Origin of the sequence: Pseudomonas sp. GW460-12-10-14-TSB1 (assembly GCF_017349775.1) — a bacterium.
Classification (GTDB): Bacteria; Pseudomonadota; Gammaproteobacteria; order Pseudomonadales; family Pseudomonadaceae; genus Aquipseudomonas; species Aquipseudomonas piscium.
In genome coordinates, this window is the sequence record NZ_JACNAC010000014.1 from 54606 (window position 1) to 109838 (window position 55233).

General features: G+C 61.4%; 55 protein-coding genes, 1 other RNA gene, 1 pseudogene and 1 riboswitch (1 of these 58 cut by a window edge). Of the genes and pseudogenes, 40 read left to right on the forward strand and 17 right to left on the reverse strand.

What is annotated here, in order from left to right:
- Positions 1 to 657 precede the first annotated feature (657 nt).
- Positions 658 to 891 (reverse strand): hypothetical protein, encoded by a 234-nt coding sequence (locus J4D52_RS11480; protein WP_025806225.1) that lies wholly within the window; start codon positions 889 to 891, stop codon positions 658 to 660.
- 206 nt (positions 892 to 1097) lie between these two features.
- Between J4D52_RS11480 and J4D52_RS11485 the strand changes: the two genes are divergently transcribed.
- Positions 1098 to 1682 (forward strand): YajG family lipoprotein, encoded by a 585-nt coding sequence (locus tag J4D52_RS11485; RefSeq protein ID WP_009045547.1) that lies wholly within the window; start codon positions 1098 to 1100, stop codon positions 1680 to 1682.
- 140 nt (positions 1683 to 1822) lie between these two features.
- Here J4D52_RS11485 and J4D52_RS11490 read toward each other — a convergent pair whose 3' ends face one another.
- Positions 1823 to 2029 (reverse strand): hypothetical protein, encoded by a 207-nt coding sequence (locus tag J4D52_RS11490; RefSeq protein WP_009050770.1) that lies wholly within the window; start codon positions 2027 to 2029, stop codon positions 1823 to 1825.
- A gap of 187 nt (positions 2030 to 2216) precedes the next feature.
- On the opposite strand from J4D52_RS11490, the gene J4D52_RS11495 reads away from it, so the two are divergent.
- A complete protein-coding gene (locus J4D52_RS11495) occupies positions 2217 to 2507 on the forward strand; it encodes a hypothetical protein (RefSeq protein WP_102676021.1) in 291 nt (96 codons plus the stop codon).
- Between the two features lie 115 nt (positions 2508 to 2622).
- Here J4D52_RS11495 and J4D52_RS11500 read toward each other — a convergent pair whose 3' ends face one another.
- Positions 2623 to 3792, reverse strand: coding sequence for a 1-acyl-sn-glycerol-3-phosphate acyltransferase (locus tag J4D52_RS11500; RefSeq protein ID WP_036997981.1), 1170 nt, complete (start codon positions 3790 to 3792; stop codon positions 2623 to 2625).
- Positions 3793 to 3931: 139 nt separating this feature from the next.
- Here J4D52_RS11500 and J4D52_RS11505 point away from each other — a divergent pair, with 139 nt between their 5' ends.
- The 3 genes from J4D52_RS11505 to J4D52_RS11515 are packed head-to-tail and all read left to right on the forward strand — an operon-like array spanning position 3932 to position 5039.
- The gene (locus J4D52_RS11505; RefSeq protein ID WP_025806222.1) at positions 3932 to 4114 is read left to right on the forward strand and encodes a CPXCG motif-containing cysteine-rich protein; all 183 of its coding nucleotides are present in this window, start codon (positions 3932 to 3934) and stop codon (positions 4112 to 4114) included.
- Between the two features lie 9 nt (positions 4115 to 4123).
- A complete protein-coding gene (locus tag J4D52_RS11510) occupies positions 4124 to 4384 on the forward strand; it encodes a putative signal transducing protein (protein WP_009050766.1) in 261 nt (86 codons plus the stop codon).
- A 34-nt stretch (positions 4385 to 4418) separates the two neighbouring features.
- Positions 4419 to 5039, forward strand: a complete 621-nt coding sequence (locus J4D52_RS11515) for an SOS response-associated peptidase (protein WP_053280831.1) — start codon at positions 4419 to 4421, stop codon at positions 5037 to 5039.
- Between the two features lie 57 nt (positions 5040 to 5096).
- Here J4D52_RS11515 and J4D52_RS30740 read toward each other — a convergent pair whose 3' ends face one another.
- Positions 5097 to 5939: a methyl-accepting chemotaxis protein gene (locus J4D52_RS30740; RefSeq protein WP_371356879.1), complete on the reverse strand. Its 843-nt coding sequence runs from the start codon at positions 5937 to 5939 to the stop codon at positions 5097 to 5099.
- Between the two features lie 12 nt (positions 5940 to 5951).
- Positions 5952 to 7340: pseudogene (locus J4D52_RS30745) on the reverse strand (HAMP domain-containing protein); the annotation flags it as partial.
- Positions 7341 to 7508: 168 nt separating this feature from the next.
- On the opposite strand from J4D52_RS30745, the gene J4D52_RS11525 reads away from it, so the two are divergent.
- Positions 7509 to 8324: a M48 family metallopeptidase gene (locus tag J4D52_RS11525; RefSeq protein WP_025806219.1), complete on the forward strand. Its 816-nt coding sequence runs from the start codon at positions 7509 to 7511 to the stop codon at positions 8322 to 8324.
- Between the two features lie 125 nt (positions 8325 to 8449).
- Here J4D52_RS11525 and J4D52_RS11530 read toward each other — a convergent pair whose 3' ends face one another.
- The 3 genes from J4D52_RS11530 to J4D52_RS11540 form a co-directional block, all read right to left on the reverse strand.
- Positions 8450 to 9034, reverse strand: coding sequence for a TMEM165/GDT1 family protein (locus J4D52_RS11530; protein WP_009045541.1), 585 nt, complete (start codon positions 9032 to 9034; stop codon positions 8450 to 8452).
- Between the two features lie 89 nt (positions 9035 to 9123).
- Positions 9124 to 9245, reverse strand: a riboswitch (yybP-ykoY riboswitch).
- A gap of 52 nt (positions 9246 to 9297) precedes the next feature.
- Complete coding sequence (locus J4D52_RS11535; RefSeq protein ID WP_102676023.1) at positions 9298 to 10296, reverse strand: class I SAM-dependent methyltransferase; 999 nt, start codon at positions 10294 to 10296, stop codon at positions 9298 to 9300.
- Positions 10297 to 10329: 33 nt separating this feature from the next.
- On the reverse strand, positions 10330 to 11295 hold the full coding sequence (locus tag J4D52_RS11540) for a 2-hydroxyacid dehydrogenase (protein WP_102676024.1): 966 nt from the start codon (positions 11293 to 11295) through the stop codon (positions 10330 to 10332).
- A gap of 82 nt (positions 11296 to 11377) precedes the next feature.
- Here J4D52_RS11540 and J4D52_RS11545 point away from each other — a divergent pair, with 82 nt between their 5' ends.
- The 6 genes from J4D52_RS11545 (at position 11378) to J4D52_RS11570 (ending at position 21867) form a co-directional block, all read left to right on the forward strand.
- Positions 11378 to 12007 (forward strand): LysE family translocator, encoded by a 630-nt coding sequence (locus J4D52_RS11545; RefSeq protein WP_025806216.1) that lies wholly within the window; start codon positions 11378 to 11380, stop codon positions 12005 to 12007.
- Positions 12008 to 12143: 136 nt separating this feature from the next.
- Positions 12144 to 13244: a hypothetical protein gene (locus tag J4D52_RS11550; RefSeq protein ID WP_102676025.1), complete on the forward strand. Its 1101-nt coding sequence runs from the start codon at positions 12144 to 12146 to the stop codon at positions 13242 to 13244.
- A gap of 256 nt (positions 13245 to 13500) precedes the next feature.
- The gene (locus tag J4D52_RS11555; RefSeq protein WP_025806214.1) at positions 13501 to 15183 is read left to right on the forward strand and encodes a fatty acid--CoA ligase; all 1683 of its coding nucleotides are present in this window, start codon (positions 13501 to 13503) and stop codon (positions 15181 to 15183) included.
- Positions 15184 to 15520: 337 nt separating this feature from the next.
- Positions 15521 to 17410, forward strand: coding sequence for a DUF1302 domain-containing protein (locus J4D52_RS11560; RefSeq protein WP_097305009.1), 1890 nt, complete (start codon positions 15521 to 15523; stop codon positions 17408 to 17410).
- A gap of 28 nt (positions 17411 to 17438) precedes the next feature.
- Positions 17439 to 18803 (forward strand): DUF1329 domain-containing protein, encoded by a 1365-nt coding sequence (locus J4D52_RS11565; protein WP_007928419.1) that lies wholly within the window; start codon positions 17439 to 17441, stop codon positions 18801 to 18803.
- Between the two features lie 328 nt (positions 18804 to 19131).
- On the forward strand, positions 19132 to 21867 hold the full coding sequence (locus tag J4D52_RS11570) for a LuxR C-terminal-related transcriptional regulator (protein ID WP_102676026.1): 2736 nt from the start codon (positions 19132 to 19134) through the stop codon (positions 21865 to 21867).
- Between the two features lie 7 nt (positions 21868 to 21874).
- On the opposite strand, the gene J4D52_RS11575 is transcribed toward J4D52_RS11570, so the two are convergent.
- Complete coding sequence (locus J4D52_RS11575) at positions 21875 to 23215, reverse strand: HAMP domain-containing sensor histidine kinase (RefSeq protein WP_063432931.1); 1341 nt, start codon at positions 23213 to 23215, stop codon at positions 21875 to 21877.
- A complete protein-coding gene (locus tag J4D52_RS11580; protein WP_025806209.1) occupies positions 23208 to 23882 on the reverse strand; it encodes a response regulator transcription factor in 675 nt (224 codons plus the stop codon). Before J4D52_RS11580 ends, J4D52_RS11575 begins: the two co-directional genes overlap by 8 nt.
- Before the next feature lie 134 nt (positions 23883 to 24016).
- Between J4D52_RS11580 and J4D52_RS11585 the strand changes: the two genes are divergently transcribed.
- The 5 genes from J4D52_RS11585 (at position 24017) to J4D52_RS11605 (ending at position 26691) form a co-directional block, all read left to right on the forward strand.
- On the forward strand, positions 24017 to 24202 hold the full coding sequence (locus tag J4D52_RS11585; protein ID WP_025806207.1) for a hypothetical protein: 186 nt from the start codon (positions 24017 to 24019) through the stop codon (positions 24200 to 24202).
- Positions 24192 to 24437, forward strand: a complete 246-nt coding sequence (locus J4D52_RS11590) for a hypothetical protein (protein ID WP_025806206.1) — start codon at positions 24192 to 24194, stop codon at positions 24435 to 24437. The genes J4D52_RS11585 and J4D52_RS11590 overlap by 11 nt, the downstream gene beginning before the upstream one ends.
- 150 nt (positions 24438 to 24587) lie before the next feature.
- Positions 24588 to 25088, forward strand: coding sequence for a methylated-DNA--[protein]-cysteine S-methyltransferase (locus J4D52_RS11595; RefSeq protein WP_025806205.1), 501 nt, complete (start codon positions 24588 to 24590; stop codon positions 25086 to 25088).
- A gap of 112 nt (positions 25089 to 25200) precedes the next feature.
- On the forward strand, positions 25201 to 25845 hold the full coding sequence (locus tag J4D52_RS11600; RefSeq protein WP_009045528.1) for an MBL fold metallo-hydrolase: 645 nt from the start codon (positions 25201 to 25203) through the stop codon (positions 25843 to 25845).
- Between the two features lie 114 nt (positions 25846 to 25959).
- Complete coding sequence (locus J4D52_RS11605; RefSeq protein WP_025806203.1) at positions 25960 to 26691, forward strand: OmpA family lipoprotein; 732 nt, start codon at positions 25960 to 25962, stop codon at positions 26689 to 26691.
- 154 nt (positions 26692 to 26845) lie between these two features.
- Here the strand turns inward: J4D52_RS11605 and J4D52_RS11610 are convergent, their stop codons facing one another.
- Positions 26846 to 27280, reverse strand: coding sequence for a YhcB family protein (locus tag J4D52_RS11610; RefSeq protein WP_007928428.1), 435 nt, complete (start codon positions 27278 to 27280; stop codon positions 26846 to 26848).
- Between the two features lie 144 nt (positions 27281 to 27424).
- On the opposite strand from J4D52_RS11610, the gene J4D52_RS11615 reads away from it, so the two are divergent.
- From J4D52_RS11615 to zapE, 3 genes are all read left to right on the forward strand, one after another.
- A complete protein-coding gene (locus J4D52_RS11615) occupies positions 27425 to 28054 on the forward strand; it encodes an alpha/beta hydrolase (RefSeq protein WP_025806202.1) in 630 nt (209 codons plus the stop codon).
- 24 nt (positions 28055 to 28078) lie between these two features.
- Positions 28079 to 29434, forward strand: a complete 1356-nt coding sequence (locus J4D52_RS11620; protein ID WP_102676027.1) for a tryptophan--tRNA ligase — start codon at positions 28079 to 28081, stop codon at positions 29432 to 29434.
- 87 nt (positions 29435 to 29521) lie between these two features.
- Complete coding sequence (zapE, locus tag J4D52_RS11625) at positions 29522 to 30616, forward strand: cell division protein ZapE (protein WP_025806201.1); 1095 nt, start codon at positions 29522 to 29524, stop codon at positions 30614 to 30616.
- A 47-nt stretch (positions 30617 to 30663) separates the two neighbouring features.
- On the opposite strand, the gene J4D52_RS11630 is transcribed toward zapE, so the two are convergent.
- Complete coding sequence (locus J4D52_RS11630; protein WP_169914967.1) at positions 30664 to 31563, reverse strand: GlxA family transcriptional regulator; 900 nt, start codon at positions 31561 to 31563, stop codon at positions 30664 to 30666.
- 244 nt (positions 31564 to 31807) lie between these two features.
- Between J4D52_RS11630 and J4D52_RS11635 the strand changes: the two genes are divergently transcribed.
- Positions 31808 to 32944 (forward strand): acyl-CoA dehydrogenase family protein, encoded by a 1137-nt coding sequence (locus tag J4D52_RS11635; RefSeq protein WP_102676028.1) that lies wholly within the window; start codon positions 31808 to 31810, stop codon positions 32942 to 32944.
- A gap of 57 nt (positions 32945 to 33001) precedes the next feature.
- Here the strand turns inward: J4D52_RS11635 and J4D52_RS11640 are convergent, their stop codons facing one another.
- A complete protein-coding gene (locus J4D52_RS11640) occupies positions 33002 to 34039 on the reverse strand; it encodes an NADP(H)-dependent aldo-keto reductase (protein WP_025806198.1) in 1038 nt (345 codons plus the stop codon).
- Positions 34040 to 34285: 246 nt separating this feature from the next.
- Between J4D52_RS11640 and rplM the strand changes: the two genes are divergently transcribed.
- The 7 genes from rplM to J4D52_RS11675 all read left to right on the forward strand — a co-directional run bounded on the left by rplM (position 34286) and on the right by J4D52_RS11675 (position 39166).
- Positions 34286 to 34714 carry a 50S ribosomal protein L13 gene (gene rplM / locus J4D52_RS11645; protein WP_007928449.1) on the forward strand — a complete coding sequence of 143 codons (429 nt, stop codon included), beginning with the start codon at positions 34286 to 34288 and terminating at the stop codon, positions 34712 to 34714.
- Between the two features lie 14 nt (positions 34715 to 34728).
- Positions 34729 to 35121 carry a 30S ribosomal protein S9 gene (gene rpsI, locus J4D52_RS11650; RefSeq protein WP_003228056.1) on the forward strand — a complete coding sequence of 131 codons (393 nt, stop codon included), beginning with the start codon at positions 34729 to 34731 and terminating at the stop codon, positions 35119 to 35121.
- Between the two features lie 256 nt (positions 35122 to 35377).
- Positions 35378 to 35971, forward strand: coding sequence for a ubiquinol-cytochrome c reductase iron-sulfur subunit (gene petA, locus J4D52_RS11655; RefSeq protein WP_007928454.1), 594 nt, complete (start codon positions 35378 to 35380; stop codon positions 35969 to 35971).
- Entirely contained in the window at positions 35971 to 37182 is a 1212-nt protein-coding gene (locus J4D52_RS11660; protein ID WP_007928456.1) for a cytochrome bc complex cytochrome b subunit, read from the forward strand. Before petA ends, J4D52_RS11660 begins: the two co-directional genes overlap by 1 nt.
- Positions 37182 to 37964, forward strand: a complete 783-nt coding sequence (locus J4D52_RS11665; protein ID WP_102676029.1) for a cytochrome c1 — start codon at positions 37182 to 37184, stop codon at positions 37962 to 37964. The genes J4D52_RS11660 and J4D52_RS11665 overlap by 1 nt, the downstream gene beginning before the upstream one ends.
- Positions 37965 to 38115: 151 nt before the next feature.
- The gene (locus tag J4D52_RS11670; RefSeq protein WP_007928460.1) at positions 38116 to 38733 is read left to right on the forward strand and encodes a glutathione S-transferase N-terminal domain-containing protein; all 618 of its coding nucleotides are present in this window, start codon (positions 38116 to 38118) and stop codon (positions 38731 to 38733) included.
- 16 nt (positions 38734 to 38749) lie between these two features.
- Entirely contained in the window at positions 38750 to 39166 is a 417-nt protein-coding gene (locus J4D52_RS11675) for a ClpXP protease specificity-enhancing factor (protein WP_007928461.1), read from the forward strand.
- A 55-nt stretch (positions 39167 to 39221) separates the two neighbouring features.
- Here J4D52_RS11675 and J4D52_RS11680 read toward each other — a convergent pair whose 3' ends face one another.
- The 4 genes from J4D52_RS11680 to J4D52_RS11695 all read right to left on the reverse strand — a co-directional run bounded on the left by J4D52_RS11680 (position 39222) and on the right by J4D52_RS11695 (position 42680).
- Positions 39222 to 39800, reverse strand: coding sequence for a BON domain-containing protein (locus tag J4D52_RS11680; protein WP_007928462.1), 579 nt, complete (start codon positions 39798 to 39800; stop codon positions 39222 to 39224).
- Entirely contained in the window at positions 39797 to 40390 is a 594-nt protein-coding gene (locus tag J4D52_RS11685; protein ID WP_007928463.1) for a phosphoheptose isomerase, read from the reverse strand. The genes J4D52_RS11680 and J4D52_RS11685 overlap by 4 nt, the downstream gene beginning before the upstream one ends.
- A 107-nt stretch (positions 40391 to 40497) precedes the next feature.
- Positions 40498 to 40869: a YraN family protein gene (locus tag J4D52_RS11690; protein WP_007928464.1), complete on the reverse strand. Its 372-nt coding sequence runs from the start codon at positions 40867 to 40869 to the stop codon at positions 40498 to 40500.
- The gene (locus J4D52_RS11695; RefSeq protein WP_102676030.1) at positions 40869 to 42680 is read right to left on the reverse strand and encodes a penicillin-binding protein activator; all 1812 of its coding nucleotides are present in this window, start codon (positions 42678 to 42680) and stop codon (positions 40869 to 40871) included. The genes J4D52_RS11690 and J4D52_RS11695 overlap by 1 nt, the downstream gene beginning before the upstream one ends.
- 237 nt (positions 42681 to 42917) lie before the next feature.
- On the opposite strand from J4D52_RS11695, the gene rsmI reads away from it, so the two are divergent.
- The 12 genes from rsmI to murG form a co-directional block, all read left to right on the forward strand.
- On the forward strand, positions 42918 to 43772 hold the full coding sequence (gene rsmI / locus J4D52_RS11700; RefSeq protein WP_173678517.1) for a 16S rRNA (cytidine(1402)-2'-O)-methyltransferase: 855 nt from the start codon (positions 42918 to 42920) through the stop codon (positions 43770 to 43772).
- A gap of 73 nt (positions 43773 to 43845) precedes the next feature.
- Positions 43846 to 44199, forward strand: an RNA gene (gene rnpB / locus J4D52_RS11705) — RNase P RNA component class A.
- A 308-nt stretch (positions 44200 to 44507) separates the two neighbouring features.
- Positions 44508 to 44963, forward strand: a complete 456-nt coding sequence (gene mraZ, locus J4D52_RS11710; RefSeq protein WP_003205355.1) for a division/cell wall cluster transcriptional repressor MraZ — start codon at positions 44508 to 44510, stop codon at positions 44961 to 44963.
- Positions 44960 to 45907, forward strand: a complete 948-nt coding sequence (rsmH, locus tag J4D52_RS11715; protein ID WP_371860264.1) for a 16S rRNA (cytosine(1402)-N(4))-methyltransferase RsmH — start codon at positions 44960 to 44962, stop codon at positions 45905 to 45907. The genes mraZ and rsmH overlap by 4 nt, the downstream gene beginning before the upstream one ends.
- Positions 45904 to 46197, forward strand: coding sequence for a cell division protein FtsL (gene ftsL, locus J4D52_RS11720; protein WP_009050721.1), 294 nt, complete (start codon positions 45904 to 45906; stop codon positions 46195 to 46197). The genes rsmH and ftsL overlap by 4 nt, the downstream gene beginning before the upstream one ends.
- Positions 46197 to 47921: a penicillin-binding protein 2 gene (locus J4D52_RS11725; RefSeq protein ID WP_169914963.1), complete on the forward strand. Its 1725-nt coding sequence runs from the start codon at positions 46197 to 46199 to the stop codon at positions 47919 to 47921. Before ftsL ends, J4D52_RS11725 begins: the two co-directional genes overlap by 1 nt.
- The gene (locus tag J4D52_RS11730; RefSeq protein ID WP_025806191.1) at positions 47921 to 49384 is read left to right on the forward strand and encodes a UDP-N-acetylmuramoyl-L-alanyl-D-glutamate--2,6-diaminopimelate ligase; all 1464 of its coding nucleotides are present in this window, start codon (positions 47921 to 47923) and stop codon (positions 49382 to 49384) included. Before J4D52_RS11725 ends, J4D52_RS11730 begins: the two co-directional genes overlap by 1 nt.
- Entirely contained in the window at positions 49377 to 50744 is a 1368-nt protein-coding gene (gene murF / locus J4D52_RS11735; protein WP_102676033.1) for a UDP-N-acetylmuramoyl-tripeptide--D-alanyl-D-alanine ligase, read from the forward strand. The genes J4D52_RS11730 and murF overlap by 8 nt, the downstream gene beginning before the upstream one ends.
- On the forward strand, positions 50744 to 51826 hold the full coding sequence (gene mraY, locus J4D52_RS11740) for a phospho-N-acetylmuramoyl-pentapeptide-transferase (protein ID WP_007928475.1): 1083 nt from the start codon (positions 50744 to 50746) through the stop codon (positions 51824 to 51826). The genes murF and mraY overlap by 1 nt, the downstream gene beginning before the upstream one ends.
- 5 nt (positions 51827 to 51831) lie before the next feature.
- Entirely contained in the window at positions 51832 to 53178 is a 1347-nt protein-coding gene (gene murD / locus J4D52_RS11745) for a UDP-N-acetylmuramoyl-L-alanine--D-glutamate ligase (protein ID WP_102676034.1), read from the forward strand.
- A complete protein-coding gene (ftsW, locus tag J4D52_RS11750) occupies positions 53175 to 54392 on the forward strand; it encodes a putative lipid II flippase FtsW (protein ID WP_007928477.1) in 1218 nt (405 codons plus the stop codon). The genes murD and ftsW overlap by 4 nt, the downstream gene beginning before the upstream one ends.
- Positions 54382 to 55233, forward strand: partial view of an undecaprenyldiphospho-muramoylpentapeptide beta-N-acetylglucosaminyltransferase gene (gene murG, locus J4D52_RS11755; protein ID WP_009050717.1) — the 5' portion only. Its footprint extends 219 nt past the window's final position; the window shows 852 of its 1071 coding nt (coding positions 1–852); it begins with the start codon at positions 54382 to 54384; its stop codon lies beyond the right edge, outside the window. The genes ftsW and murG overlap by 11 nt, the downstream gene beginning before the upstream one ends.

Genomic DNA, 55233 nt, shown 5'->3' on the forward strand with positions numbered 1-55233 from the left:
CCGGGTCACTCATGGCCAGGATCGCCATGTCCGAATCTTCGCAATTTTTTGCAACTTCGACGGACGCTACCAACCGGGCCTGATCCGCGTATGAACGCATTTCGGGGCAGGGCAGGCAATTCGACTTATGGTCAAGAGTCCGTTTGTGCAACCAAATCCGTAGCGGACAGGCTTCAAGCGCAAGTATCTGAGGCGTGCTCGGTCCTGTGTAATCGGGCTGTTGTAGACGCTAATGGTGCCAGTACAGACGCAAAACTATTCATTTGCTCGCCACACTCTTGTGAAGTTGTGAAAACCCGTTTTTTCACGCTCTTTTGAAGACGTGAACCTCAAAAAAGGGCTGTCCAAGCCTGGCACCGGCCCGAGGGGTGAATGCCGACATGGAGCACGTGGCATTAACGGGCGAACAGCTCAGTGGCCGAGCAATGGCAGCTCTGCAGATGCGCGAAAAGCGGTGGTTTGCAAGATGAACAGCAAGCACGCCGGCTTCACTCGATCTGTGTGGGCGGCTCTCTGTGGGCAATGCGGGGGAGCTGAAGCTGATGCATCAGCGATGCTGCGAGGCCCGATCAGGAGACGTCCTTATAATCGGGGGGAGATTGTAACGAAGAAACGCGCAGAAATGATCCTGTTTAATGACTTTTATTAGGCTTTTGGTCAGGTGGCCATCATTGGTTGCACCCGGGCACGGGCAATGCGTGGGCTGACACGGGCGCTGGCAGGCAGCGGCTGGTGCAACCAGTTGAGACGGATTTCCTCGATTTCCACCCAGCCGTCGCCCATTGGCGGCACTTTGCAGTGCTTGAAAGCCTGGCAGCGGCCCTGCGGGTCGAGCTTGGCGAAGCTGCGGTATTTCTGGCGCGGAGCGAACAAGGACCAGAGGAAATGCATGGCGATGTACCTGTTGGGCTGTTGCGATGAAGAATGCCGCCTGGGCGTTACATGGCCATGTAATGCCTGTGACGGGAAGGTTACAGGAAGCGCCTTGTACCGAACCTGTATGGGAGCTGACTGACTCGCGCCGGGCCGCTGGTTCGCGGCCGCTGACCCCCGCTATACTGCGCGCCTGTCTGTGCCTGATTTCTGGAGAAATGAGTATGTTGCAACGCCTGTTGTTCGGTTTGATCACTGTGACCAGTTTGACGCTGGCTGGCTGCGCCCATAGTCCGCAACAACTCAGCCCGGAACCGAAGCTCACCACTCAGCTCGCGCCGGTCGGCCATGGCCAGCCTGTGGTGGTGAAAGTGGTCGATGGCCGTCCGTCGCCAACCCTGGGTACCCGCGGCGGGCTGTACCCTGAAACCAGCGCGATCACCGTCCAGGGCGCGCAGATCCTGCCGAAGCTGCAGGCCCAGGCCGAAGCCGCGGTACGCCTGCTGGGCTTTACCCCGACCGCCAACGCGCTGAACGCTCCGCAACTGACCGTGACCCTGGCCGAGCTGAAGTATCAGTCGCCCAAGGAAGGCCTGTACGTGACTGAGGCCACCATCGGCGCGACCTTCCGCTCCGATGTGCAGAACGCCAACCGCCGCTACAGCGGTCGTTACGGTGCGTCCCTGGACCAGCGTTTCGGCATGGCGCCGAACCAGGAAACCAATACCAAGCTGGTCAGCGACGTACTCAGCGACGCCTTGACCCGTCTGTTCAAGGACCCGAGCATCGGCCAGATCCTCGGCGAATAATCTGAGCCTGTGGCCGCTGCCGCAGGTTGCGATAAGGCTCAAAGAGCCTTGCTTGACGCCTTAAGCTCCGGACACAAAAAAGCCCGGCTTCCACAGAAGCCGGGCTTTTTATTGGCTGTCGATTTGTTTCGAGCCTGGCCTCACGCCGCCTCGACGTAAAAATCCAGCACGCTGACCCCTGTCAGCAGATCGGTTTCCGGCAGGTCGGCATGCTGGTGCCCGCCGAGGGCGCAATACACCAGCCAGTGGCGGTCCTGGACGTTGAAGGCCAGGCCACCGACCAAGGCTTCCTGTTCGTCGCTGGGGGCGATCAGGTAGAGGCGATCCTGGTTTTCTGCGTGCAGCATGACAAGCTCCGTGTCGGTTTCGAGGGGCGCCAGACTGGCCTGTTTATATGACGAACGTATGACAGGACGAATTAACCGGCCGGCGGCTTGTTATCTGTCGGAAAGCCCAGGCAGAAAGTGGGCCTTTGGGTAAAATCCGCGCCGCGAGTCGCCAGGGCTCGTTATCCGGTTTCATTCGAGGTTCGTGATGTCGCTGCAACTGATCTGGTCGCTGTTCAGCGCCCACCCCGCCAAGCTGATCAATATTCTCGCCTTGCTGTTCGCCTTTCCTGGCAGCTGGTTGTTGCACGCCACCCGACGTCGCGAGCAGCGTGCGCTGGCCAATCTGGCCGCCCAGGGCCAATCTCGCTCCCAAGAGCAGCTACCGGCGCAGGCGTTGGATGATGCGACCTTGCGCATGAACCGCTTCTTCTACCGCTTCGGTTTCGCCTGCCTGGGGCTGGCGTTGCTGGTGTCGTGGATCAGCACGCGGTTCTGATAGGCCTTGAGATCGCTATCGCGAGCAAGCTAGCTCCTGCAAGGGACGTTGTTCGCAATCAAGGTACAAAAACGACAACGGCGCCCGAAGGCGCCGTTGTTGTGTGCGGTAAGCGTTATGGCAAGGCCAGTCCCGCCTTGACCCGATACTGATTGCGTACCGGCGTCGCATATTGCAGCACCAGGTATGGGCGATGTTCCTCCGGGCAGGCGTCCAGGCGTCGTTGCCACTCTTCCTGGGCCTTGGCCAGTTCGTCCGCCGGGAACACCTGGGCCGCGCTCGGAACCTGCAACGCCGGGTCGGCATCGCTCCACTGGGCGTAGGCCAGGTAATGCACCGGGAACAGGCGGTAGCCGCCGAGGATCTGCCGGTCCATCTCCACCGCCAATTGCTTGGTGTCCTCGAAGAGCTCGCTGATCGGCGCGGCGAAGTTCACGTGGACCCGGCCCTTATAGCCGGTGATGCCCTTGGCGATGCTGATGTCGTCCTCGCCCGGAGCCTTGGTATAGCTGCCGGTGGTGGCGCGGATATACAACTCGCGGGCCTTGGCCTGATCGCAAGGGTCGTATTCGTAGCTGATCGACACCGGGGTCAGGTTCAGCGACTGGATGACCTCGCCAAACGGCTCGTCCTTGCGGCTCATGTGGAACATCTTGAGGATTGCCGACTCGGTACGGTCGTCGCCGTCCTTGGCCCGGCCTTCGGCCTGGGCAATCCAGATCGACGCACAATCGTTGCGGATCGAGTGGTTGATGTAGGCCGACAGCAGCTGATAGGCGGCCATCTTTTCCCGGCGCCCGGTGATCGAACGGTGCACGATGAAGCTCTTGTTCAGGCGCATCAGGTCGCTGACGAAGGGCTTTTGCAGCAGGTTGTCGCCGATGGCGATACGTGGCGTTGGCAACCCGGCGTGGTACACCGCGTAATTGACGAAGGCCGGGTCCATCACGATGTCGCGGTGGTTGGCGATGAACAGGTAGGCGCTGCCGGATTTGAATTGCTCGACCCCGGTGTAGGTCACACCGTCGGTGGCCCGTTCGATGGTGTGGTCGACGTAGAACTCGACCTTGTCCTGCAGGGTCGCCACCGAAGTGACCGCGGCGAACTCTCGACGCAGCCGATGAGCTATAAGGGGTTTGAGCAGCCAGCCGAAAGCGCCGGCAAAGCGCGGGAAGCGGAAGTGGGTGAGGATATCTAGAAACGCCTTGTCGCCGAGCAGTCGAGCCAGCACCGCTGGTACTTCACTGTCGTCGTAAGGTCGGATGGCATCGAATTCGCCCATCATGCTCTCTTGTTGGAAACGGCTAGGTAAGAAAAGGTTTGGATCGAAAAATAGCCGGGCGCGGTCTGAAAAGTAAGCTCAGATCTCAATAGCCCTGCAAATAGACCGGCGATTATACGCACAAGTCACTCCGGAGGCCGCGATGCTGGAAACCGAACGCTATCAATGTCCCTACTGCGGTGAAGAGGCCGAGGCCGTGCTGGACCTGTCCGGGGGCGATCAGCAGTACATCGAGGACTGTCCGGTCTGTTGCCGGCCCATTGTGTTCACGCTGCAGACCGACGGTGAGGAATGGATGCTCGAGGTGCGCAGCGAAAACGAGTGAGGGGGTTATATGCAGCGAGTCTACGAACCGGAAAACCTGCTGGAAGGGGAATTGCTCCAGGGCATGCTGGCCAGCGAGGGGATCGAGGCACACCTGGTGGGGCGGGATTTGCTCGGCGGCACCGGTGAGTTGCCGGCGTTCGGCCTGCTCGGGCTGGCGGTGGATAACGACCAGGCGCAATACGCTCGGGAACTGATCGCCGCGTACAATGCCGCGCTGCCGATGCCCGGCGACGAGCCGGCCAATCATGCCGGCGTGCTGATCTGTTAGGCTGGCCGCCGATTTTCCGAGAGTTGTTTGCCCCATGTGTGGACGTTATGCCCTGTTTCGCTGGAACCAAGCGTTTGCCGCCTTGCCCGGATTTCCGGCGGATCAGCAGGCGCAGTGGAATATTTCGCCCAACGATTCGGTGCTGATCCTGCGCAGCAGCGACGGCCAGCGCAACCTCGCCCGCGCCCGCTGGGGCCTGACGCCGCCCTGGCTGACCGACCTGTCGCGCACCCCCGCCCATGCCCGCGCCGAAACCCTGGCCGAACAGCCGATGTTTCGCGAAGCCTTTCGCCAGCGCCGCTGCCTGCTGCCGGCCAACGGTTTTTACGAATGGCGTGGCGGCACCCGCAAGCGCCCGTATTGGCTGACGCCGGGGGAGGGCTCGTCGCTGTTCTTCGCGGCGATCTGGGAGGCCTATCCGGTGCAGGAACAGGTCTGGCTGAGCACCGCGGTGGTCACCCAGCCGGCGGCCAGCCAGCGTCGGCCATTGATCCTCGATGCCCAGGGCCAGGAAGCCTGGCTCGACCCAGAGACGCCATTGCCGGTGTTGCAAGCCTTGCTGGCCAGCCCGCCGGCCGCCTTGCGCGAGCGGGTGCTGGCCAACCTGGTGAACGATCCGAAGCTCAATGCCCCGGAATGCCTGACCCCGGGCTGATCCGTCCGTAGGCGCGAGGCTTGCCCGCGATAAGGTCCAAAGGACCTTTCGCAGATTTCAGACCTTGAACTGATTGATCAGGCGCCGCTGCTGCTCGGCCAGCTTGGTCAGGCCGGCGCTGGCCGCGCTGGACTCGTCGGCGCCGCCCGCCACTTCGTTGGCCACCTGGCCGATATTGATCACGTTGCGGTTGATGTCCTCGGCGACGGCGCTTTGCTCTTCGGCGGCGCTGGCGATCTGGGTGTTCATGTCGTTGATCACCGACACGGCCTGAGTGATGGTTTCCAGGGCCTCGGCCGCTTTCGCCGCGTGCTGCACGCTTTCGTCGGTGCGGTTCTGGCTGTCCTCCATGACCCGCACCACATCGCGGGTGCCTTGCTGCAGCTGCTGGATCATCGACTGGATTTCTTCGGTCGCCTGCTGGGTCTTCTGCGCCAGGTTGCGCACTTCGTCGGCCACCACGGCAAAACCGCGGCCCTGTTCGCCGGCGCGTGCGGCTTCGATGGCGGCGTTGAGGGCCAACAGGTTGGTCTGTTCGGCGATGCCGCGAATGGCGATCAGGATCGCGTTGATGTTCTCGCTGTCCTTGGCCAGGGTCTGCACGACGCCCACTGCCCGGCCGATTTCCACGGCCAGGGCGCCAATGGCGGTCGAGGTGTCGCGCACGATCCGCATGCCTTGGCTGGCGGCCTGGTCGGCATGGTTGGCGGCTTGCGCGGCCTGGGTCGCGTTGCGGGCCACGTCCTGGGCGGTGGCAGTCATTTCATGCACCGCGGTGGCCACCTGGTCGATCTCGGCCATTTGCTTGTGCACGCCCTGGTTGGTGCGAATGGCGATATCGGCGGTGTGTTCGGAGGAGTCGCTGACGCTCTGCACCGAGGTCACCACCTGGCTGATCATCGCCTGCAGTTTGGCCAGGAAGGTATTGAAGCCTTTGGCGATCGAGCCCAGTTCGTCGGCGCGGTCGCTGCTCAGGCGGCGGGTCAGGTCGCCTTCGCCCTGGGCGATATCGTCGAGCATGGCCACCATCTGCTTGAGCGGCCGGGCGATGCCGTGGCCCACCAGCCAGATCACCAGCAGGCCGAGGCCGGCGATGATCAGGCCGACCATGGCCATGCCGAAGGTGTCGGCCTGGCGCTGTTCGGCCAGGTCGTTCTGCAGTTTCTGCAGGTCGGCCATGACGGCATTCAGCGGCAGTTGCAGCATCAGGGTCCAGCGGGCGTCGGTCTGGCCGATGCCGAACGGCAGGTACAGCTCGATCCGCCCGTTGGCCTGATCGACGTTGTAGTTCACTTCGCCGCGCTTGAGGTTGCCCAGCTTGGCGACTTCCTCGCTGTCGAGAATGTCGCTGACCTTTTCGCCGAACTTGCTCGGGTCCTTGGTGTAAGCCACCAGCCGGCCATTGCCACCGATCAGGGCCATTTCGCCCACGCCGTTGTAGAGCTTCTGGTTGGCGCCCAGGAGCATTTCCTGGATGAAGTTCACCGACAGGTCGGCGCCGACTATGCCCTGGAAGGCACCGTCGAGCAGGATGGGCTCAATAAAGGAGGCGAGCATGACGATCTTGTCGCCGACCTTGTACGGCGCCGGATCGATCACACAGGACTTCTTGCTTTCCTTGGAGCACAGGTAGTACTCGCTGGCGCGTACGCCGGTGGACAGGACTTTCTGGTCGTCCACGTCCACCAGTTTGTCCAGGCCCAGGCTGCCGTCTTCGTTGCGGAACCACCACGGCAGGAAGCGCCCGTTGCTGGCATCGATACCCACCACCTTGGTGTCGACATAGGCGCTGTCGTTATGGTCGATGGCATTCTTTTCCCAGCCTATATAGGCACCGAGAATCTTCGGGTTCTGCGTGACGTTTTCCTTGATCAGGTTGATCAACTGTTCACGGCTGAGATTGAGCTGTGGATTGCCGTCCGCGCCCTTGCTGCCGATCAGCGCGTTGACCCGCACCAGCCCGCCGGCGATCAGCAGGGGCGCCTCGAGTTCACGCTGGATCTGGCTGACCTGGGTCTGAGCCAGCCCGACCAGCCGCTGCTCGATGACTTGCTCGAACTGAGCCTGGGTTTGCTGCTGCACCATCTCCTGGGTCCGGGCGCCGGCGAACAGGGCGTACAGCACCAGGGCAACGACCACGCTGAGGACGATGGCACCGGCCAGGGCGGCCACGGAAAACTGGATCGACTTGAATTTCATAAGGGCTCCGGACGCAGGAATGACGTCTGCCCCGCTGTATCGGCAAGGCCCTCGCCGACCATGAGCGAGGATCGGAAAAATGACTGCTTTGTAGGCTGGCATGTCGCAAATGGACAGCTGCCGGCCGTTGTCGGGCGCGGCGGGGAGGGTTCTGTGAATTTTTTCCTACGCTGCCCAGTAGCTGAAAACAGCGTGCTACACGTCCGTTGTATCTGGCGTCGATACACAACTGCGCCTAGGATACGCGCCATGTTTTCAGGGAGCGTTTTCATGAGTAAGAAGCAGGTTTTGGGTGCACTCACCGCCGCGTTGCTGCTGTCGGGTTGCCAGTCGGTCAACACCACCAGCGGCGGTGCTGTCGGGGTCGATCGCAAGCAGTACATGTTCAGCATGTTGTCGAGCGATGAGGTCAACCAGTCCTACGCGCAGTCCTATCAGCAGAAGATCGGCGAAGCGAACAGCAAGAACGTGCTGGACAAGTCCAGTGCCAATGCCAGGCGCATCCAGGCGATCGCCAATCGGCTGATTGCCCAGGCCCCGGTCTTCCGCCCGGATTCCGCGCAGTGGAACTGGGAAGTCAACCTGATCAAGAGCGATGAGCTCAACGCCAACTGCGGTCCTGGCGGCAAGATCATTTTCTACAGCGGCCTGATCGAGAAGCTGCAACTGACCGATGACGAAATCGCCGCGGTCATGGGTCATGAAATCGCCCACGCCCTGCGCGAGCATGGCCGTGAAGCGATGTCCAAGGCCTACGGTGTCAGCGCGCTGAAGCAGATCGCCCTGATCGCCGGCGCACCGCAGGAAGCAGTCGCCGTGGGCGACAACGGGGTCAACCTGTTGATGACTCTGCCCAACAGCCGCGGCAATGAAAACGAAGCCGACCTGATCGGCCTGGAACTGGCGGCCCGCGCCGGCTACAACCCGAACGCGGCCATCACCCTGTGGAACAAAATGAGCAAGGCCTCGGAAGGCGCGCCACCTGAATTCCTCAGTACTCACCCGGCGTCCGGCAGTCGTATTTCCTCCTTGGAAGCGGCGATTCCGAAGGTGATGCCGTTGTACCAGCAGGCCAAGAAGCCCTGATCGTCTGGTGCCGCTGCTGACGACTGCGTCGTGAACAAGCCGGCCCCTGCAAAAAAAGCCCCGACTGCTTCGGGGCTTTTTTGTGCCCGCAGGTTTGCCTGGAGGCGCGCCTGCTGGTGAGGCGCTTACAACCAGCCGCTGCTCTGCATGGCCTTGTACACCGCGACGATGGCCAGGATGAAGAACGCCGAAGCCGCGAGGCGACGGATCAGGGTCAGGGGCAGTTTCTCCGCCGCGAAGTTGCCGGCCAGTACCACCGGGACGTTGGCGATCAACATGCCGGCGGTGGTGCCGATGATGACCAGCCACAGTTCCGGGTATTGCGCCGCGAGCATGACGGTGGCGATCTGGGTCTTGTCGCCGATTTCAGCGAGGAAGAACGCGATCAGTGTGGTCAGGAAGGGGCCGAACTTGCGGGCGGTGCTGGCTTCGTCGTCGTCCATCTTGTCCGGCACCAGGGTCCAGAGCGCGGTCGCGGTAAAGCTCGCGGCGAGGATCCAGTGCAAGGTCGCATCCGAGAAGAAGCTGCCGAACCAGGCGCCTACCGCACCGGCTGCCGCATGGTTGGCCAGGGTCGCGGCGACGATGCCGGCGATGATCGGCCAGGGTTTGCGAAAGCGCGCGGCGAGAATGAGGGCAAGCAGTTGCGTCTTGTCGCCGATTTCGGCCAAGGCAACGATCGCTGTGGGAACTAGTAGAGAATCCAGCATCAGGGCATTCCTAAGGGGCGGGTCGACACGGCTATGACACGTACAGCCTTCCCGCCCCGGGTAAGGTGTGCGTGTCATAGGTCTTGTCAAACCCTGCGGTCCGTCTGTGCGGACTCTTGGGTCGCATGCGCCATGATCTGAGGATCAAGTATGTTGACGCATGCCGGGCGAGCGTGACGCTCGCGGGAGACTACTCCCCTAGGACGGAGCGGATTCTGCCTAGGCAAAGTCCATTCGGCAAGCGTTCTTTTGCAAAAAGGTTTTCAGCCGCGCTTGGCGCTGTAAATGCGAAAACCCTGGCCTTCGGCCTTGATCGAACAGGGGCCGAGATGCTCTTCGATCAGCGGTTGATAGCGCAGGAAACTGTTGGCTACCAGCCGGAGTTCACCACCTGTTTTCAGATGTTTGGCTGCTTTTCGCAGCAGGTTCTCTGTCGCTTGGTAGTCCGTGTGGACCCCGACATGGAAGGGTGGATTGGTCAGGATGGTGTTCAAGCCCATGGGCGCGGCATCGATGCCGTCACCGGTCAGGACCTCGGCTTCCAGGCCGTTGGCGGCCAGGGTCAGGCGACTGCTGGCAGCAGCGAAGGCGTCGACGTCGAGCAGGGTCACGCTGTTATGCGGGTAGCGCCGTTTGATCGCCGCGCCCAGAACCCCGGCGCCGCAACCGAAATCCAGCAGATGACCGCTGGGCAGTTTGTCCAGGTGTTCCAGCAACAGGGCGCTGCCGCGATCCAGGCGACCATGGCTGAACACCCCCGGCAGGCTGACCACTTTCAGCGGCCCTTCAGCCAGCGGCAGTTCATATTCCTGGGCCAGGCTTTCCAGGCTGATGGCTTGCGGCGCGTTGTCTACCGTCACTTGCCACAGCTGGCAATGCCGCGCGCTGTCGAGCTTGCGCGGTTTGCCGAAAGGGTTGAGCTGCTTGGCCGCGCGTTCGATGCCGCTGCGTTTTTCCCCGACCAGATACAGCTCGCGCCCGGCCAGGCGCGAGGCGAGGGCGTTGAGCAGGTAGTCGGTCAGTTCCTTGGACTTGGGCAGGAACAGCACGGCGTTGGCAAAGCCTTGCTCGGGTGCGGTCACGCCGAAGTGGCTGCGCCCGGCGAAGCGTGCGTCCAGCGCGGCCTGATCGCCGGCATGCCAGCACCAGCCATGAGCGGCCGGCAGGCGGCCGAGCAGGTCATCGGCAGGCAGTCCGGCCAGCAGCAGCGAGCCTTGAAACAAGTCAGCCTGACGAAGCAGTACTTCACTGCGCGGATCCATAATCTGCTCCTGGGAAAAAAGTGGCGCAGTTTATCAACTGACGACCCGCAGCGCTGTACCGCTGAAAAACGCCTGGGCGTTTTCCGCCAGCTGGCCGACGATGCGCTGCCGGGCTTCGCGGCTACCCCAGGCGTTGTGTGGGGTCACGATCAGCCGCGGGATGTCATGGGCCAGCAGCGGGTTGCCTGCGGTCGGCGGCTCGACGCTCAACACGTCGGTGGCCGCTCCGCCCAGGTGGCCGCTGCGCAGGGCGTCGGCCAGGGCCTGCTCGTCGATCAGGCCACCACGGGCAGTGTTGACCACAAAGGCCTGGGGCTTGAGCAGGGCCAGCTCCCGGGCGCCGATAAGGTGCCGGGTATGTTCGTTGAGCGGGCAGTGCAAGGTCAGCGCATCGACCTGTGGCAGCAGTTCATCCAGCGGCAGACGATCAGGGCGTGCCGGGCGGCCGGGAATCTGCCCCAGCAGCACGCGCATGCCGAAGGCTTCGGCCAGGCGGGCGACGGCGCCACCCAGCTCCCCATGGCCCAGCAGGCCTAGGGTCTTGCCTTGCAGTTCGACGATCGGGAAGTCCAGCAGGCAGAACTGCCGGGCCTGCTGCCAGCGACCGTCACTGACCGCCTGACGGTAATCGCCGAGGCGGGTGGCGAGGTTGAGCAGCAGCATGAGGGTGTGCTGGGCCACCGATGGCGTGCCGTAGCCCTGGCAGTTGGCGACTGTGATGCCTCGGGAGCGGGCGGCGGCCAGATCGACATTGTTGGTACCGGTGGCCGCCACCAGGATCAGTTTCAGCTCGGGGCAGGCGGCCAGGGTTTCGGCGTTGAGCAGCACTTTGTTGCTGATTGCCACCTGGGCTCCCTGCAAGCGCTCGACCACCTGTTCGGGGTTGGTCCGGTCATGCAGTTGCAGTTCGCCGAATCTGTGGCGCAGCACGCCGAGGTCGAGGTCGCCGAGGTCCAGGGAACTGTGGTCGAGGAAGACGGCGCGGCGATTGTTAGTCATCAACTGTACCTTTTGCACGAGGGTCTGAAGGCGTAATCTGCCGAGCCTAACAGATGAAATAATTAGATACACAGGAGTGTCCATGTACCTCGCCGAGTTCTTGACCGTCGCCCTTATTCACCTGCTTGCCGTGGCCAGCCCAGGCCCGGATTTCGCCGTCGTGGTGCGCGAAAGCGTGACCCACGGTCGCCGCGCCGGCACCTGGACGGCATTGGGCGTCGGCACCGCAATCTTCCTGCATGTGGGCTATTCGCTGCTGGGCATCGGCCTGATCGTGTCGCAGTCGATCGTGCTGTTCAACGCGTTGAAATGGGCCGCCGCCGCTTACCTGCTGTACATCGGCTACAAGGCCCTGCGGGCGCAGCCGGCCAAACCCGCTACCGAGAACCTGCACCTGGAAGCCGGCGAGCGCACCGCGCGCGGCGCCTTCACTTCCGGTTTCGTGACCAACGGCCTGAACCCGAAGGCGACCTTGTTCTTCCTGTCGTTGTTCACCGTGGTCATCAATCCGCACACGCCCTTGGCCATCCAGGCTGGTTACGGCGTGTACCTGGCGGCGGCGACGGCTATCTGGTTCTGCCTGGTGGCGCTGCTGTTCAGCCAGCAGAAAGTCCGTGCCGGTTTTGCCCGCATGGGCCACTGGTTCGACCGCACCATGGGCGCGGTGCTGATCGCCATCGGGGTGAAGCTGGCCTTTACCGAGATGCATTGAGCCGGTCTTTCTCGTCCAGGTTGGTCGGATATTTCTGATCATTAATTGGGATTAATCGTACAATCGTCCGCTTTTATGCCACTCCGGCAGATCGAGCCCCTTGGCTGTCCGGAGAGCGCGCGAGACCGGACGCTTGATGACGATACAAAAAGTACCGCAGCAGTTGCTCTATCTGGTTTATGGCGGCAAAGAGGTTTATCGCCATGAAGCGAAATTCAGCATTCTGACGGCCCTCGACCAGAACAAGGGTGCCGAGCCGCTGGTGATCCGGGTCATGACCGACCGGCCCGAGGATTACCACGGCTGGCCGGTGCAAGTGGTGCCGTTGAGTGAGCAAACGCTGATCGAGTGGCAGGGTGACCAGGGCTACTACCACCGCCGCAAGGCCTGTGCCTTTGCCGCGGGGCTCGCGCTGGCGGACAAGACCCTGTTTGTCGATACCGACACCTTGTTCGAGGCCGATCCGCAGCGGCTGTTCGATCGCATCGCACCCGGCCAGTACCTGATCGATGAAGACGAGTTTCTCTGGTCCGAAGTCCGGACCCGCCCCGAGTTCGTCAAGCTCGACCGCTACCTGCAGACCAGCGGGCAGTCGGTATCCGACGACCAGCGCCTGTTCAACAGCGGGGTCTGTGGTCTGACGGCTGGCGATGGTCCGTTGATGCAGGCCTCGATTGCCTTGATCGATGAGTGGAGCGCGCACATCAAGGACCTGCACACCCTGGAACAGATCGCCCTGTCATTTGCCTTGCGCGGTCAATCCGTGGGCGAAAGCAAGAACTGCATCTATCACTACTTCTCCGACAAGGACTTCTTCCACGCCATGCAGGCGCTGTTCTTCCAGCGTCACGGCGAAGCCTTCCGGCCGGAGTTGCTGCGCATGCAGCGCGAGGTGCCACGGCGCAAACCCTTGCCGTCGCTGTTTCAGCGCTCGCGGATCAAGTTCTACTTGAGGCGGCAGAACAAGGACATGCAAAAGGTCGGGCGCGACCTGCTGTATGGCAGCTGCGGCCCGTTCTCGCCCTATGTCGAGGCTTGCCGCCACGTCTGGTGGGATCAGGGGCTGCGCCAGATCCAGCGCCGGGACATGGGCCAGCAGGCGCCGATTCGCGCGCTGGCGCGTGGCGAATGGCCGGCCGGGTTGCCCAGGCCGAGTAACCGCGATGTGGAAAAACGCCTGCGCCACTACCTGCAACAGCAGTTGCAGCCGCACGGGCCCGTACACGTGGCTAAGTAATGGGATCTGGCGCTTTGAGCTGATTCAGGGCGCCGAGATATTCCTGCAAAGGGCTTGCCGAGCAAACGGCTTGACGCTTATGTGAGGGCATTCCCACGAAAGCAGGCGGGCTGATCCCCGGTCGCACGAATGCTGGCTTGGAGCTAGCATTCGTACGGCCCTGCAAATCATTCCTTTGGCTGATTTGGCAGAGCCAGCGGCGCTCTAGAGTGAGCGTTCTTCAGCCACGACCGTGCAGTCACGAAAAGGGATGCTTATGTTGCAGACTCGCGTTATTCCGCCAGCCGAAGGCGCCTACCAATACCCGCTATTGATCAAGCGGCTGCTGATGTCCGGCACCCGTTACGAGAAGACCCGTGAAATCGTTTACCGGGACAAACTGCGTTACAGCTACCCAACCCTGATCGAGCGCGTGGCCAGGCTGGCGAACGTGTTGACGGCTGCCGGGGTCAAGGCCGGGGATACCGTGGCGGTGATGGACTGGGACAGCCATCGCTACCTGGAGTGCATGTTCGCCATCCCGATGATCGGCGCGGTGATCCATACCATCAACGTGCGCCTGTCACCGGAACAGATCCTGTACACCATGAACCACGCCGAGGACCGCTTCGTGCTGGTCAACAGTGAGTTCGTCGGGCTCTACCAGGCGATCGCCGGGCAACTGACCACGGTGGAGAAAACCCTGCTGCTGACCGACGGCCCGGACAAGAGCGCCGACCTGCCGAACCTGGTGGGCGAATACGAGCAGCTTCTGGCGGCAGCGAGCACCCAGTACGCCTTCGAGGACTTCGACGAAAACTCGGTGGCCACCACCTTCTACACCACCGGCACCACCGGCAATCCCAAGGGCGTGTACTTCACCCATCGCCAGCTGGTGCTGCACACCATGGGTGTGGCAGTGATCATGGGCAGCATCGACAGCGTGCGCCTGCTGGGCACCAGCGATGTGTACATGCCCATTACCCCGATGTTCCACGTACATGCCTGGGGCCTGCCTTATGTGGCGACCATGCTCGGCCTCAAGCAGGTCTATCCCGGCCGTTACGACCCGGAACTCCTGGTGGAGTTGTGGCGCAAGGAAAAGGTCACCTTCTCCCATTGCGTACCGACCATCCTGCAGATGCTGCTCAATGCCAAGGCGGCCCAGGGCACGGATTTCGGCGGCTGGAAGATCGTCATCGGCGGCAGCGCGCTCAACCGTGCACTGTACGAAGCCTCCAAGGCCAAGGGCATTCAACTGACGGCGGCCTATGGCATGTCGGAAACCGGGCCGCTGGTGTCCTGCGCCCACCTCAACGAAGAGCTGCTGGCGGGTACCGAGGATGAGCGCACCTCCTACCGGATCAAGGCCGGCGTGCCCGGGCCTCTGGTGGAGGCGGCGATTGTCGATGGCGACGGCAACTTCCTGCCGGCCGATGGCGAGACTCAGGGTGAGCTGGTGCTGCGCGCGCCCTGGCTGACCGAAGGCTATTTCAACGAGCCGCAGAAGGGCGCGGAGCTGTGGGAGGGCGGCTGGCTGCACACCGGCGACGTGGCGACCCTCGACGGCATGGGCGTGATCGATATTCGCGACCGGATCAAGGATGTAATCAAGACCGGAGGCGAGTGGGTATCGTCCCTGGCCCTGGAAGACCTGATCAGCCGCCACCCGGCGGTACGCGAAGTAGCAGTGGTGGGTATCCCCGATCCGCAATGGGGCGAGCGCCCGTTTGCCTTGCTGGTGGTCCGCGAGGGGCGTGCGATCGAGGCCAAGGAGCTCAAGGAGCATCTCAAGCCGTTTGTCGAACAGGGGCACTTGAGCAAGTGGGCGATTCCCAGTCAGATCGCCCTTGTTACTGAAATTCCCAAGACCAGTGTCGGCAAGCTCGACAAGAAGCGCATCCGCCTCGACATCACCGAATGGCAGGCCAACAACAGCACCTTTCTTTCGACGCTGTAAACACCTCCTACCGTGCCCGAAAGGGCACGGTAGAGCCCACCAAGCAAGCGCTTGCCTTGTCAAATCCGAATTTTCAGCCATCCTTGCCGTGCCGGCATTTGCCGGACTGGCGAAAGGACCGTTCCAGAGTGGTTGGAGGCTGCAAATCACACTTTAGAGGGATCAAGCCGTACCACCTGCTGGCTATAGTCCGCCCAAGGATTTTTAAGAACGGGGCAACCGCACAACATGGGGCGATGCAACTTTGAACGACTTCGGGGCTGACTGGGTTCCGCCCGTTCAGAGCGTTTTTAAAAGTGCTCACTGCCATAACAATAAAGCACATGGAGTAGCGTCGATGACATCAGTAAACCAGTTCTGGCGCCGGGCGAAACTGCCTCTGGCCGTCAGTCTCGCCTCTACGCTCGCCGGACCTGCCTTCGGCGTCAGTTTCAACATCGGTGAAATCGAAGGTCAGTTCGACTCTTCTCTATCGCTGGGTGCGAGCTGGTCTACCCAGAGCCCCAACAAGAATCTGATTGGTGTCAACAACGGCGGTCATGGCCTGTCCCAGACCTCCGACGATGGCCACGCTAACTTCAAAAGCGGCGAAACCTTTTCCAAGATCTTCAAGGGCATCCATGACCTTGAACTGAAATACGGCGACACCGGCGTCTTCGTCCGGGGCAAGTACTGGTATGACTTCGAGCTCAAGGACGAAAGCCGCGAGTTCAAGGACATCAGCGACAGCAACCGCAAGGAAGGCGCCAAGTCCTCCGGCGGGCAGATCCTCGACGCCTTCATCTATCACAACTACTCGATCGCCGAGCAGCCGGGTTCCGTGCGTCTGGGCAAGCAAGTCGTGAGCTGGGGTGAAAGTACCTTCATTGGCGGCGGCATCAACTCGATCAACCCGATCGACGTGTCCGCTTTCCGCCGTCCTGGCGCGGAGATCAAGGAAGGCCTGATTCCGGTCAACATGTTCTACGTCTCCCAGAGCCTGACCGAGAACCTCTCGGCCGAAGCCTTCTATCAGCTGGAATGGGACCAGACCGTCGTCGACAACTGCGGCACCTTCTTCTCCCAGCCGGACATCATCGCCGACGGTTGCAGCGACAACCTGCGGGTGCTGAACAAACGCTCGACCATTCCATCGATTGCGCTGGGGCCACTGGCCGCCGCGGGCGTCGACGTCAACCAGGAAGGCGTGCTGGTACGTCGTGGCCCGGACCGCGATGCACGGGACAGCGGGCAGTGGGGCGTGTCCTTCAAGTACATGTACGAGCCGCTCGACACCGAGTTCGGCGCGTACTTCATGAACTACCACAGCCGTGCGCCGATCTTCAGCGCCACCGGTGCTCCGCAGGCGGTCTTCGACCGTGTCGCGGCCTTGCCAGCGGCGTTCCGCGCCCTGGGCCCACTGGTGGTGGCGGGCAGCTCCGAGTACTTCGTCGAGTACCCTGAGGACATCCGCCTCTACGGCCTGAGCTTCTCCACCACCTTGCCTACCGGTACCGCGTGGAGCGGTGAGATCAGCTATCGCCCGAACGCTCCGGTGCAGCTGAACTCCACCGATATCCTGTTCGCCGGTGTTCGCCCACTGGGGGGCACCCTGGCCAATGCCTCGCTGCTCGACGGCGCGCCGGGTCAGGACCTGCATGGCTATCGCCGTAAAGAGATCACCCAGCTGCAGACCACCTTCACCCATTTCTTCGATCAGGTCATGGGCGCCAGCCGCCTGACCCTGGTCGGTGAAGTCGGCCTGACTTACGTGGGCGGCCTGGAAAGCACCTCCAAGGTTCGTTACGGCCGCGATCCGGTCTATGGCCCGGGCGAACTGCCTGCCACCGGCAGCCTGGACACCTGCTCGCAGATCCTCAACACCAGCACCATCAACGGCGCGGGGGCGGGCGCGGCGACCAACAATCGCAGCCGCAACTGTAACGACGACGGCTTCACCACCTCGACTTCCTGGGGTTATCGCGGTCGTGCCATCTGGGAATACAACGACGTGTTCGCCGGTGTGAACCTCAAGCCGAACGTGGCCTGGTCCCATGACGTCAGCGGTTACTCGCCTGGCCCTGGCGGCAACTTCGAGGAAGGCCGCAAGGCCATCAGCCTGGGCGTGGATGCCGAGTACCAGAACACCTACACCGCGAGCCTGGCGTACACCAACTTCTTCGACGGCAAGTACACCACCGTGGATGACCGTGACTTCGTGGCCCTCAGTTTCGGCGTGAACTTCTAAGCACTGCATTTTCAGGAAGAACAAGAATATGAAAGTAACCAAGAGTCTGTTGCAGGTCGGTGTCCTCGGGCTGTCGCTGCTGGCGACCGGGGTCATGGCCGCGGTCTCGGCCGATGAAGCGGCCAAGCTGGGCACCTCCCTGACGCCAATGGGCGCGGAAATGGCCGGTAACTCCGCCGGCACCATTCCAGCCTGGAAAGCCTTGCCGACCAACGCCGGCAGTGTGGACGGCAAGGGCTTCCTGTCCAACCCGTACGCCAGCGAGCAGCCGCAGTTCACCATCACCGCGCAGAACGTCGAGCAGTACAAGGACAAGCTGGCGCCGGGGCAGTACGCGATGTTCAAGCGCTACCCGGAAACCTACAAGATGCCGGTCTATCCTTCCCACCGTGGTGCTACGGTACCCGCCGACGTGTTCGCCGCGATCAAGGAAAACGCCACCAAGACCAATCTGGTCAGCGGCGGCAACGGCCTGGAAAACTTCAAGACCGCCATTCCTTTCCCGATTCCGAAAAGCGGCGTGGAAGTCATCTGGAACCACATCACCCGCTATCGCGGCGGCAGCGTGACCCGTCTGGTGACCCAGGCGACGCCACAGGCCAACGGCTCGTTCAGCCTGGTGTACTTCCAGGACCAGTTCGTGTTCCGCGACAAGATGAAGGACTACGATCCGGCGAACCCGGGCAACATCCTGTTCTACTTCAAGCAGAAAGTGACCGCGCCGGCGCGTCTGGCCGGTGGTGTGCTGCTGGTGCACGAAACCCTCGACCAGGTGAAGGAACCGCGTTCGGCGTGGGTCTACAACGCTGGTCAGCGTCGTGTGCGTCGCGCCCCGCAAGTGTCCTATGACGGTCCGGGTACCGCGGCCGACGGCCTGCGTACCTCCGACAACCTCGACATGTACAACGGCGCGCCGGACCGCTACGACTGGAAGCTGGAAGGCAAGAAGGAGATGTACATCGCCTCCAACAGCTACAAGCTCGACTCGCCGCAACTGAAGTACGCCGAGATCATCAAGGCCGGCCACATCAACCAGGACCTGGCTCGCTACGAGCTGCGCCGTGTCTGGCACGTGGTCGCGACCCTGAAGGAAGGTCAGCGTCATATCTACGCCAAGCGTGACTTCTACATCGATGAAGACACCTGGCAGGCCGCAGTGATCGACCATTACGACGGTCGTGGCCAGCTGTGGCGCGTGGCCGAGGCGCATGCCGAGAACTACTACGACAAGCAAGTGCCGTGGTACGCCCTGGAAACCCTCTACGACCTGCAGTCGGGCCGTTACCTGGCACTGGGCATGAAGAACGAAGAGAAATCGGCCTATGACTTCGGCTTCACCGCCACCACCAGCGACTTCACCCCGGCGGCCCTGCGCCAGGATGGCGTTCGTTAACCCGCGGTAAATCGAGGCGCATCCTCGATCGACGCCCCGACTGGTTCGGGGCGTTTTTTATTGTCTGGGTTTTTCTACAAAACACGGGGTGGTCCCTGTAGAAGCGAGCTCGCTCGCGAAAAATACTCCAGGCAACGCGACTTCCCGGTAAAACCGCGCTGTTCTGATCGCGAGCAAACTCGCCCCTACAGGTACGCGGGGAGCGCTGACAAACCTGGTTGTATTCTTTTTCTAGCCATCTGTAGCAAAAATCTTCAACAGGGGGCTTTTTACCGATAGTCTGCCGACATCTGTATTGCCGACAACAGCACTTCAATAAGAGTTGGCCATGACTGATCTGTCCCGTATCCAGGGGCCTGCCGGTGCGCCCATTCCCGCGCCGGAAGGGCGCTTCTACCGACCACCCTTGCCCGACGGCTACGTACTGCGGCCGCGTCTGTGCGAACGCTTGAGCGCAGGCCTCGATGGCCGGTTGCTGTTGGTCAGCGCACCGGCCGGTTTTGGCAAGAGTTCGCTGGCGGTGGAGTTCTGCCAGAGCCTGCCGCCGCACTGGCGCAGCCTGTGGCTGGGGCTCAGCCGTCGGGACAGCGATCCGGGCCGTTTTCTCGAGCGCCTGCTTGAGGGGTTGCAGCAATATTTCGCCCATTTGGGCAGCCAATCCCTCGGGCTGCTGAAGATGCGTCAGCGCCACCAGCCCTTCGCCTTCGAAGAGTGGCTGGACGGCTTGCTCGACGAGTTGGCGGCCCACCTTTCCAGTGCGTCTCCCTTGTTGCTGGTGCTGGACGATTACCACCTGGCCCAGGGGCCGGTGCTCGATCGCTGCCTGCAGTTCTTCCTCAATCATTTACCCGACGGCCTGCTGGTGCTGGTGACCAGCCGCCAGCGCCCGGACTGGCACCTGGCGCGTCTGCGCCTGTCGCGGCAGTTGCTGGAATTGCACGAGCAGGACCTGCGCCTGACCTACGACGAATCCCTGACCCTGCTCGACCGGCACAGCAGTTCGCTGCGTGGCGAGGCGCTGGAAAGCCTGATCCTGCGCAGCGAAGGCTGGGTAGCGGGCCTGCGTTTCTGGTTGCTGGCGGCCTTGGAGGCGGGCAGCGGTGGAACCTTGCCGCAGTCGCTGAATGGCGGCGAAGGCCTGATTCGCGATTATCTGTTGGAAGAAGTCATCGATTGCCTGCCTGCCGAAGTGCAGTCGTTTCTTTATGACACGGCGCCCCAGGAGCGTTTCTGCAGCGAACTGTGCGACGCGCTGCGCGAGTCCCATGACAGTGCCGAGATCCTGCGTTACCTGTTGGCCCACCAGGTGTTCCTGGTGCCGCTGGACGAGCAGGGGCACTGGTACCGTTATCACCACCTGTTCTCCGACCTGTTGCGCACCCGGCCCACCGCCAACGCGGTATTGCCGCCGGCCAGCCTGCACTTGCGGGCCTGTCGCTGGTTCAACGCCCAGGGGCTGCTGGACGAAGCGGTGGAGCAGGCGTTGCGCGCCGGGCACCTGGATGTGGCGGCGAACCTGGTACAGAACCTGTCCGAGGAACAGTTGCTGGCGGAACAGAACGTCGGCATGTTGCTGCGCTGGAAAATGGACTTGCCCGACAGCCTGCTGATCAGCACCCCGCGGCTGATCGTGCTGTACAGCTGGGCGCTGGGGCTGGCGTGCCAGCTGGATGCCGCCGAGGAACTGGCCAGCCATTTGAGTCGCTTCCTGCCGGCCCCCTCGGCCACTGCGCAGAAATCCATGCTGGCGCAATGGCTGGCCTTGAGCGGGATCGTCGCCCGTGGGCGCGGGAATCGCGAGCTGACCCTGCTGTATTGCAGCGAAGCCCTGGAAACCTTGCCCCAGAAACGTTACGGGCAGCGGCTGGTGTGCCTGTCGACCCTGTCCAACCTGGCGATCGCCGATGGCGATTTGTGGCGCGCCCGGGGGCTCAACCGCGAGTCCCTGGAACTGGCGCAGCGGGTCGGCAACCCCTTGTTCGAGGCCCTGGCCCATTACGACCGGGCCCGGGTGCTGCAAGCCCGCGGCGAGATCCTGCGGGCGCTGGATGAAGTCCGCCAGGGTTTGCAGCGCTTGTATGGCCTGTCCACGCAGCGCCTGTATGCGGTACGTGCGCGGTTGACGCTGTATGAGGGTTATCTGTTGATGTTGCGCTGCCAGCCCGAGACCGGGCTGGCGCGCTTGCGGGCGGGCCTGGTCGAGGCCCGGGCCTGTCGCGATATCAGCGTGCTGATCGGCCATTGCGTGATCGCCAACCTGGAAGGTCACAACGGTGAATTTGCCAAGGCCTTTGCCGAGCTGGCCGAGGCCGAACGCCTGATGCACATCTGGGACGTCCCGCCGATCTACTACCTGGCGATGATTACCCTGGTCAAATGCGAACTCTGGCTGGCCCAGGGCCGCACCGACCTGGCTCAGGCCTGGCTGGCTCGCCTGGGGCAGACCTACACCGGCGACCAGGCCGCTGCGGCGCCGGAGTTTCATCCACAGCTGCCGCTGCATATCGAGTTGCAGCAGGCCTTGCTCGACAGTATCCAGGGCGCGCCGGCCCTGGCCGAACAGCGCCTGGACAAACTGGTGGAGCATGGCCGGGAGAGCGGGCGGCAGATGCTCAATGTGATGGCCTTGAATCAGAAGGTCGCGCTGTGGCTGGCCCAGGGGCGCGATCCCGAGGCCCGACAGGCCTTTGCCCAGGCGCTGGAGGCCGCCGTGGGCGGGGCATTGCAACCGTTCGAATGGGCAGTACGGGCGCATCCGGCCTGGGTCCGCGAGCAACTTCAGCAGGGGCCGGCGACGCCATTGCGCCAGACCTTGCTCGAGCGCCTGCCAGCTGCCGTGGCGCGCGAACCTCTGGAGCAACATCATGGCGAAGCCCTCAGCTCCCGCGAGCTGGCGGTGCTGCAACTGATCGCCCAAGGTTGCTCCAACCAGGAAATCAGCGATCAGCTGTTTATCTCGCTGCACACCGTGAAGACCCATGCCAGCCATATCAACAGCAAGCTGGGGGTGGAGCGTCGCACCCAGGCCGTAGCCCGGGCCCAGGAACTGGGCTTGCTGGGTTGATCGGCTGTCAGTTGATCTCGCTGGCATCGCCCTCGGCGTGCTCCTGGGGTGAAGCTGAAGGCTCAGTGGTGTTGAAGTCCAGGGTCACCGTGAAGCGCTGTTGTTCGGTGACGACCTGGATTTTCCAGCCCAGCCTGGCGCACAGCTGGCGCATCAGTTCCAGGCCCAGGCCGTAGCCGAAGTCGCTGGATTCTTCCGGCTGGCTGGTGTCGCGGATGCGGTTGACGATGCGCAGTTGCAGCTGCTCGAAGGTGATTTCGATGCTGCCTTCGTCGGCATATTGCAGGGCATTACGCAGAAAGTTACCGACCACGATCCGGCAGGCGGTCGGGGGCAGACGACAGGGCTCGTTGCTGATGTCGAGGATCAGTTCGATGTCCCGCTTGCCGATCAGGTAGCGATGCTCCTGGATCAGTTCGTTGAACAACTTGGCCATGTCGATGGCTTCTTCCGGCAAGGGCTCAAGGCGCTCGCGGCTCATCCACAGCAGAGTCTCGGCAATGCGTTGCATGTTCAGTACCGAGCGTTCGATACGTTGCAGAGGCGGGGGCAGCGTGCCCCCGGACTGCAGGGCCAGCAGTTCCAGGTTGGCCTTGAGCACCGCCAGCGGTGTGCGCAACTCATGGCTGGTGTAGCGCAGCAGGCGCCCCTCGCGCAGGCTGGCGGCCTGTACCTGCTGCACGCTCTGGGCCAGGGAGTCGGCCAGCACATTGAATTCCTTGAAGCGGAAATTCGGACGTTGACTGGACACCGCATCCGGATCTTTCAGGGTGGTGGACCACTGGGCCAGCCGGCCGAGGGGGCGTACCAGCCACCAGACCAGCAGGACGATGATGATCAGTGCCGGGACGAATACCGCCAGACTGATGAAGTTGACGCTGTTCAGTTCGTGATCGAGGTAGGCATCGGACAACGGGGTCTCGACCTCGCCGCCTTCTTCATGGTCGTGGTCGACATCGAACATGTACAGGGTTTTGCCGTCACCCAGGGGCTGGGCCAGGATCGCTTTGACTTCATCCTGTCCATCGGCTTCCAGTTCACCGAACACCTGCACGGCACCGAAGGACAGGGTTGGCGGCGTATCCAGCAACTGGCGAATTTTCGGCGGCAACGCCTCCTTGCCGATAACACTGCTGAAGAAATAGTTCTGCGGTGGGGGCAGGCTTGGGTCTTTCTTGTAATGCCTGACGAAGTACAGGGCTTCCTCTTCCATCATGGCGCTGGCGGTATAGAGCAGGCCACGGACGCTGTAGCTCGATAGCAGTTGGCTGTAGATCAGCAGCACCACGGCGATCAACAGCAGGAAACTGCCGCTGATCACCCATTTCAGACTCAGCCCCTTACGCATGGGGCCTCAGCTGTACGCCGATGCCGGAAATAGTGTGGATCAGCGGTTGGCTGAAATCCTTGTCCACTGCCTTGCGCAAGCGGTGCATATGCACCTTGAGGGTATTGCTGTCCGGTGGCTCGTCGCCCCAGACCGTGGCCTCGAGACGTTCGCGACCCACCGGCTCGGGACTGGCACGCATCAGGCACTCCAGCAAGGTCCAGCAGATGGGCGACAGGTGCAGTTCCTGTCCGGCGCGGCTGACCTTGCGGGTGGACAGATCCATGGTCAGGTCGGCCACCTGCAGGCGGCTGGCCTGGCCGCTGCGCCGCAGGCTCAGGGCGCGGATCCTGGCCACCAGTTCGGCCAGCTCGAAGGGCTTGACCAGATAGTCGTCGGCGCCCATGGCAAAGCTGGCGAGCTTGTCCGGCAGGGCATCCAGCGAGGTGAGCATCAGGATCGGTGTCTGTTTGCCCTGTTCGCGCAGCTGTTTGCACAGTTGTTGGCCGTCCAGGCGCGGCAGCATGATGTCCAGCAGGATCACATCATAATGCTGGTCCAGCGCCAGGCTCAGGCCGGTCCGGCCATTACTGGCGTGATCGCAGACGATCCCGCTGATCTCCAGGTATTCGATGACGGTATTGGCCAGGTCGAGGTTGTCCTCGACCAGCAGCAGGTGGATATGCACGGGAACGTCCCCTTGGACCCTTGTCGCTCAGTGGCCCAGAGGATAACGGAGTCGGGCATTTTTTTACCGATGTTTACCTGGCGTTAACCTGTCGGACTCTATGGTGGCGGCTTTTACACCAAGAGAACGCCACCATGAACCTGTCTCCTTTGATCAAAGACATTCTGCTGGTCTTGATTGTCATCGGCCTGGTGACCTATGGCTTGCTGTCCAGAACGCCTGCGGTGCGCCTGGGCGAGGGTGGGCCGCGGGCAGGGTTCTTGATCGGGCGTGGGAGGGAGCTGACAGCAGGATCGGACGCTACTACCTATGCATCCTGAAAAGGCCGGCGCGGGATACACCGATCAGTTGGTGTTTTGCTTGTTGCTGATTCTCTGTGTGTCGCTTGCGCTGGGCACCTATATCGTCCGGCTCAATGCGCGCATCGATCAGCAGCGTGAACTGTCGCCGGTGCATCTGCTCGAGTGTGGCAATGGGCGCGGTGCTTTTATCGTCTATCCCCATGGGCGGCGCAGCAGCAGTGACAATTGTTATCTGATCGAAGAGGATGAGTAGCCAGCGTAGCGGCACCCAGGAAGATCCGGCGCTGAATTCAAGCACAAGAAACGTAGTTCTTGCGCTTGAATGTCGATCTACAGTGCAGGCGTACTGAGATGAAGGCCAGGCCTGGGCCTGATCTCCCTGGAGGATAAAAGGAGGCTTACCATGTCCTGCGTATTCAAATTGATGAATTCCCCCGTCGGTCAACTGACCCTGGTTGCCAGAGGCACGAAGCTCGCCGCGATTCTCTGGGAGAACGAACGCGAAAACCGCGTGCGTCTCGGCCCGTTGCAGCCTGCCGAGGATCATCCGGTCTTGCTGGAAACCGAACGCCAGCTCAATGAGTACTTTGCCGGCAGCCGCGATTGCTTCGAGTTGGAGCTGGACTTTGTCGGCACCGAGTTCCAGCGCAAGGTCTGGCAAGCGCTGCTGACCATTCCTTTCGGCGAAACCCGCAGCTACAGCCAGATTGCCGCACAGGTCGGCAGCCCCAAGGCCGTGCGCGCGGTCGGCGCGGCCAACGGCCGGAACCCGATCTCGATCATCGCCCCCTGCCACCGGGTGATCGGCGCCTCGGGCAGCCTCACCGGTTTTGCCGGCGGCTTGCAGGCCAAGCAGTTCCTGCTGGCGCTGGAGGGGGAGGAAACCCTGCAGTTGGCGTTCTGACGGGAATGGCTGCCGCCCGGGACCTAGGGCGGCAGTCATTGTCTGTATTGAGGGGCAAAGCAGTGGCTGCAAGCTGTGCGAGAATGGCCCATCGTTTTTTCAGGAACATCCCATGGAAGCCGCCAAGCCCGCCCTTATTCGCGAAACTTTCCCCGTCGGTCCCTTGCAGTGCAACTGCACGATCATCGGCGACCCTGTTACAAAAAAGGCCATAGTCGTCGACCCGGGCGGCAATCCCGACCTGATCATGGCGCGGCTCGACGCGCTGGGGCTGAAGGTGGTGAGCATCATTCATACCCATGCCCACCTGGATCACTTCCTGGCGTCCGGGCAGATGAAGGAGAAAACCGGCGCGACCCTGCACCTGCACAAGGAGGATCAGTTCCTTTGGGACAACCTGGAGATGCAGTGCAGCATGTTCGGCGTGCCTTACACGCCGGTGCCGGCGCCGGATCGCTGGCTGGCGGACGACGAAGAGTTGGCCTGCGGCTGCGGCGTGGCCCTGCATACGCCGGGACATACCCCAGGTTCCATGAGCTTCTGGTTTGCAGAGGCTAAGCTGCTGATTGCCGGCGACACCTTGTTCAAGCGCGGGGTAGGGCGCACGGATTTGTGGGGTGGCGACCAGGCCACCATCGTGCGTTCGATCAAGCAGCGTCTGTACACCCTCGATGAAGACGCGACTGTGGTGGCCGGGCATGGTCCGGACACCCGCCTGGGCGATGAAATGCGTGAGAATCCCTTTGTCAGGGCCTGACCTTTGCTGTCAAAAGTTTCACGGAATTTTTGTCATTGGCCGTGTTCAAACGCCTGCAAAGGTCTGTTGCCAACGTCCGCTGCATCACAGAATGAAAAAAGTAGGAGCTTCTCCATGTTCACCTCGCGTCGTTTGATCGTTGTTGCTACCGCTGTGGCCTTGTTGTCCGGCTGTGCTTCGCCTAACCCCTATGACAATCAGGGGCAGGCCGACGGCTCCACGGGCATGAGCAAAACTGCAAAATACGGTGGCCTGGGTGCCTTGGCCGGTGCGCTGGCCGGTGCTGCCATCGACCACAACAACCGTGGCAAGGGCGCGCTGATCGGCGCTGCGGTAGTCGGTGCTTCCGCTGCCGGTTACGGCTACTACGCCGACCAGCAGGAAAAGAAACTGCGTGCCAGCATGGCCAATACCGGGGTCGAAGTGCAGCGCCAGGGTGATCAGATCAAGCTGATCATGCCGGGCAACATCACCTTCGCCACCGATTCGGCGAACATCGCCCCAAGCTTCTATCAACCGCTGAACAACCTGGCCGGCTCCCTCAAGGAGTTCAACCAGAACCAGATCGAAATCGTCGGCTACACCGACAGCACCGGCAGCCGTCAGCACAACATGGACCTGTCCCAGCGTCGCGCCCAGAGCGTGGCGACCTACCTGACCTCGCAAGGTGTCAGCGGTGCCAACCTGTCGGCCCGTGGCGCTGGCCCGGATAACCCGGTTGCCAGCAACAGCGACGTCAATGGCCGTGCGCAGAACCGTCGGGTGGAAGTGAACCTCAAGGCGATTCCGGGTCAGCAGTATGGTGGTCAGCAGCAACAGCCGGGTACGGTTCAGCAGTATCCGTAACTGATCGTTTGAATGAAGAAATGCCCGATCCTGTGATCGGGCATCTTTGTGTGTGGCCTTTGCCCGCGAAGAGGTCGCTATCAAATCACCAGATACAAAAAAGCCCCCGGACAACCGAGTTGTCCGGGGGCTTTTTATTGGATGCGAAGCCCGATTATTTCTTCAGACCATAATGCTCGTCGAGCATGCCTGGCGCGTTAGGCGTCTTTGGCGCGTAGTCCCGTGGCGGTTCCTGGTCGCGTGGCGGCGTCAGGCGTTCCCGTGGAGCCTGCACCGAGTCGGAGTGCAGCGCGGCCAGCAGGCGTTGGCGGGTCAGCTCGTCCAGGGCCAGGCGGTTGGCGCCCTCGGCGAGATGGTCCTGCACTTCCTGATAGCTTTGAGTCAGTTTTTTCACCAGGGTGGCGGTGCTGTTGAAGTGGGTGACCACTTCGTTCTGATAGCTGTCAAAACGTTCCTGAATATCATCCAGCTGACGTTGCGTGCGGTTAGGCGCGGCATTCGGCAGCAGGCGAGCGACCAGAAATCCAATGGCGACACCCGCGATCAGGGCAAGAGTCGGCAACAACCAAACTAAGAGCGAGTGTTCCACGAGTCCTTCCTCTATAAACGGCTTTGCTTTACGTTAACGGCTCGAACCTGCGCTGTATACCGCGATTCACTCGCAATAGATTGGCACAGACAATTTGCTAGACGAGTCGACCCGATTCGAGGTCACGGAGTTCCTTCCTTGCTTATGCGTGAAACCCCCGTAGTGATTGCCGGCCCGGTCGGCCAACTGGAAGCCCTGTATCTGGATGTCGCCGATGCCCGTGGCGTGGCGCTGATCTGCCATCCGAACCCGGTGCAGGGCGGCACCATGCTCAACAAGGTGGTATCGACCCTGCAACGTACGGCGCGCGATGCCGGCCTGATCACCTTGCGTTTCAACTACCGTGGCGTCGGCGCCAGCGAAGGCAGCCACGACATGGGCAGTGGTGAAGTCGACGACGCGCAGGCGGCTGCCGAATGGCTGCGGGCCCAGCACCCGGACCTGCCGATGACCCTGCTCGGTTTCTCCTTCGGCGGCTTTGTCGCCGCGAGCCTCGGCGGGCGCCTGGAAGCCCGCGGTGAACAGCTCAAGCACCTGTTCATGGTCGCCGCCGCGGTGATGCGTTTGCGCGACACCGACCTGCTGCCACAGAACTGCCCGCTGACCCTGATCCAGCCGGAAACCGACGAAGTGGTCGACCCGCAACTGGTCTACGACTGGTCCGACGCGCTTGAGCGCCCCCATGAGCTGCTGAAAGTGGCAGAATGCGGACACTTTTTTCATGGCAAGCTCACCGATCTCAAGGATCTGGTGCTGCCACGACTCTCGAATTGATTGCAGTCTGATAAGCGATTACCCATGACTACTCGTACGCGCATCCTCACCGGCATCACCACCACCGGCACGCCGCACCTGGGCAACTACGCCGGCGCCATCCGCCCGGCGATCCTCGCCAGCCGCGACAGCAATGCCGATTCGTTCTACTTCCTGGCCGACTATCACGCCCTGATCAAGTGCGACGACCCGCTGCGTATCCAGCGCTCGCGCCTGGAAATCGCCGCGACCTGGCTGGCCGGTGGCCTGGATGTGGAACGCGTGACTTTCTACCGACAGTCGGACATCCCGGAAATCCCGGAGCTGACCTGGTTGCTGACCTGCGTGGCGGCCAAGGGCCTGCTCAACCGCGCCCATGCCTACAAGGCTTCGGTGGATAAAAACGTCGAAACCGGTGAAGACCCGGATGCCGGCATCACCATGGGCCTGTACAGCTACCCGGTGCTGATGGCCGCGGACATCCTGATGTTCAACGCGCACAAGGTGCCGGTCGGTCGCGACCAGATCCAGCACGTGGAAATGGCTCGTGACATCGGCCAGCGTTTCAACCACCTGTTCGGCCAGGGCAAGGAGTTCTTCACCATGCCCGAGGCGCTGATCGAGGAAAGCGTCGCCACCTTGCCGGGCCTCGATGGCCGCAAGATGTCCAAGAGCTACGACAACACCATCCCGTTGTTCAGCAGCGCCAAGGACATGAAGGACGCGATCTCGCGCATCGTCACCGACTCCCGTGCTCCTGGCGAAGCCAAGGATCCGGACAACGCTCACCTGTTCACCCTGTTCCAGGCCTTCGCGACACAGGGCCAGGCTGACGAATTCCGCAGCGAACTGCTGCAGGGCCTGGGTTGGGGCGAGGCGAAGAATCGTCTGTTCCAGCTGCTGGACAACCAGCTGGGCGAGGCGCGCGAGCGTTATCACCAGTTGATCGAGCGCCCTTCGGACCTGGAAGACATCCTCCAGGCCGGCGCCAAGAAAGCCCGTGCCGTGGCCACGCCCTTCCTCAACGAGCTGCGCGAGGCCGTGGGCCTGCGTTCGTTCGTCAATCAGGTGCAAGTAGCGGCGACCACCAAGAAGAAAGCGGCCAAGGCCGCGCGCTTCGTCAGCTTCCGTGAAGACGACGGCAGCTTCCGTTTCCGCCTGCTGGCCGCCGATGGCGAGCAGCTGTTGCTGTCGCGCAACTTCGCCGACGGCAAGACTGCGGGTGCCGTGACCAAGCAACTGCAAGCCGGCCAGGCTCTGGATCTGCGCAGCGAAGCGCTGAGTTTCAGCGTCTGGCTGGAAGGTGAGTGCGTGGCCGACAGCCCGGCCTTTGCCGACGCGGCGGCCCGCGATGCGGCGATCGATGCGCTGCGCGTCGCCCTGACGCCTGTGCAGGACTAACCGCAATCTCCCGACCAAGGGCTGATTGCCATTCTCAAGGGCCGTCGCTACAGTGACGGCCCGTTTTTGTTGCCTTGCTAACGAATTATGACGCCCCTAGAACGATACCAAGCTGATCTGAAACGCCCGGAGTTCTTCCACGACGCTGCGCAGGAAACCGCTGTGCGTCATTTGCAGCGCCTGTACGACGATCTGATCGCCGCGTCGAACAACAAGCCGGGCCTGCTGGGCAAGTTGTTTGGCAAGAAAGACCAGGCGCCGGTCAAGGGCCTGTACTTCTGGGGCGGGGTAGGGCGTGGCAAGACGTATCTGGTCGATACCTTCTTTGAAGCCCTGCCGTTCAAGCAGAAGGTCCGTACTCACTTCCACCGCTTCATGAAGCGTGTGCACGAAGAGATGAAGACCCTGGGCGGCGAGAAGAACCCGCTGACCATCATCGCCAAGCGTTTCGCCGACGAGGCCCGGGTGATCTGCTTCGACGAATTTTTCGTCTCTGACATCACCGACGCCATGATCCTCGGCACGCTGATGGAAGAGCTGTTCAAGAACGGCGTGACCCTGGTGGCCACCTCGAACATCGTTCCGGACGGTTTGTACAAGGACGGCCTGCAACGTGCGCGCTTCCTGCCGGCCATTGCCTTGATCAAGCAGCATACTGAAATCGTTAACGTCGACAGCGGTGTCGACTACCGTCTGCGTCATCTGGAGCAGGCCGAACTGTTTCACTTCCCGCTGGACGAAGCGGCCCACGAAAGCCTGCGCAAGAGCTTCCGCGCGCTGACGCCGGAATGCACCCAGGCGGTGGAAAACGATGTGCTGATCGTCGAGAACCGCGAAATCCGTGCCCTGCGTACCTGCGATGATGTGGCCTGGTTCGACTTCCGCGAACTGTGCGACGGTCCGCGCAGCCAGAACGACTACATCGAACTGGGCAAGATCTTCCACGCCGTACTGGTCAGCGGTGTCGAGCAGATGAGCGTCGCCACCGACGACATCGCCCGTCGCTTCATCAACATGGTCGACGAATTCTACGACCGTAACGTCAAGCTGATCATCTCCGCTGAAGTCGAGCTCAAGGACCTGTACACCGGCGGTCGCCTGACCTTCGAGTTCCAGCGCACCCTCAGCCGTCTGCTGGAAATGCAGTCCCACGAGTTCCTCTCGCGGGCGCACAAGCCTTAACGGTTGTCCGGATAAAAGAAGGGCCTGCATTGCAGGCCCTTTTTCATTTACGCGGCTTGTTGGTGAAACTGCTGCCGGTACTGGTTCGGCGACAGCTCGGTGTGCTGGCGGAACAGGCGGGCGAAGAAGCTCGCATCGTCATAGCCGACCTCATAGCTGATGGTCTTGATGCTCTTGCGCGTCCCCGAGAGCAAACCCTTGGCGGTTTCGATACGCAGGCGTTGCAGGTAATGCAGGGGCTTGTCACCGGTGGCGGTCTGGAAGCGCCGCATGAAATTGCGAATGCTCATGCCATGTTCCCGGGCCACGTCCTCGAAGCGGAACTTGTCGGCGAAGTGCTCTTCGAGCCAGTGCTGGATCTGCAGGATGATCACGTCCTGGTGCAGCTTCTGGCCACCGAAACCGATACGCCCCGGGGAATAGCTGCGCTGCACCTCATAGAGAATGTCGCGGGCCACGGCCTGGGCGACGTTGGCGCCGCAGAAACGCTCGATCAGGTAGATGTACAGGTCGCAGGCCGAGGTGGTGCCGCCGGCGCAATACAGGTTGTCGGCGTCGGTCAGGTGCTTGTCCTGATTGAGCTGGACCTTGGGGAAGCGCTCGCTGAAGGCATTGAAGAAGCGCCAGTAAGTGGTGGCTTCCTTGCCGTCGAGCAACCCGGCCTCGGCCAGCCAGAACACCCCGGTGGCCTCGCCGCAGAGCACCGCGCCGCGGGCATGTTGCTGGCGCAGCCAGGGCAGGATCTGCGGATAACGTTGGCAGAGGGTTTCGAAATCGTCCCAGAACGCCGGGAGGATGATCACGTCGGTATCTTCCAGGGCGCCGTCCACTGGCATGATCACGTTGCTGAAACTGCACACCGGTTTTCCGTCCGGGCTGACCAGGCGGGTTTCGAACGCCGGGGTCAGGCCCTGGCCCAGCTGCTTGCCGTAGCGCAGGCTGGCCAGATGGAAGAAATCCTTGGCTTGCATGAGGGTGGAGGCGAAAACCCGGTCGATAGCCAGGATGCTGACGCGCCGCAAGGGCGTGGAGGTTTGGTTAGACATAATTCAATTGTTCTTATAGGGGAAAGTGGTCACCAGACGGCTGGATCGTCTTATTTTTTGTCGGATGTGTCCAGTGTCCTGTGTCGTGCGCGTGGGCTTAGGCTCTGTGGGCCAATCCCGGCTAACAATAACGATAGGTGGCCCCATGATCCCCAGAACCTTGTTCAGCTCCGAGCACGAACTCTTTCGTGACAGCGTACGTAGCTTCCTGGAAAAGGAGGCCGTGCCGTTCCATGGGCAATGGGAAAAGCAGGGCTACATCGACCGCGCCTTGTGGAACAAGGCCGGTGAGGCGGGAATGCTCTGCTCCCATCTCCCCGAGGAGTACGGCGGACTGGGGGCTGACTTTCTCTATAGCGCGGTGGTGATCGAGGAGGTGGGGCGTCTTGGCCTGACTGGCATCGGCTTCTCCCTGCATTCCGATATCGTCGCGCCCTATATCCTGCATTACGGCAGCGAGGAGCTGAAGCACAAGTACTTGCCGAAACTGGTGTCCGGCGAGATGGTCACGGCCATTGCCATGACCGAGCCGGGCGCGGGCTCCGACTTGCAAGGGGTGAAGACCACCGCGGTGTTGGACGGTGACGACTATGTGATCAACGGCTCCAAGACCTTTATCACCAACGGTTATCTGGCCGATCTGGTGATCGTCGTAGCCAAGACCGATCCCAAGGCCGGCGCCAAGGGCACCAGCCTGTTCCTGGTGGAGGCGGATACGCCTGGTTTTTCCAAGGGCAAGCGCCTGGAAAAGGTCGGCATGAAGGCCCAGGACACTTCCGAACTGTTCTTCCAGGACGTTCGCGTACCCAAGGAAAACCTGCTGGGGCAGGCCGGCGCGGGCTTTGCCTATCTGATGCAGGAGCTGCCCCAGGAGCGCCTGACGGTGGCTGTGGGTGGCCTGGCGTCAGCCGAGGCGGCATTGCAGTGGACCCTGGAATACACCCGCGAGCGCAAGGCCTTCGGCAAATCGATCGCCGATTTCCAGAACACCCGCTTCAAGCTGGCGGAAATGGCCACCGAGATTCAGATCGGTCGGGTGTTCGTCGACCGCTGCCTGGAATTGCACCTGCAAGGCAAGCTCGACGTACCGACCGCCGCGATGGCCAAGTACTGGGGCACGGACCTGCAGTGCAAGGTGCTCGACGAGTGCGTGCAACTGCACGGTGGTTACGGCTTCATGTGGGAGTACCCGATAGCCCGGGCCTGGGCGGATGCGCGAGTACAGCGGATCTATGCCGGGACCAACGAGATCATGAAGGAAATCATCGCGCGTTCCCTGTAACGCATTGTCTGTCGGGTAGGGGCGAGCCTGGCGGGCTCGCTCCCGCAGGAGGATGGGTTATGGCGCCGGGTTCGGGTGATCCTTGTGGATCGCCTCGATGCCGGCCAGCACCTCATTCGACAGCTTCAGCTCGAGACTGGCGATGTTGCTGTCCAGTTGCTCGAGGGTGGTCGCGCCAATGATGTTGCTGGTGACGAACGGCTGCTGGGTGACGAACGCCAGGGCCATTTGCGCCGGGTCCAGGCCGTGCTCGCGGGCCAGGGCGACATAACGGCTGCAGGCTGCTTCCGACTGTGGATTGAAGTAGCGGCTGAAGCGGCTATAGAGGCTCAGGCGGCCTTTGGCCGGGCGCGCGCCACCTTCGTATTTGCCGGAGAGGAAGCCGAACGCCAGGGGCGAATAGGCCAGCAACCCACATTGTTCGCGAATGGCGATTTCCGCCAGGCCCACTTCAAAGCTGCGGTTGAGCAGGTTGTAGGGGTTCTGGATCGATACTGCCCGTGGCCAGCCGCGGCTCTCGGCCAGGGCCAGGAACTTCATGGTGCCCCAGGGCGTTTCGTTGGACAGGCCGATGTGGCGGATCTTGCCAGCCTTGACCTGTTCGTCCAGGGCTTCGAGGGTTTCTTCCAGTGGGGTGAAGTCTTCTTCCTTGTGCTTGTAGCCCAGCTGGCCGAAGAAGTTGGTGCTGCGCTCCGGCCAGTGCAACTGGTAAAGGTCGATCCAGTCGGTCTGCAGGCGCTTGAGGCTGGCGTCCACGGCTTGGACTATGTGCTTGCGGTTGTGTTTGAGCTGCTTGTCGCGGATGTAGTCGATGGTGTTGCCGGGGCCGGCGATCTTGCTGGCGAGGATCCAGTCGGCGCGATCGCCGCGAGCCTTGAACCAGTTACCGATGTAGCGCTCGGTGGTGGCGTAGGTTTCAGCCTTTGGCGGCACCGGATACATCTCGGCGGTATCGATGAAGTTGATCCCCGCAGCCTTGGCCCGTTCGATCTGGGCGAAGGCCTCGGACTCGCTGTTTTGCTCGCCCCAGGTCATGGTCCCCAGGCAGATGGCACTCACGTTCAGGTCGGTCCGGCCTAGCTGGCGATAGTCCATCGGGTGCTCCTTCGGCAAAACAATCATAAAAGCAGGTTGAATTTTTTTTCGCAATCTGCATAATTCCGCAGCTCTTTCTGCAGTGGAAGTGATGCGCCGCCTGCCGAAGAATCTTGCCGTATAACGGACGCGCTGACCCGAGCCCCCGATAGCGTCTGTATCCGGCTGCCTTTGACTTGTCAAAGTACGCACTATTCAGTAAGATCCGCCGTCTAATTTACAGGGCGGCCCCTGAGGCTATAAAGAATGAAAACTTTTACTGCTAAACCGGAAACAGTTAAGCGCGACTGGTTTGTCGTCGACGCTGCTGGTCAGACCCTGGGTCGTCTGGCCACCGAGATCGCGAGCCGTCTGCGTGGCAAGCACAAGCCTGAGTACACCCCTCACGTCGACACCGGTGACTACATCGTCGTGATCAACGCTGAGCAAGTACGTGTTACTGGCGCTAAAACCACTGACAAAATGTACTACTCCCACTCCGGTTTCCCGGGCGGCATCAAGTCGATCAACTTTGAAAAGCTGATCGCCAAGGCCCCTGAGCGCGTGATCGAGACCGCGGTAAAAGGCATGCTGCCTAAGAACCCGCTGGGTCGCGACATGTACCGTAAGCTGAAAGTCTATGCGGGCGCTGCACACCCTCATACTGCTCAGCAGCCCCAAGAACTGAAGATTTAACGGAATAGTTCATTATGTCGGCGACTCAAAATTACGGCACTGGCCGTCGCAAGACTGCAACCGCACGCGTTTTCCTGCGTCCGGGCACTGGCAACATCTCCATCAACAACCGCTCCCTGGATAACTTCTTCGGTCGCGAAACTGCCCGCATGGTAGTTCGTCAGCCGCTGGAACTGACCGAGACCGTCGAGAAGTTCGACATCTACGTCACCGTTATCGGCGGTGGTGTGAGTGGCCAAGCTGGCGCAATCCGCCACGGCATCACTCGCGCTCTGATGGATTACGACGAAACTCTGCGCAGCGCTCTGCGTAAAGCCGGTTTCGTAACCCGTGACGCACGTGAAGTTGAACGTAAGAAAGTTGGTCTGCGTAAAGCGCGTAAGCGTCCGCAGTACTCGAAGCGTTAATTCGCTTTCGCGTTCAAAAAACGCCCAGTCTCCTCACGGAGCTGGGCGTTTTTTTATGGGCGATTATTTTGCGCTGTGACAACTTGCCACATCCGCAGAGCCCCTATACTACAGGGCTTGGGGCAGGGCCAAGTTGGTAATTACCTTGTCAGAGTAGGGGCTTTTCATTACCATTCGGCAAAATTTTTATAAGTTCAGATTTTTACTTAGTAGATGCCTGATTTAACAGGCCACAAAGCTGATGGGAGAGGACTGAATGAGCAATGACGGCGTGAATGCAGGCCGGCGTCGCTTCCTTGTAGCAGCCACATCCGTGGTGGGTGCTGCAGGAGCGGTGGGGGCTGCGGTCCCGTTCGTGGGGTCATGGTTTCCCAGTGCCAAGGCGAAAGCCGCAGGGGCACCGGTGAAAGTGAATATCAGCAAGATCGACCCAGGTCAGCAGATGATTGCTGAGTGGCGTGGTCAGCCGGTATTCATCGTCCGCCGTACACAGGAAATCCTGGGGAATCTCAAAAAGATCGAGGGTCAACTGTCCGACCCAGACTCCAAGAACTCTGTTCAACCAACCTACGTCGACCCGGAAGTGCGTTCGATCAAGCCAGAGATTCTGCTGCTGATCGGTATCTGCACCCACCTGGGTTGCTCACCGACTTTCCGCCCTGAAGTGGCGCCTGCGGATCTGGGTAAGGATTGGGTAGGTGGCTATTTCTGCCCTTGCCACGGTTCCCACTACGATCTGGCTGGCCGCGTCTACAAGTCGCAACCCGCGCCTTTGAACCTGCCAGTACCCCCGCATTCCTATGAGTCGGACGACCTTATTGTCATCGGCGTCGATACGGAGAAAGCGTGATGAGCAAGTTCATGGATTGGGTTGATGCGCGCTTCCCAGCGACCAAGATGTGGGAAGACCATCTCAGCAAGTATTACGCTCCGAAGAACTTCAACTTCTTCTATTTCTTTGGTTCCCTGGCTCTGCTGGTTCTGGTTAACCAGATCGTCACCGGTGTCTGGTTGACCATGAGCTACACCCCATCGGCTGAAGAAGCTTTCGCTTCCGTCGAATACATCATGCGCGACGTCGAGTACGGCTCGATCCTGCGTCTGCTGCACTCCACCGGCGCTTCGGCGTTCTTCATCGTGGTCTATCTGCACATGTTCCGTGGCCTGCTCTACGGTTCCTACCAGAAGCCGCGTGAGCTGGTGTGGCTGTTCGGCATGCTGATTTACCTGGCGCTGATGGCTGAAGCCTTCATGGGCTACCTGCTGCCTTGGGGGCAAATGTCCTACTGGGGCGCCCAGGTGATCATCTCGCTGTTTGGTGCGATCCCGGTCATCGGTAACGACCTGACCCAGTGGATTCGTGGCGACTACCTGATTTCCGGTATTACCCTGAACCGCTTCTTCGCCTTGCACGTAGTGGCCCTGCCGATCGTGATTCTCGGTCTGGTGGTGCTGCATATCCTGGCGCTGCACGAAGTGGGTTCGAACAACCCGGATGGCGTGGACATCAAGAAGCACAAGGATGAAAACGGCGTACCGCTGGATGGCATCGCTTTCCACCCGTACTACACCGTGAAAGACATCGTCGGTGTGGTGGTGTTCCTGTTCATCTTCTGTTCGATTGTGTTCTTCTTCCCGGAAATGGGTGGTTATTTCCTCGAGAAGCCGAACTTCGAGCAGGCCAACCCGTTCAAGACGCCTGAGCATATTGCCCCGGTTTGGTACTTCACCCCGTTCTACGCGATTCTGCGCGCGGTTCCGGACAAGCTGCTGGGTGTGATTGCGATGGGCGCGGCGATCGCTGTGCTGTTCGTGCTGCCATGGCTTGACCGCAGCCCGGTCAAATCCATGCGCTACAAGGGCTGGCTGAGCAAGATCTGGCTGGTGGTGTTCTGCATCTCGTTCGTGATCCTGGGGATCCTGGGCGTTCTGGCACCGACTCCAGGTCGTACGCTGCTGTCGCAGGTATGTACCTTCCTGTACTTCGCCTACTTCATTCTGATGCCGTTCTACACCAGGCTCGAGAAGACCAAACCGGTTCCGGAAAGGGTGACTGGCTGATGAAAAAGCTATTTGCTGTACTGATTCTTGCTGCTATGCCTGTACTGTCCTTCGCGGCCGAGCACGGTGGTCCCGAGCTGGAAAAAGTCGACATCGACGTCTCCGACAAGGCCGCCATGCAGGATGGCGCGCGGACATTCGCCAACTACTGCATGGGCTGCCACAGCGCCAAGTTCCAGCGCTATGAGCGCGTTGCCGACGATCTGGGGATTCCTCACGATCTGATGATGAGCAAGCTGGTGTTCACCGGTGCCAAAATCGGTGATCACATGAATATCGGCATGCAGCCGGCTGACGCCAAGACCTGGTTCGGTGCGGCTCCGCCCGACCTGACCCTGGTGGCTCGTGTGCGTGGTACCGACTGGCTCTATGGCTACCTGCGCTCCTTCTACGAAGACCCTGCGCGCCCATGGGGCGTGAACAACAAGGTCTTCCCGAACGTGGGCATGCCTAACGTTCTGGTCGGCCTGCAAGGCCGTCAGGTTGTTGGTTGCAAGCAGGTGCAGATCGTCGAAGACGGCAAGAAGCAATACGATCCGCTGACCGGCACCGCTTTGACCCATGAAGCCTGCGACCAGCTGACCGTGCTGCCAAAAACCGGCGCGCTCAACGAAGAGCAGTTCAACGAGAAGGTCAAGAATCTGGTGACCTTCCTGGCCTACTCGGCCAACCCGGTCAAGCTGGAGCATCAACGTATCGGCACCTATGTGTTACTGTATCTGGCCTTCTTCTTCGTGTTCGCCTATCTGCTAAAGCGCGAATACTGGAAAGACGTTCATTGATAAAGCTGTAATTCATTGCTGTTAATCGTGCGCGCCCAAGGGCGTCTCTGAAGGTGTAACGAGTCTGGGTCATCCAGGCGTTACGGGAGGCGCCCTCTGGGCGCGCTCGTTTTTCTGCTTCCGATAATTTCAACAAGCGAGGAGGACCGCCATGGGCGTGACCAATCGGTTGGCCTGTTACTCCGACCCCGCCGACCACTATTCCCACCGGGTACGTATCGTGCTCGCAGAGAAGGGTGTCAGCGCCGAGATCATCAGTGTGGAGGCGGGGCGTCAGCCGCCGAAGCTGATCGAAGTGAACCCTTACGGCAGTCTGCCCACCCTGGTCGATCGTGACCTGGCGTTGTGGGAGTCGACCGTGGTGATGGAATATCTGGATGAGCGTTACCCGCACCCGCCACTACTGCCGGTTTACCCTGTGGCGCGTGCCAACAGCCGTCTGCTGATCCATCGGATCCAGCGTGACTGGTGTGGGCTGGTGGACCTGATCCTGGATTCCCGGACCAAGGAAGCGGCCCGTGCTCAGGCTCGTAAAGAGCTGCGCGAGAGCCTGACCGGCGTTTCGCCGCTGTTCGCGGAGAAGCCGTTTTTCCTCAGTGAGGAACAAAGTCTGGTGGATTGCTGCCTATTACCAATACTCTGGAGATTACCGATTCTGGGTATTGAATTGCCACGGCAAGCCAAGCCGTTGCTTGATTACATGGAGCGCCAGTTCGCTCGTGAGACGTTCCAGGCGAGTCTGTCTGGCGTCGAACGCGACATGCGCTAAGGCTTAAGGAGCCGCTATGAACTCCAGTCGACCTTATCTGGTCCGCGCGCTCTACGAGTGGATTGTGGACAACGATTGCACCCCGCATATGCTGGTCAATTCCGAATACCCGGCGGTGCAGGTGCCTCAGGGTTTCGCCAGTGACGGACAGATCGTCCTGAATATTTCGCCGAGTGCCGTGCGTCATCTGCACATGGATAACGAGGTGGTGACTTTTGAGGGGCGCTTCGGTGGCGTTCCGCATAGTCTGTATGTCCCTGTGCCAGCGATCCTGGGTATTTACGCCCGGGAGAATGGTCAGGGTATGGTGTTCGATCTGGAGTCGCCCGTGGATGACGAGGACGATGAAATCGAGCCGGATGATGATATTCCACCACCGGATAACGAGCCGCCGCGTCCAAGCGGTCGACCCAGTCTGAAGGTTGTGAAGTAATAAAAAAGGCGATCCATCCGGATCGCCTTTTTTGTGCCCGTACCTTTCGCCTGCATCAGTCGATGTATTCGAACAGTTTGACGATTTTCTGCACGCCGGAAACGCCCTGTACCAGGTTGGTCGCCTGGGTGGCCTCCTGTTGAGTCAGCAGGCCCAGCAGGTAGACGATGCCGTTTTCCGTCACGACCTTGATGCGCGAGCCTGGAATGCTGGCGTCGGTCAGCATCTGGGTCTTGATCTTGGTGGTCAGCCAGGCATCGTTCTGCCGGGCCAGCAGAGAGGAGGGTGGCAGAACCTGCAGTTCGTTGTGGACCTTCTTCACTCGTTGCACGGCGCTGGCGGCCTGCTCGGCGAGTGTCTTGAGGTCGGCGCGCGGGGTCTGGCCAGCCAGCAGGACGATGCCGTTGAAGCTGGTCACCACGATGTGCGAGTTGTGGTCCAGGTCCGGGCTGGCCTTGGCGACGTTCACTTCGACTTTGGTCTGGATCAGTGAGTCATCGATCTTGCTACCGAAGGTGCGGGTACCGCGGTCATCTTCGATCGGGCTTTCGCGGGTGGCGGTAATCACCGAGCTGCAACCGCTGATGCTCAAGGCTAGGGTCAGGGCCAGTAGGCCAAGGCGATTAGGGGTCATTCTTCACTCCCGAACAGTTGGCTGTCGATCAAGTCGCAGAGGCAGTGGATCGCCAGCAGGTGGACTTCCTGGATGCGTGCAGTGACGTTGGCGGGTACGCGAATCTCGACATCTTCCGGCAATAGCAGGGATGCCATGCCGCCGCCATCGCGACCGGTCAATGCTACGACAATCATTTCGCGATCATGTGCGGCCTGGATCGCTTGAATAATGTTCGCTGAGTTGCCACTGGTGGAAATCGCCAGCAGGACGTCGCCGGGCTGGCCCAGGGCGCGAATCTGCTTGGAAAAGACTTCGTTGTAGCTGTAGTCGTTGGCGATCGAGGTGATCGTCGAGCTGTCGGTGGTCAGCGCAATGGCTGGCAGGCTCGGGCGCTCGCGCTCGAAACGGTTGAGCAGCTCGGAAGAAAAGTGCTGGGCATCGCCGGCCGAGCCGCCGTTGCCGCAGGAAAGCATTTTCCCTTCGTTGAGCAGGGCGTTGACCATGACCTGGCTGGCTTGCTCGATGTGCGGTGCAAGTACGTCCATCGCCTGCTGCTTGGTGTCGATACTGGCCTGAAAAAGCTGGCGAATTCGGGATTGCATGTCCATCTGTGTGACCTTAAGTGGCGCGGCTTTCTGGCACATGAATGTGCTGCCCGCAAAGCAAAGAGCAAAAATGTTGAGTGAAAATGTCCGGCTCGGCCCGAGAGCGTCGATCAGCTTTCAAAGGCATTCCGTAGCCAGTTCAAATGAGTTGTCGTGCCTGGGGCGCTGTCTATGGCGACCACATCGAAACGGCAAGGGTGGTTGGACCAGCGCGACTCGCGCTGCAGGAAAAACTGTGCGGCGAGTATCAGTTTCTGACGCTTGCGTGCGTCGATACTGCCCAGTGCGCCACCCCATTGCGTGTGTTGTCTGTAGCGGACTTCGACGAATACTACTGTATCGCCGTCAAGCATGACCAGATCAAGCTCGCCGCGTTTGCACAACCAGTTCTGCGCCAGCAGGCGCAGCCCCTGTTGTTCAAGATGCCGGAGCGCTTGGGCTTCGGCATCCTGACCGCTTTGCTGGCGTGATCTTTGTGGCATTAACGCTGGGTGTCGGGCAGGCGAGTGATCTGGCCGCTGACGAACTCGGCCCACGGCAGCTGGCGTTGAACGCGCTGGCTCGGGCTCATGGTCAGGCTGCCCGACAGGCCTTCGATGCGGCTGTCCGGCAGTGCCTTGAGTTGCCCCAGGCGTGGCGCCAGGCGGTAGGCGTCGGCACCCATCGCATACAGTCGGCCCAGGCTGCCACCGGCTTGTGGCCACTGCGCGGCGACCTGACGGCGCAGCGGATCATTGGCGTCCAGCAGCCAAGGTGTTTCGCAGAAACGTACGCCGTTCATGTCGTTGTACTGGTTCTGGTCGCCGCTGGCGCTGAAGACGTGGGAGGTGGCATAGACGGGTACATCGCCGGCGTACTGAAAGTTCAGGGTCGGCTTGATCTGTTGTGCCTGTTGCGGAGTGGACGCGAGGAAGATGAACTCGATGTCCTGGCGACGCGAAGGTTGTGCGGCCACCTGAGTGCCGGCGGCATTCTGCAGGCTCTTGGCGCGGGCTTCGCTCTGGCGCAGTTGGAACAGGTCGGCAATCTGCTGGGCCAGGGCTACCGGCTGATCGACGCGTTCGATACCGACCACGCTACCGCCGTTGCTTTCCCAGTCCTGACGGAAAGCCTTGAGCACACGATCGCCCCATTCGCCGCGTGGCACCAGGACAGCGGCGCGGTGCAGGCCGTCGGCGCGGGCGCGGCGGGAAACTTCGCGAGCTTCGTCTTCGGCGGCCAAGCCGAACTGGAACAGTTGCGCCGGGCCTTGCTCGCCTTCGCTGTAGTTCAGCGCCAGGGTGGTGATAGGCAGTTGCGGGCGGGCGGCGAGCTGTTTGACCAGCGGTTTTTCCAGGGGGCCGACGACCAGTTGCACGCCATCTGCCTGGGCCTTGCGATAGAAGTCATCCAGCGAAGTCAGGCGCGAGCTGTCGTAGAACTCGATGCTGGGTGGTTTCTGCCCGGCTTGCTGGGCTTGATAGTGCGCGGCCATGAAGCCGTCGCGCAGGGCCTTGGAGACTGCGGCCAATGGGCCGTCCTGCGGCAACAGCAGGGCGATCTTGGACAGCGGCTGGCTGGCCAGTTCCTTGAGTTTGGTGAGTGGCAGCGGCAACTGAATGGCGGCCGGATGCTTGGGGTTCTGTGCGCGCCAGTTGTCGATGGCGGCCTGCTGCTGTTCCAGGGTACCGGCAGTCTTCACTGCCAGCGCCAGGCTCATCCAGCCGCCCAGGTCATCGTTGCTGACGGCTTGCAGTTGATCGCTCGGCAAGCTGGCAATCAATGCCCAGATGGCTTCATGGTTCTTGCTCGCGGCGTCGTCCTTGAGCAGTGGTGCAATGAAAATGCGTTCCCGTGCCGCGGCGAGGGCCTGGCCGTCAGCTTCGAGAGCGCGAGCATGGACGGTGCCGGTGCGGATCTGCTGGTTTTCCGGCAGTTCGCTCAGGCGTTGCAGGCTCGGATGGCTCAGGGCAGTCAAGGCGGCCTTTGGCTGGTTGCGAGTCATGGCCAGTTCGGCGGCCAGGGTGCTGGCGAAAACCTGCTGGCCGGGCTTGAGCTGCTCCATCGGCACTTGTTGCAGAATCTGTGCGGCCTGGCCGGCGTTGCCTTGGCGGTAGGCCAGGTCGGCAGCGCTCAAGCGCAGCAGGGCTGCCTTGTCGGGTGTTTTGCTGTTGGCGGCCTGTTCGAGCAGTTGCTCGATGCTGGCATCCGGGGTCCGTGGAAGTTCGCCAAGGCTGGAGGAGGGCGAGCTGGCGCAAGCTGCCAGGAGGGCAGCAAGGCATAAGGCAGAGAACAGCCGCAGGCAAGCGATCATGTAAGTGTTCCTGATACTCGATCAAATTAGCGTGGAATTGTACCCAAGCACTGGCCGGGGCGCGATGTTGCTGGCAATAAACCGTCTATTTTAGGTCGTGCAAATGTTGCAGTGCTTTAGAACGGCTGGCGTTGTCACGGGCGCAAGGTGCCTGTGACGCGCATTCCGAAGGCTTCTACGCGCTACAATGTCGCTTTTACCGATCAAGAGGTGTGCGCTTTGACTGCTCCAGGTCCTTTGAATTCCGCTGCTGGCTCGCTTTATGTGGTGGCGACGCCCATCGGCAACCTGGACGACATCAGTGCCCGGGCCTTGAAGATCTTGCGTGAGGTGGCGTTGATCGCCGCCGAGGATACGCGTCACTCGCAGCGCTTGATGCAGCACTTCGGCATTTCCACGCCGCTGGCCGCCTGCCATGAACATAACGAACGGGATGAAGGCAGCCGCTTTCTCACGCGTCTGTTGGCGGGAGACAGCGTTGCGCTGATTTCCGACGCGGGCACGCCGTTGATCTCCGATCCGGGTTACCACCTGGTGCGTCAGGCGCGGGCGGCGGGTATCAATGTCGTTCCGGTTCCTGGGGCCTGCGCTCTGGTTGCTGCCTTGTCGGCGGCGGGGCTGCCTTCCGATCGTTTTATCTTCGAAGGATTTCTGCCGGCCAAGGCGGTGGGGCGGCGCGGGCGTCTTGAGCTATTAAAGGAAGAGCCGCGCACGCTGATTTTCTATGAGGCGCCACACCGCATTCTCGAGTGCCTGCAGGATATGGAATTGGTGTTCGGTGGCGAGCGTCCGGCATTGCTGGCCCGGGAACTGACCAAGACCTTTGAAACCCTCAAGGGGCTGCCGCTTTCGGAGTTGCGGGCTTTCGTCGAGGCGGACAGCAATCAGCAGCGCGGCGAATGCGTGGTGCTGGTGGCGGGATGGTCGGCACCGGAAAGTGATGAGGCCGTGAGCGGTGAGGCGATGCGGGTTCTCGACCTGCTGCTCAAGGAGATGCCGCTCAAGCGGGCCGCGGCATTGGCGGCGGAAATTACCGGCGTGCGCAAGAATGTTCTCTATCAGGTGGCGCTGGATAAACAGAAAGGCGAGTAAACGCGATCGGCGGAATGGCAAAAGGCTTTTATCACTTGTTCTTCCGCCGCTCTGCCGTTAACCTGCGCGGCGGAGAGTCGATTGGACAGTCGCTGCCCTCTATGAAAATTAGAGGGGGGAGGAAAGTCCGGGCTCCATAGGGCGGAGTGCCAGGTAATGCCTGGGAGGCGTGAGCCTACGGAAAGTGCCACAGAAAATAACCGCCTAAGCACTTCGGTGCCGGTAAGGGTGAAAAGGTGCGGTAAGAGCGCACCGCACGTCTGGCAACAGTTCGTGGCTAGGTAAACCCCACTCGGAGCAAGACCAAATAGGGTTCCAAGGCGTGGCCCGCGCTGGAACCGGGTAGGTTGCTAAAGATGTCCAGCGATGGCCATCGTAGAGGAATGACTGTCCTCGACAGAACCCGGCTTACAGATCGACTCTCCACCTTTTCCCTCCCTGCTTGAATCAATAGCAGAAGCGCTTTTGTAATACCGAAAAGATCTTACTCTTAACAAATTACTTTAACTTCGCGATACAGCTTCTTGAGCTGATTGAAGTTATTGCGCCAAATCCCTCGCCAAATTCCCGTTACCCCTCCTTTTAGTCTCCTAAATCTCCGTTCTATAAGGCTTTTCCGTCGCTCCGTGCCTTGACGGTGTGGTGGGCGCATTCCTATAGTGTGCGCAAGTGGCGGAAAGTGGCATGAAGTGGGTTTTTTGAGCGTAAAACGCTAAAATTTGGAGAAACGCTGACGTGTTTCGCGGAGCTAACGCTATCAGTCTCGACGCAAAGGGCCGTCTCGCCATGCCGAGCCGGTACCGTGACGAGCTCGTTTCGCGTAGTTCCGGGCAACTTATCGTCACTATTGATGCCGTTGATCCGTGTTTGTGTGTCTACCCCCTCGATGAGTGGGAAATTATTGAAACCAAGCTGCGCGCGCTGCCTTCGCTACGGGAAGAAAACCGCCGCTTGCAGCGTTTGCTGATTGGTAATGCCGTCGACCTCGAGCTCGATGGCAGTGGTCGTTTTCTGGTTCCGCCGCGTCTGCGCGAATACGCCAAATTGGATAAGCGCGCGATGTTGGTAGGCCAACTGAACAAGTTCCAACTGTGGGACGAGGATGCCTGGAATGCTGTTTCCGCAGCGGACCTGGCAGCTATTCAACAACCGGGCGCCATGCCTGATGAACTGCGTGATTTGATCCTGTGACTATTGATAGCGGCTTTAACCACATCACCGTACTGCTTGACGAAGCCGTCGAGGCTCTCGCCGTACGTCCTGATGGCTGCTATCTGGATGGCACCTTCGGTCGCGGCGGTCATAGTCGTCTGATCCTCAGCAAGCTCGGGCCGGATGGCCGGCTGCTCGGATTCGACAAAGATCCTCAAGCGATTGCCACCGGGCAAGCGCTAGCGGCCGAAGACGGCCGCTTTGTCGTTGTGCAGCGCAGCTTTGCCGAGCTGGGTTCGGAAGTGGCCGAGCGCGGCCTGGATGGCAAGGTCAGCGGCGTGCTGCTCGACCTGGGCGTATCCTCGCCGCAGCTCGACGATCCTGAACGCGGCTTCAGTTTTCTCAATGATGGTCCTCTGGACATGCGCATGGACCCGTCCCGCGGCATCAGCGCGGCGGAGTTCGTCAACACCGCGCCGGTGGAAGAAATCGCCCGTGTGTTCAAGGAATACGGCGAAGAGCGTTTCTCCGGCCGCATGGCTCGCGCCGTGGCTGAGCGCCGCGACGTTAAGCCGTTCGAGCGCACCGCCGACCTGGCGGAGGTCTTGAAAGTCGCCAACCCGGCCTGGGAAAAGGGCAAGAACCCGGCTACCCGTGCATTCCAGGGGTTGCGCATTCACGTCAACAACGAGCTGGGCGATCTCGAGGCCGGCCTCGACGCGGCGCTGGAATCTCTCGAAGTGGGCGGTCGTCTGGTGGTGATCAGCTTCCATTCCCTGGAAGATCGCATCGTCAAATTGTTCATGCGCAAGCTGGTGAAGGGCGAGGCGGACAACCTGCCTCGCAATCTGCCGGTGCGCCACGTGGCTTTCGAGCCGAAAATCAAAGTCCATGGCAAAGCGCAGACGGCCTCCGATGCCGAGCTCAAAGCCAACCCGCGTGCCCGTAGTGCTGTCATGCGCGTTGCGGAGAAGCTGCGGTGAGCAAGCTCTTCGCCAAGCCACTTCCAGGCGGAAGCTTTTTCATGCTTCTGCTGTTCATCGGCGTTCTTGTGTCCGCGATTGCGGTGTCCTACAGCGCCCACTGGAATCGTCAGCTGCTCAACACGCTGTACGGCGAGTTGAGTGTACGCGACAAGGCGCAGGCGGAGTGGGGGCGGCTGATTCTCGAACAAAGCACCTGGACCGCCCATAGCCGGATCGAAGTGCTGGCCACCGAACAACTGAAAATGCGTATTCCTGGCGCGGCAGAAGTCCAGATGGTGGCGCCATGATGAAGCTTGAAGGCGCACTCTTTCCCTGGCGGTTCCGCTTGGTGCTGAGTTTGCTCGGCATCATGGTGGCGGCGATCGCCTGGCGCATCATTGATCTGCAGGTGGTCGATCGCGACTTCCTCAAGGGGCAGGGCGATGCACGCAGCGTTCGGCATATTCCGATCCCGGCTCACCGTGGCCTGATCACCGACCGTAACGGCGAGCCGCTGGCCGTCAGTACGCCGGTGACCACCCTGTGGGCCAACGCCAAGGAAATGCAACTGGCCAAGGACAAGTGGCCAGCATTGGCTGCTGCCTTGGGGCAAGACCCAAAAGCACTGGCCGAGCGCCTTGAAGCTCAAGCCAATAAAGAGTTCATCTACCTGGTGCGCGGCCTGACGCCTGAGCAGGGCCAGCAGGTTCTCGATCTCAAGGTGCCGGGGGTTTATGGCATCGAAGAGTTCCGGCGTTTCTACCCTGCCGGCGAAGTGACCGCACACATGGTCGGCTTTACCGACATCGACGACCGCGGTCGCGAGGGGGTTGAACTGGCCTATGACGAGTGGCTGGCCGGGGTGCCGGGCAAGCGTCAGGTCATCAAGGATCGGCGCGGCAGACTGATCAAAGATGTCCAGGTCACCAAAAACGCCAAGGCCGGCAAGCCCTTGGCGTTGTCGATTGACCTGCGCCTGCAATACCTGGCCAACCGCGAACTGCGCAATGCCATCGTCGAGAACGGCGCCAAAGCCGGCAGCCTGGTCATCATGGATGTGAAGACCGGCGAGATCCTGGCCATGGTCAACCAGCCGACCTACAACCCGAACAACCGTCGCAACCTGCAACCGGCGATGATGCGCAACCGCGCCATGATCGACGTGTTCGAACCGGGTTCGACCATGAAAGCCATCTCCATGAGCGCGGCGCTGGAAACCGGCCGCTGGAAACCGAGTGACACCGTCGAGGTGTATCCGGGCACGCTGCAGATCGGCAAATACACCATTCGCGACGTATCCAAGAGCGAAGGCGCGGTGCTCGACCTGACCGGGATTCTGATCAATTCCAGTAACGTCGGCATGAGCAAGATCGCCTTCGACATCGGCGGCGAAGCCATCTTCCGTCTGGCCCAGAAAATCGGCCTCGGCCAGGACACCGGCCTCGGCTTCCCGGGCGAACGTGTCGGCAACCTGCCGAATTACCGTGAATGGCGCAAGGCCGAGACGGCCACACTGTCGTACGGCTACGGCATCTCGGTGACGGCGATCCAGTTGGTTCACGCCTTCTCGGCACTGGCCAACAACGGTCGCATCGCTCCACTGACTCTGATCAAAACCGACAGGACCCCGGAAACCACCCAGGTGATTCCGGAAAAGGTCGCCAAGACCATGCAAGGCATGTTGCAGCAGGTGATCGAGGCTCCGCGCGGCGTGTTCCGTGCCCAGGTGCCGGCTTATCACGTGGCCGGCAAGAGTGGTACCGCACGCAAGACTTCGGTCGGCACCAAGGGTTATGCCGAGAACTCCTACCGTTCGCTGTTCGCTGGTTTCGGCCCGATGAGCGATCCGCGCTACGCCATAGTCGTGGTGATCGACGAGCCGAGCAAGGCCGGCTACTTCGGTGGCCTGGTATCGGCGCCGGTGTTCAGCAAAGTGATGTCCGGCACCCTGCGTTTGATGAATATCTCGCCGGACAACCTGCCACCTACCCAACAAGCCAATGCGGCACCAGCTAAAGGAGGGCGCGGCTGATGTCTCTTAGCCTGAACAAGATTTTCGCCCACGCTGGTCGTGATCTGCTGATTCGCGAACTGACCCTGGACAGCCGCAATGTGCGCGCCGGCGATTTGTTTCTCGCGGTGCCTGGCGGCAAGTTCGATGGCCGTGCGCACATCGCCGATGCCTTGCAGCGCGGTGCGGCTGCCGTGGCTTATGAAGTCGAAGGCGCGACCGTCCTGCCGATTACCGACGTGCCGCTGATTCCGGTCAAAGGCCTGGCGGCGCAGTTGTCGGATATCGCCGGGCGTTTTTACGGCGATCCGAGTCGCAACCTCAACCTGATTGGTGTGACCGGTACCAACGGCAAGACCAGCGTGACCCAGTTGGTGGCGCAAGCGCTCGACCTGCTGGGCCAGCATTGCGGCATTGTCGGCACCCTCGGCAGCGGTTTTTATGGCGCGCTGCAAAGCGGGATGCACACCACGCCGAACCCGATTGCCGTGCAGGCCACCCTGGCCGACCTGAAAAAGGCCGGTGCCAAGGCCGTGGCGATGGAAGTGTCGTCCCATGGTCTCGACCAGGGGCGGGTCAGTGCTCTGGCCTTCGATGTGGCGGTGCTGACCAACCTGTCGCGTGACCATCTGGATTATCACGGCACCATGGAAGCCTACGGCTCCACCAAGGCCAAGCTGTTCGGCTGGACCGACCTGGGTTGCCGAGTCATCAACCTCGACGATGAGTTCGGTCGGCTGTTGGCCAGTGACGAACAGGATTCGCGGCTGATTACCTACAGCCTCGAGGATCCGCGGGCCTATCTGTACTGCCGCGAAGCGCAATTCGACGACGAAGGCGTGCGTGCGACCCTGGTGACTCCGCAGGGCGAACATCATCTGCGCAGCACCTTGCTCGGCCGTTTCAACCTGAGCAACGTGCTGGCCGCTGTCGGCGCCTTGCTCGGCCTGGATTACGCCCTCGACGAAATCCTCCACGTGCTGCCGAAACTGGAAGGTCCGGCCGGTCGCATGCAGCGCCTGGGCGGCGGTTCGCAACCGCTGGTGGTGGTCGATTACGCTCACACCCCGGATGCCCTGGAAAAAGTATTGCTGGCCCTGCGTCCCCACGCCAAGGGCCGTTTGCTGTGCCTGTTCGGCTGCGGCGGCGATCGCGATCGCGGCAAGCGTCCGCTGATGGCGGAAGTGGTCGAGCGCCTGGCCGACGGTGTGCTGGTTACCGACGACAACCCGCGTACGGAAGATCCGGCGCAGATTTTCGACGACATTCGTGCCGGTTTCAGCGCAGTGGACAAGGTCGAATTCGTTTCCGGTCGTGGCCTGGCCATCGCCCAACTGGTCGCCGGTGCTTCGGCGGATGACGTCATTGTCCTGGCCGGTAAAGGCCATGAGGACTATCAAGAAATCAACGGCGTACGTCTCGACTTCTCCGACCTGGTAGAAGCCGATCGGGCGCTGACCGCGTGGGAGGTGGCCCATGCTTAAGGCCCTGAAACTCAGTGAGCTGAGCGGACCGCTGGCGGGGCGCCTGCTGGCTGGCGATTGCAGCTTCGATGGCGTGAGCATCGACAGCCGGGCGATCAAGCCGGGCCAACTCTTTATTGCCCTGGCCGGCCCGCGTTTCGACGGGCATGACTACCTGAATGAAGTCGCCTCTAAAGGCGCCGTCGGAGCCCTGGTCGAACGCGAAGTGCCAGACAGCACGCTGCCGCAATTGCTGGTCAGCGATACCCGGCAGGCGCTCGGCCAACTGGGAGCCTTGAATCGCGCCGCTTTCACCAAACCTGTTGCGGCGATCACCGGCTCCAGCGGCAAGACCACGGTCAAGGAAATGCTGGCCAGCATCCTGCGTACGTGTGGGCCGGTGCTCGCCACGCGCGGTAATCTGAACAACGACCTGGGCGCACCCTTGACCTTGCTGGAGCTGGCCCCGGAGCACACCGCGGCCGTGATCGAGCTGGGGGCTTCGCGCATTGGCGAAATTGCCTACACCGTGGCGATGACCAAGCCGCAGGTCACCATCATCAACAACGCCGGTACCGCCCATGTTGGCGAGTTTGGCGGGCCGGAAAAAATCGTCGAGGCCAAGGGCGAGATCCTTGAAGGGCTGGATGCTTCCGGTATCGCCGTGCTCAATCTCGACGACAAGGCCTTCCCGATCTGGAAAGCCCGCGCCGCTGGCCGTCAGGTGCTGAGTTTTGCCCTGACCAACAATGCCGCCGACTTTTACGCCTCGGATATCCAGCGCGATGCCCGTGGTTGCCCGAACTTCACCCTGCACGCTGGCAACGGCTCCGAGCGGATCCAATTGAACCTGCTGGGCACCCATAACGTGGCCAATGCCCTGGCCGCTGCCGCTGCCGCTCATGCCCTGGGCGTGTCGCTGTTCGGCATCGCCACAGGGCTCAACGCGGTGCAGCCGGTCAAGGGCCGTACCGTCGCCCAGTTGGCGAAAAACGGCATGCGGGTAATCGACGACACCTACAACGCGAACCCCACGTCAATGTGCGCGGCCGTTGATATACTTGCCGGCTTTTCCGGCCGCACCGTCCTGGTGCTCGGAGATATCGGCGAGTTGGGCGATTGGGCGGAGCAGGGGCACCGCGAAGTGGGTGCTTATGCCGCCGGCAAGGTGTCGGCGCTCTACGCCGTGGGCCCGATGATGGCCCATGCGGTCGCCGCCTTCGGTGAGCACGCCCGACACTTCGCCAGCCAGGCCGAGCTGATCGCAGCCCTGGGCGCCGAGCAAGATACAAACACCACTATTTTGATCAAGGGATCGCGCAGCGCGGTGATGGAAAACATCGTCGCGGCTTTGTGTGGTTCCAGCACGGAGAAACATTGATGCTGCTGCTGCTAGCGGAGTACCTGCAACAGTTCTACAAAGGCTTCGCGGTCTTTCAGTACCTGACCCTGCGCGGGATTCTCGGGGTACTGACTGCGCTGGTGCTGTCCTTGTGGCTGGGGCCGTGGATGATCCGCACTTTGCAGACCCGCCAGATCGGCCAGGCCGTGCGTAACGACGGCCCGCAATCGCACCTCTCCAAGTCGGGCACCCCGACCATGGGCGGCGCGCTGATCCTTTCGGCAATCGGTATCAGCACCCTGCTGTGGGCCGACCTGAGCAACCGTTATGTGTGGGTGGTGTTGCTGGTCACCCTGCTGTTCGGGGCCATCGGCTGGGTCGATGACTATCGCAAGGTGATCGAGAAGAACTCCCGTGGCCTGCCTAGCCGCTGGAAGTACTTCTGGCAGTCGGTATTTGGCCTGGGCGCGGCGATCTTCCTGTATGTCACCGCGCAAACCCCGGTCGAAACCACCTTGCTGATCCCTATGCTCAAGGATGTCAGCATTCCGCTGGGCATCGGTTTCGTGGTCCTGACCTATTTCGTGATCGTCGGCTCCAGCAACGCGGTCAACCTGACCGACGGCCTCGACGGCCTGGCGATCATGCCGACCGTGATGGTGGGCGGCGCCCTGGGCATCTTCTGCTACCTGTCGGGTAACGTGAAGTTCGCCGAATACCTGCTGATTCCTTACGTTCCGGGCGCGGGTGAGCTGATCGTGTTCTGCGGCGCGCTGATCGGCGCCGGGCTGGGTTTCTTGTGGTTCAACACCTATCCGGCACAAGTCTTCATGGGCGACGTCGGCGCGCTGGCGCTGGGCGCGGCCCTGGGCACCATCGCGGTGATCGTTCGCCAGGAAATCGTCCTGTTCATCATGGGCGGCGTGTTCGTGATGGAAACCCTGTCGGTGGTCATTCAGGTTGCCTCCTTCAAGTTGACCGGTCGTCGTGTATTCCGCATGGCGCCGATTCACCACCACTTTGAACTCAAGGGCTGGCCCGAGCCGCGTGTGATCGTCCGTTTCTGGATCATCACCGTGATTCTCGTGCTGATCGGCCTTGCCACCCTGAAGCTGAGGTAGAACGAGTGTCTCTGATCGCTTCTGACCACTTCCGCATCGTTGTCGGCCTCGGCAAGAGCGGCATGTCCCTGGTTCGCTTCCTGGCGAACCGGGGCGTGTCGTTTGCCGTCGCCGATACGCGGGAAAATCCACCGGAACTGGCCACGCTGCGCCGTGACTATCCGCATGTGGAAGTGCGTTGTGGCGAGCTGGACGTCGACTTCCTGTGCCGTGCCGACGAGCTCTACGTGAGCCCTGGCCTGGCCCTGGCGACCCCGGCCCTGCAAGCCGCCGCTGCCCGTGGGGTGAAACTCTCCGGCGATATCGAGCTGTTCGCGCGTAACGCGAAGGCGCCGATCGTCGCCATCAGCGGTTCCAACGCGAAAAGCACCGTGACCACCCTGGTGGGGGAAATGGCCGCGGCGGCGGGCAAGCGGGTCGCCGTGGGCGGCAACCTGGGAACCCCGGCCCTGGACCTGCTCAGCGACGACGTCGAGCTGTACGTCATGGAACTGTCCAGCTTCCAGCTGGAAACCACCGACCAGCTGGGCGCCGAAGTGGCCACCGTGCTGAACATCAGCGAAGACCACATGGACCGCTACAGCGGCCTGCCGGCGTACCACCTGGCCAAGCACCGGATCTTCCGTGGCGCCCGGCAAGTGGTGTTCAACCGCCAGGATGCCCTGACCCGGCCATTGATCGGCGAAGGCCTGCCGTGCTGGACCTTCGGCCTGAGCAAACCCGACTTCAAGGCGTTCGGCCTGCGTGAAGAGAATGGTGAGAAATACCTGGCCTTCGAATTCCAGAACCTGATGCCGGTGCGCGAGCTGAAGATCCGCGGCGCCCATAACCAGTCCAACGCCCTCGCGGCGCTGGCCCTGGGGCATGCGGTCGGCCTGCCGTTCGACGCCATGCTCTCGGCCCTGCGCAGCTTCGCTGGCCTCGAGCACCGCTGCCAGTGGGTTCGCGACCTGGATGGTGTGGGTTATTACAACGATTCCAAGGCCACCAACGTTGGCGCCGCACTGGCGGCCATCGAAGGCCTGGGCGCGGACATCGACGGCAAGATCGTGCTGATCGCCGGTGGCGACGGCAAGGGTGCCGAGTTCAAGGACCTGCGCGATCCGGTGGCGGCCAACTGCCGCGCCGTGATCCTGATGGGCCGCGATTCCGACAAGATCGGCGAGGCCATCGGCGATGCCGTGCCGCTGATTCGTGTCGGCTCCCTGGGCGAAGCCGCGGCGCAATGCCGTGCCGCCGCCCTGGCCGGTGACGTGGTGTTGCTGTCGCCAGCCTGCGCCAGCTTCGACATGTTCAAGAATTACGAAGACCGTGGTCACCAGTTCGTCCGCGCTGTGGAGGATCTGGCATGAACCTGAGAGACATCATCAAGCCTTATCCATCGCCGATCATCACCGGGCGCGGCGTCGACCTCGACTTCCCGATGCTCGCCGGCTGCCTGACGCTGCTTGGCCTCGGCCTGATCATGATTGCCTCGGCCTCCACCGAAGTGGCGGCGGTGCAGTCGGGCAGCGCCCTGTACTACATGATTCGCCACCTGATCTACGTGGTGCTGGGCCTGGGGGCCTGCATTGTCACCATGATGATTCCGATCGCCACCTGGCAACGCCTGGGCTGGATGATGCTGCTCGGTGCCTTTGGTTTGCTGGTGATGGTGATCATTCCGGGGATCGGCCGTGAAGTGAACGGTTCGATGCGCTGGATCGGCTTCAGTTTCTTCAACGTCCAGCCTTCCGAGATCGCCAAGGTATTCGTGGTGATCTACCTCGCCGGTTACCTGGTACGTCGCCAGAAAGAAGTGCGCGAAAGCTGGATGGGCTTCTTCAAGCCGTTCATCGTGCTGTTGCCGATGGCTGGCCTGCTGCTGATGGAGCCGGACTTCGGTGCCACCGTGGTGATGATGGGGGCCGCGGCGGCGATGCTGTTCCTTGGCGGGGTCGGGCTGTTCCGTTTTTCCTTGATGGTGGTGCTGGCGGTCGCGGCGGTGGTCCTGCTGATTCAGATGCAGCCCTATCGAATGGCGCGTCTGACCAACTTTGCCGACCCCTGGGCCGACCAGTTCGGCGCTGGCTACCAGTTGTCCCAGGCCTTGATCGCTTTCGGCCGTGGCGAATGGCTGGGCGTTGGCCTGGGCAACAGTGTGCAGAAGCAGTTCTACCTGCCGGAAGCCCACACTGACTTCGTGTTCTCGGTATTGGCCGAAGAGCTGGGCGCCGTGGGCTCCCTGTGCACGGTGGCGCTGTTCGTCTTCGTCTGTATCCGTGGCATGTACATCGGCCTGTGGGCCGAGAAAGCCAAGCAGTTCTTTGCCGCCTATGTCGCTTATGGCCTGTCGTTCCTGTGGATCGGCCAGTTCCTGATCAACATCGGGGTGAACGTCGGCCTGCTGCCGACCAAAGGCCTGACCTTGCCGTTCCTCAGTTATGGCGGCAGTTCGTTGGTGATCTGCTGCGCCTGTCTGGGCCTGTTGCTGCGCATCGAGTGGGAGAGTCGGACCCACCTGGGCAGCGAAGAGATGGAGTTCAGCGAGAGTGACTTCGCCGAGGAGCCAAGCCATGGGCGCTAATGTGCTGATCATGGCCGGTGGCACCGGCGGTCACGTGTTCCCGGCGCTGGCCTGTGCCCGTGAGTTCCAGGCGCGCGGTTATACCGTGCACTGGCTCGGTACCCCGCGCGGTATCGAAAACGAGCTGGTGCCGAACGCCGGCCTGCAACTGCACCTGATCAACGTCAGCGGCCTGCGGGGTAAGAGCAAGCTGTCGCTGCTCAAGGCGCCATTCGTACTGCTCAAGGCAGTGCTGCAGGCGCGCCGGATCATTCGTCAGCTCAAGCCGGTCTGTGTACTGGGCTTTGGCGGTTATGTGACCGGCCCTGGCGGCGTCGCGGCAAAACTGTCCGGCGTGCCGGTGATCGTTCATGAACAGAACGCGGTCGCCGGTACCGCCAATCGGCTGCTGGTGCCGTTGTCGGCCCGAGTCTGCGAAGCTTTCCCGGACACCTTTGGTGCCTCCAGCAGCCGGCGTACCACCGGCAACCCGGTGCGCACCGAGCTGTTCCTCGATACACCGCGCGAGGCTTTGGCCGGACGCAAGGCGCGTTTGCTGATCCTGGGCGGAAGCCTGGGAGCAGAGCCGTTGAACAAGTTGCTGCCTGAAGCCCTGGCGCTGGTCTCCCCCGAGCTGCGTCCGGAAGTGTTTCATCAGGCCGGCAAAAACCACGATGAAGTGACTGCAGAGCGCTATCGCGCCGCTGGCGTCGAGGCGCAGGTGCAGCCGTTCATCAAAGACATGGCCCAAGCCTACGGCTGGGCTGACCTGGTGGTCTGTCGCGCAGGCGCGTTGACCGTCAGTGAACTGGCTGCCGCCGGTCTGCCTTCGATGCTCGTGCCTTTGCCTCACGCCATCGAC

Coding starts and splice junctions, on each gene's coding strand:
- J4D52_RS11480 (WP_025806225.1), bottom strand. CDS start 891: ATGCATTTCCTCTGGTCCTTGTTCGCTCCGCGCCAGAAATACCGCAGC.
- J4D52_RS11485 (WP_009045547.1), top strand. CDS start 1,098: ATGTTGCAACGCCTGTTGTTCGGTTTGATCACTGTGACCAGTTTGACG.
- J4D52_RS11490 (WP_009050770.1), bottom strand. CDS start 2,029: ATGCTGCACGCAGAAAACCAGGATCGCCTCTACCTGATCGCCCCCAGC.
- J4D52_RS11495 (WP_102676021.1), top strand. CDS start 2,217: ATGTCGCTGCAACTGATCTGGTCGCTGTTCAGCGCCCACCCCGCCAAG.
- J4D52_RS11500 (WP_036997981.1), bottom strand. CDS start 3,792: ATGATGGGCGAATTCGATGCCATCCGACCTTACGACGACAGTGAAGTA.
- J4D52_RS11505 (WP_025806222.1), top strand. CDS start 3,932: ATGCTGGAAACCGAACGCTATCAATGTCCCTACTGCGGTGAAGAGGCC.
- J4D52_RS11510 (WP_009050766.1), top strand. CDS start 4,124: ATGCAGCGAGTCTACGAACCGGAAAACCTGCTGGAAGGGGAATTGCTC.
- J4D52_RS11515 (WP_053280831.1), top strand. CDS start 4,419: ATGTGTGGACGTTATGCCCTGTTTCGCTGGAACCAAGCGTTTGCCGCC.
- J4D52_RS30740 (WP_371356879.1), bottom strand. CDS start 5,939: ATGATCAGCCAGGTGGTGACCTCGGTGCAGAGCGTCAGCGACTCCTCC.
- J4D52_RS11525 (WP_025806219.1), top strand. CDS start 7,509: ATGAGTAAGAAGCAGGTTTTGGGTGCACTCACCGCCGCGTTGCTGCTG.
- J4D52_RS11530 (WP_009045541.1), bottom strand. CDS start 9,034: ATGCTGGATTCTCTACTAGTTCCCACAGCGATCGTTGCCTTGGCCGAA.
- J4D52_RS11535 (WP_102676023.1), bottom strand. CDS start 10,296: ATGGATCCGCGCAGTGAAGTACTGCTTCGTCAGGCTGACTTGTTTCAA.
- J4D52_RS11540 (WP_102676024.1), bottom strand. CDS start 11,295: ATGACTAACAATCGCCGCGCCGTCTTCCTCGACCACAGTTCCCTGGAC.
- J4D52_RS11545 (WP_025806216.1), top strand. CDS start 11,378: ATGTACCTCGCCGAGTTCTTGACCGTCGCCCTTATTCACCTGCTTGCC.
- J4D52_RS11550 (WP_102676025.1), top strand. CDS start 12,144: ATGACGATACAAAAAGTACCGCAGCAGTTGCTCTATCTGGTTTATGGC.
- J4D52_RS11555 (WP_025806214.1), top strand. CDS start 13,501: ATGTTGCAGACTCGCGTTATTCCGCCAGCCGAAGGCGCCTACCAATAC.
- J4D52_RS11560 (WP_097305009.1), top strand. CDS start 15,521: ATGACATCAGTAAACCAGTTCTGGCGCCGGGCGAAACTGCCTCTGGCC.
- J4D52_RS11565 (WP_007928419.1), top strand. CDS start 17,439: ATGAAAGTAACCAAGAGTCTGTTGCAGGTCGGTGTCCTCGGGCTGTCG.
- J4D52_RS11570 (WP_102676026.1), top strand. CDS start 19,132: ATGACTGATCTGTCCCGTATCCAGGGGCCTGCCGGTGCGCCCATTCCC.
- J4D52_RS11575 (WP_063432931.1), bottom strand. CDS start 23,215: ATGCGTAAGGGGCTGAGTCTGAAATGGGTGATCAGCGGCAGTTTCCTG.
- J4D52_RS11585 (WP_025806207.1), top strand. CDS start 24,017: ATGAACCTGTCTCCTTTGATCAAAGACATTCTGCTGGTCTTGATTGTC.
- J4D52_RS11590 (WP_025806206.1), top strand. CDS start 24,192: ATGCATCCTGAAAAGGCCGGCGCGGGATACACCGATCAGTTGGTGTTT.
- J4D52_RS11595 (WP_025806205.1), top strand. CDS start 24,588: ATGTCCTGCGTATTCAAATTGATGAATTCCCCCGTCGGTCAACTGACC.
- J4D52_RS11600 (WP_009045528.1), top strand. CDS start 25,201: ATGGAAGCCGCCAAGCCCGCCCTTATTCGCGAAACTTTCCCCGTCGGT.
- J4D52_RS11605 (WP_025806203.1), top strand. CDS start 25,960: ATGTTCACCTCGCGTCGTTTGATCGTTGTTGCTACCGCTGTGGCCTTG.
- J4D52_RS11615 (WP_025806202.1), top strand. CDS start 27,425: ATGCGTGAAACCCCCGTAGTGATTGCCGGCCCGGTCGGCCAACTGGAA.
- J4D52_RS11620 (WP_102676027.1), top strand. CDS start 28,079: ATGACTACTCGTACGCGCATCCTCACCGGCATCACCACCACCGGCACG.
- zapE (WP_025806201.1), top strand. CDS start 29,522: ATGACGCCCCTAGAACGATACCAAGCTGATCTGAAACGCCCGGAGTTC.
- J4D52_RS11635 (WP_102676028.1), top strand. CDS start 31,808: ATGATCCCCAGAACCTTGTTCAGCTCCGAGCACGAACTCTTTCGTGAC.
- J4D52_RS11640 (WP_025806198.1), bottom strand. CDS start 34,039: ATGGACTATCGCCAGCTAGGCCGGACCGACCTGAACGTGAGTGCCATC.
- rplM (WP_007928449.1), top strand. CDS start 34,286: ATGAAAACTTTTACTGCTAAACCGGAAACAGTTAAGCGCGACTGGTTT.
- rpsI (WP_003228056.1), top strand. CDS start 34,729: ATGTCGGCGACTCAAAATTACGGCACTGGCCGTCGCAAGACTGCAACC.
- petA (WP_007928454.1), top strand. CDS start 35,378: ATGAGCAATGACGGCGTGAATGCAGGCCGGCGTCGCTTCCTTGTAGCA.
- J4D52_RS11660 (WP_007928456.1), top strand. CDS start 35,971: ATGAGCAAGTTCATGGATTGGGTTGATGCGCGCTTCCCAGCGACCAAG.
- J4D52_RS11665 (WP_102676029.1), top strand. CDS start 37,182: ATGAAAAAGCTATTTGCTGTACTGATTCTTGCTGCTATGCCTGTACTG.
- J4D52_RS11670 (WP_007928460.1), top strand. CDS start 38,116: ATGGGCGTGACCAATCGGTTGGCCTGTTACTCCGACCCCGCCGACCAC.
- J4D52_RS11675 (WP_007928461.1), top strand. CDS start 38,750: ATGAACTCCAGTCGACCTTATCTGGTCCGCGCGCTCTACGAGTGGATT.
- J4D52_RS11680 (WP_007928462.1), bottom strand. CDS start 39,800: ATGACCCCTAATCGCCTTGGCCTACTGGCCCTGACCCTAGCCTTGAGC.
- J4D52_RS11685 (WP_007928463.1), bottom strand. CDS start 40,390: ATGGACATGCAATCCCGAATTCGCCAGCTTTTTCAGGCCAGTATCGAC.
- J4D52_RS11690 (WP_007928464.1), bottom strand. CDS start 40,869: ATGCCACAAAGATCACGCCAGCAAAGCGGTCAGGATGCCGAAGCCCAA.
- J4D52_RS11695 (WP_102676030.1), bottom strand. CDS start 42,680: ATGATCGCTTGCCTGCGGCTGTTCTCTGCCTTATGCCTTGCTGCCCTC.
- J4D52_RS11725 (WP_169914963.1), top strand. CDS start 46,197: ATGAAGCTTGAAGGCGCACTCTTTCCCTGGCGGTTCCGCTTGGTGCTG.
- J4D52_RS11730 (WP_025806191.1), top strand. CDS start 47,921: ATGTCTCTTAGCCTGAACAAGATTTTCGCCCACGCTGGTCGTGATCTG.
- murF (WP_102676033.1), top strand. CDS start 49,377: ATGCTTAAGGCCCTGAAACTCAGTGAGCTGAGCGGACCGCTGGCGGGG.
- mraY (WP_007928475.1), top strand. CDS start 50,744: ATGCTGCTGCTGCTAGCGGAGTACCTGCAACAGTTCTACAAAGGCTTC.
- ftsW (WP_007928477.1), top strand. CDS start 53,175: ATGAACCTGAGAGACATCATCAAGCCTTATCCATCGCCGATCATCACC.